Genomic DNA, 57671 nt, shown 5'->3' with positions numbered 1-57671 from the left:
CGCCAGCCCCGGGCCGCTGCCGAACAGCGGGGTCGCCGTGCCGAGCCCGGACAGGGTGTACGCGGTGAACGTTCCCGGGCCCTCGACCGAACGCACGGTGAGGGCCACCGTGTCGTCGGTGACGACGCCCGGGCGTATCCCGGTGGTGTCCAGTGCCGGGAACCCGCTGTCGCCGACGGACAGTGACCACACGGCGTGCCCCGGCGCGCCGAGAAAGGCGAAGCCCCTGCCCGCCAGCACCCGGCCGGCGAGCCCACCGTCCGGGCCGAGCACCACCTCGGCCGGGTCGTGTCCGACCGCGTCGCGGGACACCTGCTCGGCGTCTCGTATCCGCAGCGACATCGCATCACCGTCGAGCGCGACGGAGACCAGGTCCGCACCGGCCACGGTGACCACCGCCGGTGCCGCAGCCGCCGGCGCGCTCCCTGCTGCCGACACCAGTAGGGCCAGCGCAAGTGCGGTGGCACCGGCGCGCATGGTTCTCATCCTCATCGCCTGCTCCCCAGACTGCTGTAGTGGTTCATCGACGTCGTGTCGCGCGGTGCCGACGTGACCGGCGGCGCTGGCGCCACCCCCACGCGATCGGGAGGCCGACCCCCGGTCCGGCACCGCCTGGTCATCACTCGTCCCGCACCGGGCGGTCGATGTCCGGCTGCCGGTTGTTGTGCCCCGACCCGCGACGGTCGGCGTCCGGCACCCGGGGATCCGGCGGCTCGCGGTCACTGCCGGGCTGCCGACTGGCGACGACCGCGGCGGGGATGGCATCCTCCCGGCCGTCCGGCATCCGTTCGGTCTGCCCGCCGGCCTCGGAACGACCCTGCTCCCGGGCGGCGGCCACCGCCCGGGTGAGCTGTCGGGCCCGCCGTCGGCGGGCGGCGATCGACGCCCAGCCGACAAGGGCGAGCAGAACCAGCAGGACCAGTTGTGGCCAGGGCACCATCCAGACAGTGGCGCGCGCCGTGTCGTCCTGCGGCTGCGGGTCGAGGACCTGGTCGCCCACGGCGGCGGGCGTGACGGCGGCGCTCACGGTCAACCGGAACAGTGGCGGCACACCTGTCATGCGTACGGTGGTGGTCAGTTCGCCGCCGGGCAGGATCTCCGGCAGGGCCGCCCCGTCGGTCGAGCGTCGGCCGAGGTCGAACGGTCCGGCCGCGGTGAGCGTGGGCTGCCCGGTGAGCCGGACGTTGCCGGTGTTGCGGATGGTGAAGGTGGCGGTGAGCGTGCCGCCGGCAAGGGGGTTCAGCGAGCCGGTGTGCCGTACCCGAAGGTCCTCGACGGTCAGCGCCGGTTGCAGCTCGCCGCTCACCCGCAGGTAGATCCGCGCGCCGACCCGGTGGTCGACGGCGACCTGGTTACCCTGGGCGTCCGCAGTGGTGGCGGCGAGGGCGGCGACGATCCCGCCGGCGTGGTCCCCGGGCGTGGCGTTGTGCGGCACGGTGAGCGTGAACGGGACGTCCAGGCGGGACAGGGACGGGATGGTCACGGTGTCGCCGGTGAGGCGGACCCAGGTGCCGACGTCGGTGGGCTCCTGACCACCCGCCAGCAGGTCGAACCCGCCCTGCGCGGTGGTGAACGCGTCGCTGGCGTACAGGTTCAGGGTGAGCGGACGCGCCGAGTGGTTGGTGACTGCGACGTAGTCGGTCAGGGTGGCGCCGGGGTCGAGCTTGTAGGTGAAGGCCGGCCGGCCGTTCGGGCCCTTCGGAGTCGACGGCGCCACTCCCCAGGTCGCGGCAGACGGTGCCGACCGCGTGGGAGGCGTGGGCGGTGCCGGGGCTGCGGCGAGCACGACGATGCCGGTGGCGATGGCGGCGGACAGGCGCATGAGTTCCGTTCCTGGAGGCGAGGGGGTAGGCGTGGTGGGCGGGTCGCTCCGACGACCCGCCCACCACGCGGCCGTCCGGTGGCGCGGTTCAGCGCCGGGCCACCGGACGGGTCCGGCCGATCAGATCGCGGTGAGGGTGAGGGTCGCGGAGTACTTCCCCGCAGCCGTCTCGGTGGGCAGGCTCAGCCGCAGGCCCGCACCCAGTTGCGCGGTGCCCCGTCCGGCACCGCCCGGTGCCGCTCCCAGCACCGCGCTGTTACCGAGACCGCCGCCGGACCCGACGATGTACGGCGTCACCTCCGGACCAGCGACGACACCCTGACCGGAGCCCTGTGCGATGACCCGAGGACTCCAGCCGAGGTAGCCGGAGCTGAACGTCGCGCCGTCCGGCCCGGTGAAGTCCGCCGGGATCTGGCCGGACGCGCTCCATCCGGGTCGGCCGGCGCGGGTGTCAGTCACCGTGACCGGCCGGAGCTCACCGTTGCTCTCCCACCGGTCACCACCGGCGTTGAGCTGCGCGGGCGGCAGCACCACGGCCCGGTCGTCCGGGTTGACGCTGATCACCAGGGAACCCTGCGTCTCGTCGATCGACGCGGTGATCGTCTGCGACGTGCCCGGCTCCTCCGGCGGGAACGCCACCCAGAGGGTTGCCGGTTCGCTGGTCGCCACCACCTCGTGGGCGTCCCCGTACACCTTGACCACGTACTCGCAGGCGTTCAGCTTCCGGGTGGCCGTGAACGAGTAGCTCGCTGCCGCCTCAACCGCGATGATGCTCCAGTCGTCCATGCCGGGGCACCTGCTGAACCAGTGGTAGTGGTCCAGCTCGGTCTGTGGGGTCTGCACCGCGTTGAGCGTGACGGTGTCGTTGGGCTGGTACTCGTCGGCCATGCCACTGACCGACAGGCTCACCTGCGGCCCGACGCCGGACAGCGGGCCGACGACGAACGAGTAGTCGACCGGCCCGGTGCTGACCGTCGTGCCGTTGGTCAACGTGGCGTCGGCCTGGAACTTCAGCGTGTAGTTGCCCAGCGCGCTAAACGCCCAGTTCGAGTGCGCGTGGGTATGCACCGGCACGTCGATCGCGTCCGGCAGACCGTCGTCGGAGCGGAACTTGATGATCGGACCGCCGAAGGAGTCCTGCGTGAACAGCGTGACGTTGCCCGGCCCCTGTACATCGACCAGACTCAGCCGCACCTTGTTCCCCTCGAACACCCCCGAGCCGAGCGTCGTGGTGTTCCAACCCGGCCAGAGCAGATCCGCGTCCTGGGTCATCGGCAGCAACCAGACCTGGCTCCCCGCCGACCCGAGGAAGGCGAACCGGGGATCGTCCGGGACAGCCATCGCCGCCTCCGGCAGGACCTGGAACGTCACCTCTGCCGGGTCCCGCGTCACCGAGGGGCTGACCGTGTCATCGTGCACCTTCAACGACAGCGCGCCGTCCTCGTAGTGCACGTCGACCGCATCGGTGTGCCCCTTGGACAACACCACCTTCTCGGCCGCCGACGCGGCGGTCGGCGCCAGCACCGTGCCGGCGACCACCACCACCCCGGCGACCAGGGCCGCGAGACCGCGAGCCCTCGGAATCACATTCATACCTCCCCCTTCAGCACCGCGCGTACCGGGCGCGGTGGTACATGTGGTGACCTCACCAGGACGCCTTGCGCACCCCGGGCAGCTCGCCGCGCAGGGCCAGCTCGCGAAACCGGACCCGGGACAACCCGAACCGGGTCAGCACCCCGCGGGGACGCCCGTCGATCTGGTCGCGGGACCGCAGCCGCACCGGGCTGGAGTCCCGGGGCAGCCGGCTCAGCCGGCGCACCGCCTCGGCGCGGACCTCCGGGTCGGTGTCCGGGTGGGCGATCAGCCGCTTGAGCGCCAGGCGCCCCTCGGCGTGCCGGGCCACCAGTTCCTCACGGCGCGTCTGTCGGTCGACCAGGCTCTTCTTCGCCATCAGCGGGCCTCGCGGAACTCGACGTGCCGGCGTACGACCGGGTCGTACTTGCGCAGGACCAGCCGGTCGGGGTCGTTGCGACGGTTCTTGCGGGTGACGTACGTGTAGCCGGTCCCGGCGGTGCTGCGCAGCCGGACGACCGGTCGCACATCGGTCTGGCGGGCCATCAGAGCTTCACCCCCCGGGCGCGCAGCTCGGCGACGACCTTCTCGATGCCCTTACGGTCCACGGTCTTCAGCGCCTTCGTCGTCAGGGTGAGGCTGACCCATCGCCGTTGCGACGGCAGCCAGTAGCGGTGGTTCTGCAGGTTCGGGTTCCAGCGGCGGCGGGTGCGCCGGTGGGAGTGGGACACGGCGTTGCCGAAGCTCGGCTTCGCGCCGGTGACGTCACAACGTCGGGACACAGTGCACGCTCCCTCACTCAGGTTGACGATAACGACAACAGTTTTCATTTTTACATCACCCGTTCGGCCAGACCCACCCCGGGGCCAGCACGTACGACCTCGGCTGATGCTCGCCACATCGCCCCCGGGCCGCCACGCATCCCCCAGCCGTGATGTGCTTATAATGACAATCGTTTTCAGTTTATGTTGAGAGGAGTGCGATGTCGTCGTCACCACAGGCCCCGCCCCACGTCACGACGACGGACGCGGACACCCGCCCCTCGTTGACGGTGCTGTCCGGGTTCTGGCCAACGGCGACCTTCGCCATCGCGCGGGCGCTACTCGCCGTCGACGAGTCACTGCTGCTGGTGCGGCACGACCTCACCGGGATCGCCGACGGTGCCGTGCGCCGGATGGTGCGCTCCAGCTCAGGCGTCGTCGAGGACGAACAGGTCAAACTGCGGCACGGCTGCGTCTCCTGCACCCTGCGCGAGGACGTGCTACCCACCCTCGTCCGACTCGCCCGCAACCATCCCGGCCGGGACCTGGTGCTGATGCTGCCCGAAGTGGTGGAACCAGAGGCGGTCGCCGCCGCCTGCGCCCACTGCCTCGTCGACGGCGCACCCATCACCGACCTAATCCGCGTCGACTCCTACGTCACCGTCCTCGACGCCGAACACCTCCTCGACGGCCTCGCCAGCACCGACGACCTCGCCGCCCTCGGCATCCGGGCCGCAGCGGACGACGACCGCGCGCTCGCCGACGTCGTGGTCCGCCAGATCGAGTACGCCGACACCCTGGTGCTGTGGGGGCAGTCCCGGGAAGGCGCGTACGACACCAGCCGGTTGTCGGTCCTGCTACAGCGGATGGCACCCTGGGCGACCCACCTCCACGTCGACGGTGATCTCGTCGACGCCTCCACGCTGACCCGCCAGCTACGCCACACCCATCGACATCGGCCGGACACCCCCGGCGTGCTCGCCCGCGGCCTGCAGGGCTACACGCTGGGCACACACGAGCCGGAACCCGACTGCGGCGTGGTCTCCGCCGTCTTCCGCGCCCGCCGCCCGTTCCACCCGCAACGCCTGCACGACGTCCTCGAAGACGTCAACGCCGAGATGATCCGCTCCCGCGGCCACCTCTGGCTGGCCAGCCAGCCCGACACCGTGGTGGCCTGGGAGTTCGCCGGCGGTGGCCTGGCCATGGGATCCCTCGGACTCTGGCTGGTCAGCCTGCCCGAGGACCGCTGGGAGCACGTCGATGACCAACGCCGTCTCGCCGCCGCGCTGGACTGGGACCCCTACTACGGCGACCGCCACCAGCACCTGGTCTTCATCGGCCTCGACACCGACCCGGTCGAACTGCACCGCACCCTCGCCGCATGCCTGCTCACCGACGCCGAACTCGCCGACGGCGACGAGACCTGGCGCACCTACCCTGACCCGTTCGCCGGATGCTTCCCCCTTGTGGTGGAGGAACCGGCAGACTCCCCCACCGCCATCGAAGGAGCGCAACCCGCATGAAGCCAGGAATCCATCCCGACTACCGTCCCGTCGTCTACCGCGACAAGGGCGCCGACTTCGCCTTCCTCACCCGCTCCACCGCCACCAGCGACCAGACCATCGAATGGACCGACGGCAACACCTACCCCGTCATCGACGTCCAGATCTCCTCCGCCAGCCACCCCTTCTGGACCGGCAAGCAGCGCCTGCTCGACACCGCGGGCCGGGTCGAGAAGTTCCGACAGAAGTACGCCCGTCGGGGGCCCCGAGGCGCGTGACCATCGGGGTGCTGGTCGGGCGGGCCGACCGATGCCCCCCAGCGACGGGCTGACCGGGCCTGGCACCTGACGATCGACCGCGAGCCGTTCACGAACCGGCTCGCGGTCGCCCCTCGACGGATGCCCCGCGCCGTGACCGTCGAACGCTCAGCGCACGCACTCGGGACACGTGCCGAAGATCTCCAGGGTGTGACCGACGTCGACGAACCCATGCTGCGCGGCAACCTGGCCGGCCCACCGCTCCACGGCCGGTCCGGCCACCTCGACCGTGCGCCCGCAGTCCCGACAGACTAGGTGGTGATGGTGTTTGCTCTGGCTGCATCGGCGGAAGAGCTGTTCGCCGCCCGGTAGCCGGGTCGAGTCGATCTCCCCGGCGTCCACCAGCAACTGCAGCGTTCGATAGACGGTGGTCAGGCCGACCCCCGCCTTGCGCGCCAGCAGCATCTGGTGCAGCTGCTGCGCCGAGTGGAAGTCCTCCACCTCGCGCAACAGCGCCAGCACCTCTGCGCGCTGACGGGTGTTCCGGGTCACGTTCGGCATCGCCTGCTTCACCGTGTCCGCCCATCCTCCCGTGATGTCGGGCATCGCCAAGGCCCACCGCCGCCGACGTGTCGTCTCGCTGCCCGTCGGGCCATTATGCGTCGTTGCGCATGAACGCTACCCACCGATCCCCCGGCCCACCTACCTGCGTCGCGGGCAGCTCCGTGGTGGCAGCGCGGCCCGACGGGGTGCAGGAAATGAAAATCGAATCAATTGCCACCAAGGCCACCTGAGCGACAACGTGGCGTAGCCGACGAAACCTGACCTCAGCAGGCATCCTGCCGGTGGAGCTCGGTGGCGCTGGTCGGTGAAGTCTGCCCGGTCGGCGTCACCAACGTCGATCACCCCGGGCGTGATCCGCCCGCGCTGCCGGCACGACGCTCCCTGAACGAGGGCCTGAGTCCCGAACCGCCCGGGGGGGCGGGTCCCGGCCCGCTCCGGTCATGGAACCGCCCTGCCCAGGGGCAGGCGCAGGGCGGGACGGGAAGGTGCGGGCAGCGCGTCATACCTGCCGCCCTCACCCGCAAGAACGGCGGGCCGACTGCCGACGTCACGGGCAGATCACAACCTTTGATCTCCTATCGACATTGACTACCAGCGCCACGAAGGATTTGCTCACACGTGCCCTGTCCTCAGCGGCGCAGTCGTAGCGACGTATCTCCAGACCGAGCAGGAAGGGGCGGCGTGGCCGCATCTGAGCACACCACCCCGTCGGGCACGAATCCGACGGCCGACCGGTCGTCGGTCCTCGACGTGGCCGGCACCACCACGGGCACCGACGACGGCCCGCCCCACCGCGACACCCGGCCGCGATCGTGGCTCGGAGGGCGGATCGGTTCGGTCGAGATTCTCGCTGCCCTGCTCGTGCTGATCGTCGTCCTGCGCGGTCCACTGGCGGACCTGCTGGCCATGCCGGCCCTGGCGACCTGGACGACGGTGTTCGTCTCGGTCATGATGCAGGCCGTGCCGTTCCTGGTCTTCGGGGTGCTGCTGTCCGCCCTGATCGCGGTCTTCGTGCCCCGCTCGTTCTGGGCCCGCGCACTGCCGAAGCACCCCGTCCTGGCCGTCCCGGTGGCCAGCGCCGCCGGCGTGGTCCTGCCGGGCTGCGAATGCGGAGCGGTCCCGATCGCCGGCTCGCTGATCCGACGCGGCGTCACCCCCGCCGCAGCGCTGGCCTTCCTGCTCGCCGCGCCGGCGATCAACCCGATCGTGCTCACCGCCACCGCCGTGGCCTTTCCGAACAACCCCGAGATGGTCTTGGCCCGCGCGGTCGCCAGCCTGCTCGTCGCCATGCTCATGGGCTGGCTCTGGCTACGCCTGGGCCGCGCCGACTGGATCCGGCTCCCCCGCCGACCCGACCTGGACGGCCTGCCCCGGGGCGAGGCCTTCTGGTCCGCCGTCCGACACGACGTCGTCCATGCCGGCGGGTTCCTCGTCGTCGGCGCGATGGCGGCGGCGACCATCAACGTCGTCGTCCCTGCGCGATGGTTGCAGACCCTCGCCGACCAGCCGGTGCTCTCCATCCTCGCCCTGGCGGGGCTGGCGGTCCTGCTGTCCATCTGCTCCGAGGCCGACGCGTTCGTCGCCGCCTCGCTGTCCCAGTTCTCCCTGACCGCCAGACTGGCCTTCCTCGTGGTCGGCCCGATGGTCGACCTCAAACTCGTCGCCATGCAGGCCGGCATCTTCGGCCGGCGCTTCGCCGCCCGATTCGCGCCGGCCACCTTCACGGTCGCCGTCGCGGTCGCCGTCGTCACCGGGATGGTGCTGTTGTGAACCGGATGGCCCAGGCATGTGTCCTGATCTTCTTCGCCGGTGCGGTGCTGCGCGCCAGTATCACCGACCTCTACCTGCGCTACGTCAAGGAGGAACTGCGGCCGTTCCTCATCGCCGCCGGCCTGCTGCTGATCGCCGCCGCCGTGATGACCCTCTGGTACGAGCTACGGTCCTACCTTCCGGACCCCGGGAACCCGACCGAGTCCGACGATCCCGCCGTCGAGGAACACGGCCACGCCCACCACGAACCGCGGGTCGCCTGGCTGCTGATCCTCCCCGCCCTCGGCCTCCTGCTGGTGGCCCCACCCGCCCTCGGCTCGTACGCCGCCGGTCAGACGGGCACCGCACTCACCAGCGAGCAGAGTTACGACTATCCGCCGCTGCCCGCCGGTGACCCGGTGACGACGACGGTCTTCGACTACGCCGTCCGGGCGCTGTTCGACAAGGGCGAGTCGCTCGGCGACCGCCGGGTACAGCTCACCGGCTTCATCACCCCGGGCCCGGACGGGCAGCCGATCCTCGCCCGCATGATCATGTCCTGCTGCGCCGCCGACGGCCGACCCGTCAAGCTCGGGATGGCCGGCAACGCACCCACCGGCCTGGGCGACGACACCTGGGTCCAGGTGACCGGCCGCTACACCGACCGCATCACCCGTGACCCGGTCAACGACGAGGACATCCCCTACATCGAGGTCGAGTACTGGCGGCAGGTGACCGCACCGAGGGACCCGTACGAGTAGCTGCCCCGGCCCGTACGGCAACGGTCACCCGCCCGAGCCTTCCTGCGCGCCGTCCGGGCTGAGGGCACCGTCGCCGGGGTCGCCCTCCAGGTAGACGTGCTGGTGGCCGTGACCGGCGTCGATGTTGATCTGATCGAGCTGGGTGGCGGCGACGGACCAGGCGGTGGCGGCCTGGACCGCCTGACGCTTCGCCAGTGCCGTCAGCGCGGCCCGCTGGGCGGGTGGCCCGGTGACCGCGAGGAGGTACGACTCGACGGCCAGGGACGTCTGCTCAACGGCGCTGCGCAGGCCACCGCGCGCCACATTGGTCGCGGTCGTACCCGATGGCGGGTTGTCGAACGGCTCCGCCGTCCGCACCAGGGTCTGCTGCCACTGGCGGGCCTGCGCGGCGTCGGGTTGCCGGTCGGCGGGCGTGTCCGCCCGCAGGGTGCTGAGCACGGGGGTGATCTCGTCCCGGAGGCGTCGGGCGGTGGCCGTCAGCTCGGTGATCTGCTGGGTGTCCCGTTTCGCCTCGGCCTGGCGGATGTCGGCGATGGTCGACTCCGTGGCGTCCGGTCGGCCGGCCGTGTATCCGACACCGCCTCCCACGAGAGCAGCCGTGAGCCCGATCGTCGCGACGACGGCGGCGAGTCGGGTCTGCCGGCCCCGGCGTGGGTCGGGAGCGGACAGCAGATACGAAGGCCTACCCGTACGGCGCGACACGTCTTCTCCCTGCTCGATGAAGCCTGGCCGCAGCCTAGCCCGCGGTGGCCACGGCAGTCGATAGCCGGCCTGCCTGGCTGCCAGCACGAACGCGCCCCTGCAGACGGACGTCGTCCACGTGTAGTGGTCCGGTCGTGCGGGATCCGCCCCATGGCGACGATGTCGCGGACGGCGTACTCGTTGTCGAGTTCCTGGTCCTGGGCCACCACCGCCCGCAACTGGCCGGCCCGGCGGGCGGGGACCCGCCAGACGTCGTGCTCACCGATGTGCACGGTGCCCTGCTGCGGCCGGACGATGCGGTAGAAGCAGCGCAGCAGCGTGCTCTTGCCGGATCCGTTCGGCCCGATCAGTCCGGTCACCCGGCCGTCGGCGGCAGTGAACGAGACGTCATCGAGGATGGTCGTGCCGTCGATGGTCACCGAGACCCCGGTCGCCGTGACCCTCATCGCACCGCTCCCGACTGGCTGCGCAGCAGCCACAGGAAGAAGGGCGCGCCGAGCACCGCGGTGAAGATGCCGATCGGCATCTCGTTCGGCCGGTCCAGGGTGCGCGACAACAGGTCGACGAGGATCAGGAAGACCGCCCCCAGCAGTAGCGACACCGGAACCACCCGACGAGGGCGCCTCGCCACCGTAGGGGGCGGCGTGACCGGCGGAGGCGCCAGCATCGACTGACGTTCCTGTGTGATTTTAACGGATCTGGTTGTCGTTTGCGCCATTAGCAAGCAGCCGGCTTCACCGGACGCTGCAGCCACAAGAGGCCGGCCGACGTGCGACCCGTCAAAGGACGCCGCGCCGGCCGGGTCCGCATCACCAGAGGTACCCCCTACCTCGCGGACACCTTCACGATAATGAGTTTCGCTTCGGATGTCATCGGCCATTCGATCTGACACCGGAGGCCCCGGCAGGGCGCGCTGGAGATCCTGCCGAGGTAGCTGTCCGGCGCGGCAACGACCGCCGGCAGCCCACACTCTCCGATCCGGGCGGTAGGAGCGGGCCTTCCGCGCGGGCGCTGCGGCCGCGGCGAGCGCATCACAGTGGCACGGCGTTCAGCCGGTGCAGGTGGCGCAGACTCCGAAGATCTCCATGGTGTGCCCGACGTCGATGAAGCCGTGCTGGCCGGCGAGCTGGTCGGCCCACCGCTCCACGGCCGGTCCGTATACCTCGACCGTGCGACCGCACTCGCGGCACACCAGGTGGTGATGGTGGCGACCCTGACTGCACCGCCGGTACAACTGCTCTCCACCCGGCAGTTTGGTGGAGTCGAGTTCGCCGGCTTCGACCAGCACCTGCAGCGTCCGGTAGACGGTGGTCAGCCCCACCCGCGCCTGGCGATCCTGCAGCATCCGGTGCAACTGCTGGGCGCTGTGGAAGCCGTCGACCTCACGCAGCAGCGCCAGCACCTCGGCGCGCTGGCGGGTGTTGCGGGTCGTGCCGGTCGTCGCCTCGCTCACCGTCCGCCATCTCCGTTCTGCTCCCGGCCAACCTGCGATGGCTGGTCGGCGACGGGCGTCCTCGCGCCCATCGCGGGCCATCTGGCATCCGCATCCATTATGCATTGCGCATATATCTAATGTTCTCGTTGGGTCCAGCAGCGCGCAACCAGAGCGATCCGGGCATAAACATTGCCTGAGCTGGGTTTCAGCCCAGCCTTTGCACCTCCGCCAAGGCGCCTGCACGACGCCGAGAAGCAACTTGGTCACGGCCTGATCACAACGTCTCGCGCACTTAGTGACAATGGCTTTCAGTGAGCGGATGATCCCCTTCAGTCGCGCCCGTCACCGGGCGCTCGCTCTGGGAGGAATCCGCCCGTGAGACATCCATCCCCGTGGGGCAGGCGGGGCTTCGCCGCCCTACTCGCCTCCACCGTCGCCACCAGCGCGGTCGCCCTGGCCGGCACGAACCCGGCAGCGGCTGAGCCGGCGGCACCGCCGGCACCGGCGTCGGAGGTGCCGAAGGAAGCACCGGCCGAGGCGCTGGGCAGCCACGACGCCGGGCTGCTCGCCGACGCACAGGCGCAGCGCAAGCCGGTGGTCACGGTCATCGTCGCCACCGACAAGGGCAAGGCCGACCAGGTCACCGCCGAGATCCGCAAGCTCGGCGGCACGGTCACCCACCGGGTCGACCAGGTCGGTTACGTGTTGGCGCAGGTCCCCACGGATAAGGTCGTCAAGACCGCCAAGCTGCCCGGTGTGTCGGCGGTGGACCTGAACGAGTCGATCAAGCTGCCGAACCCGCGGGTGGAGTCCCTGCCGGGCAGGCGGGTCAGCGCGCAGGCGACGACGTCCGGCCCCGGCGCGTCCACCCCGGCGAGCAACCCCTACATGCCCACCGGGGAGACCGGCGCGGTGGCGTTCAAGCAGTCCCATCCGGCCTGGGACGGCCGGGGCGTGACGATCGGCATCATGGACTCCGGCGTCGACCTGGACAACCCGGCCCTGCAGACCACTTCCACCGGTGAGCGGAAGATCGTGGACTGGGTCACCGCCACCGACCCGCTGCTGGAGGGAGACCTGACCTGGCGCGCCATGCGCACCACGGTGAACGGTCCCACCTTCACCGCCGCCGGCCGGCAGTGGACCGCCCCGGCCGGCGCCTGGCGGTTCAACGTCTTCAACGAGGGCATCACCGAGGGCAGCGAGCCCGGTGGCGACGTCAACCGCGACGGCGACACCAGCGACAGCTTCGGCATCCTCTACGACCCGGCCACCCACGACATCCGCGTCGACGCCGACCAGGACGGCGACTTCACCGACAACCCGGTGATGCGCCCCTACCGGGAGCGGTTCGACTTCGGACACTTCGGCGTCGACAACCCGGCCACCCCGGTACGCGACCAGATGCCGTTCGTCGTCGAATACCGCGAAGACGTCGATCTGAGCCCGGCGGGTCTGCCCGGCCAGACCGCCGACTTCGTCAACATCGGCCTGGTCGAGGACGCGCACGGCTCGCACGTCGCCGGCATCACCGCCGCCAACGACATGCTCGGCAACGCCGAATTCGACGGCGCCGCGCCCGGCGCCAAACTGGTCTCATCCCGGGCCTGCACCTGGGGTGGCGGTTGCACCGCCGCAGCCCTGACCACCGGCATGGTCGACCTGGTGGTCAACCGCAAGGTGGACGTGGTGAACATGTCCATCGGTGGCCTACCCGCGCTCAACGACGGCAACAACGCCCGCTCCGAGCTCTACGACCGGCTGATCAACGACTACGGCGTGCAGATGTTCATCTCCGCCGGCAACTCCGGCCCCGGCGTCAACACCATCGGCGATCCGTCGGTCGCCGACAACGTGGTCAGTGTCGCCTCCAGCATCAGCCAGGAGAGCTGGCTGGCCAACTACGGCTCGGTCACCCGCCGGCCGTACCAGCTGCACCCGTTCTCCTCCCGCGGGCCGCGTGAGGACGGTGGGTTCAAGCCCACCATCACCGCCCCGGGATCCGCCATCTCGACGGTTCCGCTGTGGCAGGCGGGGTCCCCGGTCCCGGAGGCCGGCTACCCGCTGCCGCCCGGCTACGCCATGCTCCAGGGAACGTCGATGGCGTCCCCGCAGGCAGCCGGAGGCGCGGCACTGCTGCTGTCGGCGGCCAAGGCCACCGGGGCCGGCGTCACGCCGGCCGCACTGCGCCGCGCCATCGTCAGCTCCGCGGACTGGATCAAGGGTGAGCCCGCGTACGGGCAGGGCAACGGGCTGCTCGACGTGCCGGGCGCCTGGAAGCTGCTGGCCAAACCGGCCACGCCGCACAGCTACACCGCCGACGCGCCGGTGTGCACCCCGATCTCGGACTTCCTCGCGAACCCCGGCCGGGGTACGGGCATCTACAACCGCTGCGCCCCCGGGCAGGGCGGGCAGAAGGCCGGTCAGGCGCGTACCTACCGGGTGAAGGTCACCCGTACCAGCGGCCCGGCCGGCGTACTTCGGCACACGCTGCGGTGGCTCGGCAACGACGGGACGTTCCAGGCGCCGCAGTCGGTGGACCTGCCACTGAACAAGACGGTGGCCATTGCGGTGACGGCGACCCCGCAGCCCGGCGCGCACGGAGCGATCCTGCGCATCGACGACCCGAAGACCAAGGTGGTCGACTTCGAGGTGCTCAACACGGTCGTCGCCGCCACGCAGCCGACCAGGCCGGCGTACCGGTTCTCGGCGGCGGGCAGCGTGGACCGTAACTCGACCACCAGCTTCTTCGTCTCGGTCCCCGAGGGGGCGGCGGCACTGCAGGTGAACCTGTCCGGCATCGCCACCGGCTCCCAGACCCGGTTCATCGCCATCAACCCTTGGGGGGTGCCGGTGGAGAGCACGGCCAGCACCGCCTGCTACACCAACTACTCCGACGCGGCGGCGTGCAAGCCGCAGGAGCGGGACTACGCCAACCCGATGCCGGGGGTCTGGGAAATTGAGGTGGAGGCACGGCGCACCTCGCCGGCGCTGAACAACCCGTTCCAGCTCACCGCCCGGGTGCAGGGCGTCACGGTGGAGCCGGCCGTGGTGACGCTGCCCAGCGTCACCGCTGGTGAGTCCACGCCGGTGACCTGGACGGTCAGGAACACGTTCGGGCCGGTGGTGATCACTGGTCAGGGCGGTCCGTTGGGCAGCTCGGCCTCCTCCCGGGACAGCATCGCCGACGGTGAGCGCAAGACCTACACCGTCGAGGTGCCCGAGGGCGCCACCCGGCTGGACGTCGCCATCGGCAACACCAGCGACCTGGCCGCCGACCTGGACCTGACCGTCCTGCGCGACGGCGTCGAGGTCGGCCAGTCCGCCGACGGCGACTCCGAGGAGTCGGTCTCGATCCCCAACCCCGAGCCGGGCACGTACACGGTGCAGGTCGACGGGTACGCGGTGCCGGCCGGCACCACCCAGTTCGACTACCGGGACGTGTTCTACTCCCCCGCCTTGGGCCAGGTCACCGCACCCGGCACCACGGTGTCCCTGCCCAACGGCGCCAGCGCCACCATCACCGGCGCCGTGACCGTCGACGCGGCTCCGGCCGAGGGTCGGCAGCTGTTCGGTGCGCTGAACCTGGTCACCGACGAGGGCACGGTCGTCGGCCGCGGTGCGGTGTCCATCGGCACCGTTAACTGACCGATTCACCCGATGCCCGTCCTCGTCGTCGACGAGGACGGGCATCGCGCGTCATAGGCGCACAGTGATCACGTGATCACTATAGGATACCGCCGTTGGCATGGGAGGTGATCCGCCTGAGTACGACCGATCCCGCCGCACCCGCGCGGCCCGAACCGCAGGCACCGGTGGTCCCGGAAACCGGACCGACGGCGGCCGTCCGCGAACGGTGGGCCGGTTCCACCGAGGTGCTGTGCTTCCTGCTCATCCTCGTCGGTGTGCTGCACCGGCCGATCGAGACGCTGGTCACCGACCCGCGTCTGCAGACCTGGCTGACCGTCTTCGTGTCGGTGATGGTGCAGGCGGTGCCGTTCCTCGTCTTCGGCGTGGTGCTCTCCGCGGTCATCGCGGTGTTCGTGCCCCGCTCGTTCTGGGCGCGGGCCCTGCCCCGTCACCCCGCGCTCGCGGTGCCGGTGGCCGGCATGGCCGGAGTGGTGCTGCCCGGCTGCGAGTGCGGGTCCGTGCCGATCGCCGGGTCGCTGATCCGCCGCGGTGTCACCCCCGCCGCGGCGCTGGCGTTCCTGCTCGCCGCGCCGGCGATCAACCCGATCGTGCTCACCGCCACCGCCGTCGCATTCCCGCGCAACCCGGAGATGGTCGCCGCCCGCGGCGGCGCCAGCCTCCTGGTCGCCCTGCTGATGGGCTGGTTGTGGCTGCGGCTGGGCCGCACCGACTGGATCCGCCTGCCGCACCGCCCGCACCTCGACGGGCTACCCCGGATGGCGGCGTTCTGGACAGCCTGCCGACACGACGTCATCCACGCGGGCGGGTTCCTCGCCATCGGGGCCATGGCCGCGGCGACGATCAACGTGGTCGTACCGCAGCAGTTCCTGCACGACCTCGCGGCCCGGCCGGTGCTGTCGATCCTCGCCCTCGCCGCCCTGGCGGTGCTGCTGTCCATCTGCTCCGAGGCCGACGCCTTCGTCGCCGCCTCGCTGTCCCAGTTCTCCCTGACCGCCCGACTGGCCTTCCTCGTGGTCGGCCCGATGGTCGACCTCAAACTGGTGTCCATGCAGGCCGGCATGTTCGGTCGGCGCTTCGCCGTCCGGTTCGCCCCGGCCACCTTCGCCCTCGCCGTGCTCGTCGCGGCCGGATGCGGGACGGTGATCTGGTGAGTCGCGGTACCCAGGCGGTGGTGCTGGTCTTCCTCGGCAGCGCGATCCTACGCGCCAGCCTCACCGACCTCTACCTGCGCTACGTCAAACAGGGACTGCGCCCGTTCCTCGTCGCCGCCGGCCTGCTGCTCGTCATCACCGCGCTGGTGGCGCTCGCGCAGGAACTACGCCACCTCAACCGGCCCGAGGACCAACCGGACGACGACGGGCACGGCCACGGCGGTTCCGGTCCCGCGGTCGGCTGGTTACTGCTGCTGCCGGCGCTCGCCCTACTCTTCGTCGTACCGCCGGCGCTCGGCGCCGACACCGCGGCCCGCGCCGGCTCCGCCCTCACCGACGACCGGGACGCCGCCTTCCCACCCCTGCCACCCGGCGACCCGGCCGAGCTGCCCCTCCTCGAGTACGGCTACCGCGCCGTCTACGACCACGGCCGCACGTTGCAGGACCGACGTATCCAGCTGACCGGCTTCCTCGTCCCCGGCCCGGACGGCGAACCGCTGCTCGCCCGCATCATGCTGTCCTGCTGCGCCGCCGACGGCATCCCCGTCAAGGTCGGCCTGCGCGGCGACGTGCCCGAAGGCCCGGCGAACACCTGGGTACGCTCCACCGGCAGGTGGATCCCGCACACCGCCAAGGACCCCGTCAACGACGCCGACCTCCCCTACTTCCAGGTGGAGGCATGGGAGAAGATCCCCGCACCCGCCGAGCCGTACGAGTAGGACGCCGGGTCGGCCCGCCGGACTCCGGCGGGGTTCCCCTGAGGACTCACCGTCGCCCGCGACCGGTGGGTCTCCCGATCCGTCAAGGAGTGTCCGTGTCCCACGCCCACGCCCACGCCGACCGAGCGGCATCCCCGGTACGGCACCGGCTGACCGTGCTGTTCCTGATCCCCTCGGTACTGCTGACCGCCCTGGGCATGCTGCTGCTCTGGCCGCACCAGCCGGTGCCGGTGGAGGCCACCGACGAGTCACCCCGGGTCCTCGGACAGGTCCGGGCGTTCGCCCACCGGCCCTGCACGCAGGCAACGGGTGAAAGCGATGAAGCCGCAGGGCCGACCACGGGGTGCGGATCGGTCAGCGTCACCCTCACCAGCGGTCGGGAGGCCGGGACCACCGTCAGCACCGACATTCCGACCGGTCCCGGCGCACCCCGACTGCACCTCGGAGACAAGGTCACCCTTCTCCTGCTCGACGATCCCACCGGCGACGGCAAGAGCTACGTCGTCGTCGACTTCCAGCGCTCCCGACAGCTGTGGCTGCTCGGCGCCGCCTTCGCCCTCGCCGTCATCGCGTTCGCCCGTTGGCGCGGTGTCACCGCGTTGGCCGGCCTCGCCGTGACCTTCGCCGTCCTGCTGCTGTTCATCATCCCCGCCATCCTCGACGGCCGGTCACCGGTGCTGGTCGCCGTCGTCGGCTCCGCCGCCATCATGCTCACCGTGCTCTACCTGACCCACGGCTTCGCCACGACCACCTCCGTGGCCGTCGCCGGAACCCTGGTCAGCCTTACCATCACCGCCGTGTTGTCCGCGGTGGCCACCACCGGTACCCACCTGTCCGGCATCGCCGACGAGACGGCCGGTTACCTGTCCATCGCCCACCAGGACGTCGACATGCGGGGTCTACTGCTAGCCGGCATCGTCATCGGCTCTCTCGGTGTCCTCGACGACATCACCGTCACCCAGTCGGCCACCGTCACCGAACTGGCCACAGCCAACCCGTCCTACCGCTTCCGGGAGTTGTACCGGGCGGGCACCCGCATCGGCCGAGCCCACATCGCCTCGGTCATCAACACCATCGTGCTGGCCTACGCCGGCACCTCACTGCCGCTGATGCTGCTCTTCGCCGCCGGCAACACCCCCGTCGGCGAGCTGCTCACCGGGGAACTGGTCGCCCAGGAGCTCGTGCGCAGCGCCGTGGGCACCATCGGCCTGATCACCGCGGTGCCCATCACCACCGCCCTGGCGGCCTTTCTCGCCAGCCGGGCCAGCACCGTTGCGGCCGACGCCTCACCGCAGCCGTCGGAACCACTGCCGCAACCGTCCCGCGAGGACGCCTGGGCCGCCTTCGCCGAGCGTGACCACAGCTGGTGAGCGGCCAGTCAGACCGACCGGAGCGTTCCGCCGTGTCAATTCGCCCCACTGATCCGGCATTCGCGGTTGAACAGATGCTGATATCGGCATCTGACAGCTAGACGCCGCTATTGCACATGACTACCGTTGCGCTCACTTCGAGGAGTTCAAGGAGCGGTCGTGCACCTGTCCCATCGCACGCTCGGCACCGGCCCGGCGACCGGGATGTCGTGACACCTGGCACCGGCCCCGGCAGCATCGAGGAGGTCAGTGACCTCCTGCGCACGATCGCCCACCCGACACGCCTTCGGATCCTGCGGCACCTCATCGAAGGCGACGCCTGCGTCACGGAGCTGAGCACCACGCTGGACGTTCCCATGCCCTACGTGTCGCACCAGTTGAGGCTGCTCCGCAACGCCCACCTCGTGCGCCGCTACCGTGGCAGCGGCCGGATGTACTACGGACTCACCGGCATACCGGCCGTCGCTCTCGTGCTGGAGGTCCTGAGGTTCTGCCCCTGACGACGGCGAGGCGGGCAGCTTCACCCGGGCCGTTGCTGCGGATCGCCGACTGCACCGAGCTGGCCAACTCCGGCTCGGCGCTGAAGACGCTGCCGACGTATCGGCGGCGGCACCCTGGCCTTGGCGTACCAGGCCTCCGGGCAGGTGACGCAAGCGGGCATCCTCGACCTGATCAGAGTCGTACCGTCCCGGCGTGGTCGTGTTCGTGCAGGTCGCCAAGGTCCCACTCGGGGAAGGGATCGGGCAGGAGCCGCCACCCGGACTCCCCGAGGGCGATCTCCATGTCGGTGAGCAGGCAGCCGCTCAGGGCCACCCGCAGCCCGTCGCCGTCGAGCCCGACGCCGATGAGGACCAGTTCCTGCTGGCGGTCCCCGAAGACCGGGTGCCAGCGGAACTCCACCTCCGCCCGCTCGGCGGGATCCTCCGGCCACTCCCCCGACACCGCCACCGGCACGCCGGCCGGGTCGCACCGCCCCGACGGGCCCGCCTGCGACCACAGGGCCACCACGTCCGGGCGGCTCGCCAGCCAGAGGAACCCCTTCGACCTCACCACGCCGAAGACGTCCAGCCCACCTGCCAGCAGATCCCACAGGCGCTGCGGATGCAACGGCCGGTGGTCGCGGAACACGATGCTGGAGATGCCGTACTCCTCGGTCTCCGGCACGTGCTCCCCGTTGAGTTCGGCGACCCAACCGGGCGTGGTCTCCGCGCGTTCCAGGTCGAACCGCCCGGTGTGCAGGATCTCCGCCGCGTCGACCCGCCCGTGGACCGCCCGGACCTGCCGGGCCGCCGGGTTGAGCCGGGTCAGCAGCGCCTCGACCACCGTCAGGTGCTCGGCCGCCACCAGATCGGTCTTGTTGACCACCAGCACGTCGGCGAACTCGATCTGGTCGACGAGCAGGTCGGCGATGCTCCGGTCGTCCCCCTCGAACGCGGCCAGGCCGCGCGCCTCGAGCGTCTCGCCCGCCTCGATCCGGGCGAGCAGCCCGGCCGCGTCGACCACGGTGACCGTGGTGTCCAGCCGGGCCAGGTCGTCCAGGACCTGCCCGTCCTCCACCCCGAAGGCGAACGTGGCGGCAACCGGCATCGGCTCGGAGATCCCGCTGGACTCGATCAGCAGATAGTCGAACCGGCCCAGGCGCGCCAGCCGGGCAACCTCGTCGAGCAGGTCGTCGCGCAGGGTGCAGCAGATGCAGCCGTTGGTCAGCTCGACCAGCCGCTCCTCGGTCCGCGACATCGTGCCACCGTCGCGGACCAGCGCGGCGTCGATGTTGACCTCGCTCATGTCGTTGACGATCACCGCCACCCGCAGCCCGTCCCGGTTGGCCAGGACATGGTTGAGCAGGGTGGTCTTGCCCGCGCCGAGGAAACCCGACAGCACCGTCACCGGCAGCCGGTCGGTCACTGCTGCTCCACCGCCTGACGACCCTTGTACAGGCCGCAGTGCGCGCACGCCCGGTGCGGCACCACCATCTCCCTGCGCGGGCAGGGACACGGGGTCAGTGCGGGCACGGTCGCCTTCCACTGCGCCCGCCGGTGCCGGGTGTTCGACCGCGACATCTTCCGCTTCGGAACGGCCATGAGATCTCCTTCTTCTACCGGTCGCATCGCATTCTAACGGTATCGGTTTTCGTTTTCGAGAGCGCGGCCGGGTTCGACGCGGAGCGGATCTGGACGGTCGTCGACGGGCGGGGACCGTGGCCTACGGAGGTTGGCCGCGCCGCCGTCAATGCCGCACCGGAGCGTCGCCGACGGCGTGGTCCACCACACCCGCGAGTCGCACCGTGCGGTCGGCGAGGGCCGCGTCGGCGGCGTCGTGGCTGGCACGATGACCGACATCAGTTACCCGGGCGCGAAGCCGGGCCACGTGGTGCGGCACGGCGACCGGACCATCCTGTTCACCGACGGCACCGGCGAGGTGCACAGCTTCGACCCGAAGAGGCTCGCCGACGGCAAGCCGGAGGGCCGCCGGTACAGGACCGCACAGCCGCACCACGGCGTGGCCGTGGAACTCGCCGACGGCACCATGGTGGTGACCCTCGGCACCGAGGAGTCCCGCCCCAGAGCCATCGCACTGGACAAGGACGGCAAGGAGATCGCCCGCAGCGAGGAATGCCCCGGCGTCCACGGTGAGGCAGTCGCGCAGGGTGAGATCGTGGGGCTCGGCTGCACGGACGGCGTGCTGCTGTTCACGAACGGCACCTTCGTCAAGGTCAAGAGCGCCGGCGTGTACGGCGCCGTCGCCACCCAGGTCGGCAGCGAGAAGTCCCCGGTCCTGCTCGGCGACTACAAGGTCGAGCCGGACGCGGAGCGCGAGTTCCCCGAGCAGTTCGCGCTCGTCGACACGGCGGCCCGGAGGCTCCAGGTCGTGCCGACGCCCAAGGGCGTCAGCTACAGCTTCCGTTCGCTGGCGCGCGGCCCACAGGGCGAGGGCCTGATCCTCGGCACCGACGGCAAGCTGCACGTGGTAGACCCCACCTCCGGCAAGCTGACCAACTCGTGGCCGGTGGTCGGCGCGTGGAAGGAGCCGATGCAGTGGCAGGAGCCACGCCCGGCCCTGTTCGTCCGCGGCGACGACGCCTACGTCACCGAACCCGCCACCAGGAAGGTGCACCGGCTCGACCTCACCACCGGCAAGATCGTCGGGTCGGTGACGCTCGACGCGGTCCCCGAACGAGATCAGCGGCACGCTCCCGGCGCACTGAACGCCCCGGTCAGCGGCGGTGGGGGCGAACCTCGTCTCCACCGCTGGCGTCGTGGCCGGCTCCGGCTCCGGTGCGAACCGTCGCTGGCAGAACACGAGCGGGTCGGCCCGCCGCAGCGCCCCCGCCCTGCGGGTGCCGGCCCCGCTTCGCCGCAATTCCCGTCACTCCTCGCGATGGCCGGGTCGCCCTGTTTCCTGCTTCAGTCGGACGGCGCGCAGCACGACGTCGCTGACGTGGTGCGTACTGATCGCTCCCGGGGGTCGCGGGCGGGTCTCGTTCACGTCGACGCGCCAATCACCCGAAGCGGTAATGGCGGCGGCGATCTCGTCGATGCCGACGTAGGCCTGCGGGTCGTACATGCGGGTCTGCTCGCCGGGGTCCGACGGCTGCCGCAGCGGGGTCAGGTCGTGGCCGACGACGAGCAGCGTCCCACCGACGGCCACGGAGTCGAGCAGGTTACGCAGTCCGCGCTGCTCGGGGGTGCGTTGGAACGAGCCGTACTGCAGGGAGACGAGGTCGTAGGTCCCGTCGGCGAAGGCGTCGGGGTCGTTGGCGTCGCGGTGCAGCGCACGTACGTCGAGCCCGCGACGGGCCGCTTCGGCCCGGACGCGGCCAAGTGCCCTGCCGGAGACGTCGGAGGCGGTCACCTGCCAGCCCCGTTCGGCCAGCCAGAGCGCGTCGGCTCCCTCGCCTGCGCCGACGTCGAGCGCCCGACCGGGAGGCAGGTCCGCCGCCTCCGCGATGAGGGTGCCGTTCGGGTTGGCGCTCCACACGCGTTCCTGGTCCCCGTAGCGATTGTCCCACTCGATCGCGACACCGGAGGGGCGGACACCCGCCGCGGTGTCCTCGGCGGCGAGGCTGAAAGCGATCTGGGCGCCGATCCAACCACCGTTCGCCGCCGACTGCAGGACCTGGGCGCTCGGGTCGGTCAGGTTCCCGGCGGCGAAGACGCCCTCCACGCTGGTGCGCCCGGTGGGGTCGACCGCGACGAGGTGACCGAGTCCGCTGGGGTGGGCGGTGGTGTCGATGCCGAGCCCGGCGAGCATCTCGACCCGGGGACGAAAGCGTCCCCCGGTGAGGATCGCGTCGGCCGGCAGGCGACGGCCGTCGGCGAGTTCGACGGCGAGTGATCCGTCCGGGTCGGCGTCGGCCACCCGGCGCACCGCGCTCTCGACCACCGGGACCCCGGAGGCGACGAGGGTCTGCACCGCAGCCGGGTCGATCCCCGTCGCGTCGTGCAGCACCACGGTCAACTGGTCGGTCAGGTGCCGCATCAGTGGGGTCGGATGCAGTCCCATCGGCGTCGTGACGATCTGCACGACCCGCAGGTCGCGGACCTCCCAGCCATGGCAGAACGGACAGCTGAACACCTGAGCGCCCCACCGCTCGGTGAGGCCCTCGATGTCGGGCAGCTCGTCGACGATGCCGGTCGCGGCCAGTAGCCGGCGTGCGACGAGGACGTGGCCGCCCGAGAGCGCGAGGTGGAACCCGTCGTCCTCTTTCCGCACCGTCAGCACACGGCCGGTGAGGACGTTGCCACCGAAGCTGCGGACCTCCTCCCGCCCGATGGCCCGCATCGCCTCGGGCGGGGTGCCCTCACGTCCGAGGTAGCCGTGCATGTGCGCCGCCGGCGCGTTCCGCGGCGTGCCGTCGTCGACGACGATGACCGAGCGTCGCTGACGGGCGAGCTGTAGCGCGGCCGCCAACCCGGCCGCCGATCCGCCGATGACGGCGACGTCGCAGGTCCGGACGATGCTCTGGCGCGGTGTGTGTTCGGAGGTCCGGTGGGCATGCTCTGTCATGAGTCCAGCGTAGGAACACCTGGCAGGATGTGACAGACGCCTTGCGGAATCCGCAAGGCGCCCCGATGCTGGGGAGATGAACGACCGCAGTGAGGTGGAGCGGCTGGCGCGCACGCGGTTGCGGAGCATCCGCACCACGCTCGGTTACTCCCTGGACGAAGTCGCCCAGCGCAGCAACCTCAGCCCGTCGACGATCAGCCGGGTCGAAACCGGCAAAAGGACGCTCAGCCTCGATGTGCTGGTGCCCCTGGCCGGCGCGCTACAGGTCAGCCTCGACGTCCTCTTCGAGGCGACCAGCGACGAGGACGTGGTGATCCGTCCCGTTCAACACCGTTCGGGTTCACGCACGACGTGGCCGCTGAGCCGCGCCGATGGGCGCACCATGGCGATGAAGGTCCGGTTGGAGCCCGAGGCGGCGATGCCGGCCCAGCGGGTCCATCCGGGGTACGACTGGTTCCTGGTACTCGAGGGCAGGGTGCTGCTGTGGCTCGGTGAGCGGCAGATCGAGGTCGAGAAGGGCGAGGCAGCCGAGTTCTCGACGATGACACCACACTCGATGACAGCCCTCGACGAACCCGCCGAGCTGATCATGATCTTTGACCGCGAGGGGCAACGCGCGCATCTGCACCAGTGAGCGTGGACCGGACAACCTGCCACCTCCTCACCTCCCGGGCCAGGCGTTGAGCACGTTCCAACTCGGTACGCCAACCGTGGCGTGACGGGCGGGGCTTGCCCGGGCGAACAGTGCCCAAATCGGGCGCAGTCGAGCCACCCGGCCACGGGGCCGGCAACTCCCGATCGACGCGATCGCCAAGAGTTTGCCCACCGTTCGTCAGGGGTCGCGTGGTGTGCGAGCTGGTGCACGACCACCGGGCTGACGACGCGCGGCCCGCCGGTTCATCCGGAGCTGCTCGGTGATCGGTCGCTCCGCTCCACACTGCAGCAGCCTCCACATGGACGGTCGGACGACGCACCGGCGCTGCGACTGCTGGCTGCGGCGTGGCACGTCGCGGAGCCGCAGATAGCGGCCATCATCTCGGCGATGCCCTGAGCCGCACCCTGTTCGAGCAGTCCTGCGCGGGAGTGTGTCGAATTCACGCAGTCCCCCCGGGGCGGGGACCGGCCACACGGTGATCGGCACCGGGCACCACGTCCCCGACGGGGATCGGCGCGCGGCGTGAATCTCTGTCGGCCATAGGCGCAATGACCCCCGGACCGGCGGACGTACTGACGACACTCAGTGCGCCACTGACAGACCGATCGAACCCACCCCCGGCCTGACATAACCTGTCTACCCGGCCAGCCCAGGGTGCCGAGCGCAGCCAGAAGGGCGAGAAGGAGCAGGTAGTCCTAGGACGGATCCACGTCAGCTCCCACCATTCCGCGGCATGGCCGGAATGCCCACTGGGAAGATACGGTGGCCCGCACGATCTCATGCCGATGAGCGTGCACGCGATCTTGGGTGTCTGGACCCGTCTTTGAGGGCTCGGTGCCACCTGCGACATGGCGGCGACGCTGACCGACGGCCCGAGTCAGTCCCTTGCAGAATCGTGGTGCGGCGGCGGGGTGAACGGACCACCAGACATCCGCCCGGCTCGCTCAGCGACCTGCCGAGCGTCGGCATCGACGTGGCACTGCCGGTGGATTATGCCCAGAGCGACGCGGACAGGCCCGAGCGGTGAGGGCGGTCAGACCGAATGGTCTTTGAGGAGAGCGCCGCGTAGGACCGCGGACGGGTCTGCGCTGAGATCGAGTCGGTCCGGCGCGACGTTCGCGCGGACGAGTAGGTCGCCGACGGCGGCGATCATGGCGCCGTTGTCGGTGCAGAGTCGTGGTGAGGGTACGCGCAGCCGCACTCCGGCGTTGGCGGCACGTTGTTCGGCGAGATGCCGCACCCGGCTGTTGGCGGCGACGCCACCGACAAGCAGCAGCGTGTCCGCGTGGTGGTCACGGCAGGCGGCCATGGCTTTCTGCGTGAGGGTGTCCGCGACGGCCTCCTGGAAGGAGGCGGCGACGTCGGCCACGGGTACGGGCTGGTCCCCGTGCTTCTCGATCCAGCGGGCGACGGCGGTCTTGAGGCCGGAGAAGGAGAATTGGTAGGGCGGGTCGTGAGGGCTGGTCATGGGGCGCGGGAAGGTGATGGCGTCAGGGTTGCCGTCCTGGGCGATGCGGTCGATGGCGGGTCCGCCGGGGTAGGGCAGGCCGAGGAGGCGGGCGACTTTGTCGAAGGCTTCGCCGGCGGCGTCGTCGGCGGTGTCACCAAGGTGGATGACGGGGTCGCGGGCGAGGTCGCCGAGCAGGAGGAGTGAGGTGTGTCCGCCGGAGACGATGAGTGCGACGCAGCGATCGGGTAGGGGGCCGTGTTCGAGGGTGTCGACGGCGGCGTGGCCGGCGAGGTGGTGGACGCCGTAGAGGGGGACGCCGAGGGCGAGTGCGTATGCCTTGCCGGCGGCGAGGCCTACCTGCACGGCGGTGGCGAGGCCGGGTCCGGCGGTGGCGGCGACGGCGTCGATGTCGCCGAAGCCGATTCCGGCGCGGTCGAGGGCGTGGCGGACCATAGGGGTGACGGCGTGCAGGTGGGCGCGGGCGGCGATCTCGGGGACGACGCCACCGAAGCGGGCGTGTTCGTCCATGCTGGTGGCGAGGGCGTCGCCGAGCAGGACGCCGTCGGCGACGATGCCGACGCCGGTCTCGTCGCAGGAGGTTTCGATGCCAAGGACGACCGGCATCGGTCAGGCGTCCTGCGCCGTGCCGGCGCCGACGCCGGGGTGTTCGGCGCTGGCGGCGAGGATCTGTTTGCGGAGTTTGGTGGGGAGACGATCGACGTAGGCGAGGCCGTCGAGGTGGTCGACCTCGTGTTGGAAGCAGCGGGCGAGGGTGCCGGTGCCGTCCAGCCGGATCTCCTTGCCGTAAATGTCGAAGCCGGTGACGGTGGCGGTGGCGCAGCGGGCCAGGTCGGCGTGCTGGCCGGGCACGGACAGGCAGCCCTCGGAGTCGGTCACCAACTCGCGGTGCTCGGGTAGGTGCAGAACCGGGTTGATGACGGTGGCGACGGTGTGGGTACCGGTGGCGTCGGGACAGTCGACGACGAAGATCCGCGCGTCGACGCCGATCTGGTTGGCGGCCAGGCCGACGCCGTGGGCGGCGTACATGCTGGCGAACATGTCGGCGACGAGCTGGACGAGCGCGTCATCGAAGTCGGTCACCTCGGCGCAGCGGCGGTGCAGCACGGGGGTGCCGTAACGGGTGATCGGGCGCGGAGCGCCGGTCGAGGTCTGCACAATCACTAATCATAGGCAGTTGCCATAACTTTGCAGTAAGGGTCTCCTGCTGCTTGATACTGCGGACTGCGTACGGGCGCGTCAGTCTGGTCGGGCGGCGGTCAGGGGTGGGTGGCGCGGCGTCTGGCGCGGTGGGCTCGGACGTGGTTGCGGGTGGCGCACCGATCGGAGCAGAACCGGCGGCATCGGTTGCTGCTGTCATCGAGGAACGCGTTGTGGCATCGGGGTTCCGCGCAGACGCCGAGTCGATCGATACCCCGTTGACACAGCCATACGGCGAGTCCCCATACGGCAGCAGCAAGGTACTCAACTGAAGGAGTGCCGGGTGCGGCGACGTGGATATGCCAGTCGCCCGCGTAGGTGCCGGAAATCATCGGCCTAACCCGATACCGGGTCAGCAGTCCGTTGAGACGGTCGACTGCCTCCCGCCCGTGTCCCGCCGTCACGGTCTGGAACACCTCGCGCAGGCGATGTCCGGCCACCTGCAATGTGCGCAGGTCGGCTTCCGTGGCAAAGTCGCGCAGCCACGGCTGGTCCGCCAGCAGCACCCACACGTCCGTAGGGTCTTCGAGCCGCGCGTTGGCCAGTGCCGTCGCGCGGAGGGCCAGCGAGTAGCTGCCGGTCAGCCCGCTGCGGTTGCCCACCCCGGTGCCGTGAGCGCGCGGCGGACGCCCGGGTGTGACCGAAGCCGGGGCAAAATGTGCACCGGCGGGTGCGGTCCTTAGCGGGCTGTCGTCCGGCACCGCACACACCGCCCGTAGACGACCACACCGTTGGGATGGCCCGACTGATCCGTGTCGATCCCGACCGCGCGGGCGGCGGCGATGCTCGCTGCGACCGCCTCGGCCGGTAGCTGCCGCATGTCGCCGCAGGTGCCGCAGACGGCGTGGTGATGGGCGTCGTCGGCGAGCCCGAAGGTCGTCGTCCTGCCGACCGGCACGGTGTGGGCGATGCCCAGCTCGACCAGTTGCCGCAGCACCCGGTGCACCGTCGACAGTTCCACGACCACACCACGGGCGAGCAGCGCGTGATGCAGCTCGCTCACGCTGAGGTGCCCGCGGCCGCCCACGGCGTGGGCGAGTTGGTCGAGTACTCCACGGCGGGCTGCGGTGTTGCGCAGGCCAGCGCGGCGTAGTCGCTGCACCGCGGCGTTCACCCGCTCGGTCTCCGACGTGGTCAACCGCCGCTCCTCCCCGCACGATCCCCGGTTCTATTGCAAAATAGTGGCAAGAGCATCAACTTGGCAGCAACCCCGAGGAGTTCTGATGGCGGTTTACACCCTGCCCGATCTGCCCTACGACTACGGCGCCCTGGAGCCGGCCATGTCGGGGCAGATCTTGGAGCTGCATCACGACAAGCACCACGCCACCTATGTCAAGGGCGCCAACGACGGCCTGGAGCAGCTCGCCGAGGCCCGGGCGAAGGGGGACTTCTCCACGCTTGTCGGTTTGGAGAAGACGTTCGCGTTCAACCTGTCCGGGCACGTGCTGCATACGATCTTCTGGGGCAACCTCTCCCCGGACGGCGGTGACCGTCCCGACGGCGAGCTGGCCGCCGCGATCGAGGAGCACTTCGGCACGTTCGACGCGTTCGCCGGGCAGCTGTCCGCCGCCACCAAGGGTGTGCAGGGCTCCGGATGGGGCGTGCTGGCCTGGGAACCGCTCGGACAGCGGCTGATCGTTGAGCAGGTCTACGACCACCACGGCAACGTCGGCCAGGGCTCCATTCCGCTGCTGGTCTTCGACGCCTGGGAGCACGCGTACTACCTGCAGTACAAGAACGTCCGGCCGGACTACGTCGACCGGCTGTGGAACCTGGTCAACTGGTCGGACGTGATCGCCCGCTTCGACGCCGCCCGCGCCGCCACGCCAAAGATCTGATCGGCGTGACCAGCCCCACCCCGGCAGCGGCCGAGCTGGTCCAACGCGCCGCTGGGGTCATCGCGGCCAAGCATCGCGGTGACCTCGGCGGCGCCGAGGAGCTACTCGCCGCGTTCGGTTCCGAGCAGGCCAAGAGCCTCGGCTTCTACCTTCTGGCGGACCTGAGCCTCGGGCTGCTCCGCGCGCAGAGCGGCCAGTCCATGGATGATCTCGTGCGGGAACTGTCTCTGCTCGTCGCCGTCACCGCCACCCCGCCCGACAGCTGACGGCGGTGGTCATCCGGTCGGTGCCGCCAGCGCCACCAGACGTGCCGGCGGCACCGACCGGAAGCCCGAGCTCGCGCGGCCGCCTACCCGCCTCACCACCAGCGGCTCGCTGGCCGCGCCGCACCACGGGCAATCGAGCGGGACGGTCGACCGTGGGGGCGTCCCGAACCACCTCACCCTCCTGCCAATACAATGCAGTTGCAAAGTTGATGCAATAAGGGGGCGTTGTGCAGACGGCGGAGATCAAGCGGCGCTTCCTGGCCCACTTCGAGGCCAACGGACACACGGTGGTGCCCTCGGCACCGTTGCCCGCGATCTCGGATCCGAACCTGCTGTTCATCAACGCCGGAATGGTGCAGTTCGTCCCCTACTTTCTCGGCCAGCGGGCCGCGCCCTACCGGACGGCCACATCGGTGCAGAAGTGCATCCGCACCCCGGACATCGACGAGGTCGGCAAAACCAGCCGGCACGGCACGTTCTTCCAGATGAACGGCAACTTCTCCTTCGGCGACTACTTCAAGGCCGGGGCGATCCCCCTCGCCTGGGAGCTGTCGACCACCCCGGTGGAACAGGGTGGTTTCGGGTTGGACCCGGAACGGATCTGGGCGACGGTCTACCTCGACGACGACGAGGCGTACGACCTGTGGCGCAAGACCGGCGTGCCGGTCGAGCGCATCGTGCGGCGGGGCAAGGCGGACAACTTCTGGTCGATGGGCATCCCTGGCCCGGCGGGACCCTGTTCCGAGCTGTACTACGACCGCGGCCCCGCCTACGGCGCCGAGGGCGGCCCGGAAGCCGACGAGGACCGCTACCTGGAGTTCTGGAACCTCGTGTTCATGCAGTACGAGATCGCCGACGTGGCGTCGAAGACCGACTTCCGGATCGTCGGCGACCTGCCGAACAAGAACATCGACACCGGAATGGGCCTGGAACGGATCGCCTCGATCCTGCAAGGGGTGGACAACCTCTACGAGATCGACGAGGTACGTCCCATCCTGGCCAGGGCCGCCGACCTGACCGGCAAGCAGTACGGCGTGCACTCCGGGCAGGCGGCCAGCCAGTCCCACCCCGACGACGTCCGCCTACGGGTCATCGCCGACCACGTCCGTACCTCGCTCATGCTCATCGGCGACGGGGTCACCCCGTCCAACGAAGGCCGGGGCTACGTGCTGCGGCGGATCATGCGTCGTGCGATCCGCGCCATGCGGCTGCTCGGCTGGCAGGGCAAGGCCCTGCCCGAGCTGCTTCCCGTCGCCCGCGACTGCATGTCCCCGTCGTACCCGGAACTCGCCGCCGACTTCGACCGCATCTCCTCGGCCGCCTACGCCGAGGAGGACACCTTCCTCGGCACGCTGCGCGCCGGCACCACCATCCTCGACACCGCCATCGCCGAAACCAAGAAAGTCGGACGTTCGTCGCTGCCCGGCGACAAGGCGTTCCAACTGCACGACACGTACGGCTTCCCGATCGACCTCACCCTGGAGATCGCCAACGAGCAGGGCCTGACCGTGGACGCCGACGGGTTCCGGGCCCTGATGACCGAGCAGCGCGCCCGCGCGAAGGCCGACGCCAAGGCCCGCAAGACCGGTCACGCCGACCTGTCGGCCTACCGGACGGTGCTGGACGCGCACGGACCCACGCACTGGTTGGCCTACGAAACGCTCGACACCGAATCCAGGGTCGTCGCGATCTGGTCCGGCGGCGCGACGGTCGACACCGCCGAGGCCGGCGACATCGTCACCGTCGCCCTGGACCGCACCCCGTTCTACGCCGAGAGCGGCGGACAGGACTCCGACGCCGGCCTGCTCACCGGCCCGAACCTGCGCGCCGAGATCATCGACGTGCAGCGACCGGTCAAAGGCCTGATCGCGCACACCGTCCGGATCCTCGACGGCAGCCTCGCCGTCGGTGACGCGGTGCACGCCGCGGTCGACCCCGAATGGCGCATCGGGGCCCGGCAGGCCCACTCGGGTACGCACGTCGTGCATGCCGCGCTGCGCCAGGTCCTCGGGCCGAACGCGCTGCAGTCGGGCTCGTACAACCGGCCCGGCTACCTGCGCCTGGACTTCGCCTGGCGCGGCGGCCTGACCGACACCACCCGCAGTGAGATCGAGGAGGTCGCCAATCTGGCGATCCGCCGTGACCTGCCCGTCGAGGTCCGCCACCTGCCGCTGGCACAGGCCCGCGCCGAGGGCGCCCTGGCCCTGTTCGGCGAAACCTACGACGACACCGTCCGGGTCGTCGAGATCGGTGGCGAGTGGTCCCGCGAGCTGTGCGGCGGCACCCACGTCGCGCACTCCGCGCAGATCGGCTCCCTCGCGCTCACCGGCGAATCATCGGTCGGTGCCGGCCAGCGTCGCATCGAAGCGGTCACCGGAATCGAGGCGTTCCGGTACCTGGCCCGCGAACGCGACCTCGTCACCCAACTCGCCGCCCAACTCAAGGCCCGCCCCGAGGAACTCCCCACCAGGATCACCACCCTGCTGGCGCGACTCAAGCAGACCGAACGCGAGGCCGACGACCTGCGCGGCCGGCTCATCGACCTGGACGCCGACACGTACGCCGCCAACGCCGTCGACCTCGACGGCGTCGCCTACGCCGGTATCACCGCCACCGGCGACGCCCGCCGTCTCGCCGAGAAGGTCCGCGATCGCCTCGGCCGTCGCCCCGGCGTCGTCGGCGTCGTCGCCGGGGCGAGCATCGTCGTCGCCGTCACCCCCGCCGGCGTGCAACGCGGCCTGGCCGCCAACGACCTGATCAAGAGTCTCCTGGCCGGAAAGGGCGGGGGCAACGCCGCGTCCGCCCAAGGCAAAGCCGACGCAGATCCGGCGGAGCTGCTCGACCGGCTGCGGGACCTCACCCGCGCCGCATGACACCCGACGCCGCTGATCTGTTGGCCGGGATGCAACGTGCCGTGGGGATCATCGCTGCCCGCCACCGCGGCGACCTCGCCGGCGTCCAGGCGCTCACCGAAGCGTTCACCGACGACGCCGAACGCGCCCACGCCTTCCTCCTGCTCACCGAACTCGCCCTCGCCATCACCAGCGACCACACCGGCAGGGAACTGCCCGTCATCGTCCGGGAGATCTCCCTGCGCATCGCCGCCCTCGCCGCCGCCGACTGACCGCCCCCACCTGAAGGTCCCGCCGCCACCGGCCGAGCACCCGCCTACCGAAAGGAACTCATGAGCGCCGGCACTGTCGTTCGTTCCCCCGATGGCAGCAACATCGTGCTCGGCGAGGTCGGGCAGCGGGTCCTGCTCGCCAACTCCCGGGTACGGGTCTGGGAGGTGGCCCTCGCCCCCGGCGACCACCAGCCCTGGCACCTGCACCACAACCCGTACCTCGTGCTCTGCCTCGACACCTCAGCCTGCCGCATGGACTGGCTCGACGGCAGCCCACCCCGGCACCTCAACGAAGAGGTGGGCGCAGCCATCTACCGGCCCGTCTCCCCGGTACACATGCTCACCAACCAGGGCCACAGCCTGTACCGCAACCGCCTCGTCGAACTACTCGACCTCGGCGAGGAAAGCTCGGGAGAAGCACTCGAAGCCCCGATCGACACGAGCGACGGTTGGCCCGAGAACGCACCCGCGCGGGCAGCCCTGACCGCGGTCCTGGACACCGACGACGTACGCATCCAGCGCCTCAGGACCCAACCCGAGGACGAACACATCGTGCGCGCGGGACCGGTACCCCTGCTCATCGTCGACCTGGCTGGCGGCACGGATGAACGGCCCGCAGTGCGCTACCTCCATCCAGGCGACACGCACCTGATCCGCAACCCGACCCGCACGCCGATCGACACACAGGTCGTGGATCTGCGGTACCTGCTCGCCACGCTGACCGGCCGGTAGCGATAGTCGCGTCACGACCTGCCGTCAACCTGGGTCATCCGTCGTACCGAGCGCCGCACCAGGCTTTTCCCTGGTTGGTCTTCCGCGTACGAGGTGTCGCCGACCGGTTTGTGCGCCCAGCTCAGTGGGGGCACGGGCGGTCCGCACGGACCAGCACCGGCACCCACTCAGGGCAATGGTCGGGGAAAGCTACGGCAGCGACGCGCACGCAAGGTGCGACGCCCGCGCCGGTGGTGAAAAGGCTGGCGGCTCGGCGACCATCGCGCTGGTGTCCGGTCCGGGTCCGCGCAGCGGAGGACCCGCAGGTCGCACAGACGGCCGAGACCGCTGGCCAACCCGTGGCCGAGTAGCGCGAATCGTGTCCCGAACCTCGGACGCCGGCCGCGGCAGGTGGCAGTGGGGCGTAGGATCGCGGGCGGTGCTGGTTCGCCTCCCCCGTGCGCGGGTGGGGCGTCGTAAGAGGGAACCCGGTGGAAGACCGGGACTGCCCCGCAGCGGTGAGTGGGAACGACCGCCGTCAACGAAGCACTGGACCGCAGGGTCTGGGAAGCGACGGCCAGTAGGTCTGAGTACGACGCCCACGAGTCCGAAGACCTGCCAGCGCTGCGCGTGCCGCCGGTGCGCGCCGTCGGCGGCCTCTCGGGAGGGCCAGGGCGGAATGCCGGTTACGCCATGGCGTATCCGCGCTTCCTCTCGGGTGGTCGTCGGACACCGCGAGGGAAGGACCACCTGTGACCACCTCATTCGGGCAGAGCACCGTGCTCGGCTATCCCCGTATCGGCGCCCACCGCGAGTGGAAGAAGGCCGTCGAGGCGTACTGGGCCGGCACGCTGGACGCCACCGGCCTGGAGGACCTCGCGGCCGGGCTGCGCGCCGAGGTGTGGCGGACGCTGCGCGACGCCCGCCTCGACGCGATCCCGTCCAACACGTTCTCCTACTACGACCACATGCTCGACACCGCCGTCGCGGTCGGTGCGGTCCCCCGCCGCTTCGCCCGGCTCGGCCTCGGTCAACTCGACACCTACTTCGCCATGGCCCGTGGCGTCGATGCCGCACCAGCGCTGGAACTCACCAAGTGGTTCGACACCAACTACCACTACCTGGTGCCGGAGATCGACCCCGACACCGTGTTCGCGGCCGACCCGGCGAAGGCGCTGAGCGAGTACGCGCAGGCACGTGACCTGGGCATCACCACCCGGCCGGTGCTGGTCGGGCCGGCCACCTTCCTGCTGCTGGCCAAGGGCGAGGATCCGTTCGCCCGGCTCGACGACCTGGTCGACACGTACGCCCGGATCCTCACCACCCTGGCCGACGCGGGCGTGGCCTGGGTCCAACTGGACGAACCCGCCTACGTCGCGGACCGCACCACGGCCGAGATCGACGGCCTGCGGCACGCCTACCGACGTCTCGGGGAACTGCCCCACCGTCCCCGGATCTTCGTCGCCACCTACTTCGGTGACCTCGGCGACGCGCTGCCGGCGCTGCTGGACACCCCGGTCGAGGCGATCGGCCTGGACCTGGTCGCCGGTGCGGGCAACCTGCGCCGGCTCGCCGCCGCCGGTCCCCTACGCGGCAAGACCGTCGTCGCCGGACTGGTCGACGGACGCAACATCTGGCGCACGGATCTACGCGCCGCCGTCGCCGCCGGTGCCACAGTCGCCGGACTGGCCGACCACGTGGCGGTGTCCACGTCCTGTTCGCTGCTGCACGTGCCGGTCGACCTGTCGGCCGAGACCCACCTCGACCCGGAGTTGTCCACGCGGCTCGCGTTCGCCCGGCAGAAGGTCGACGAGGTGGTCCTGCTCGGGCGTGCGCTGCGCGACGGCACCACCAGCCTGCCGGCCCCGTTGCCGCCCGCCCCGCCGGCGTGGCGGCACGACGACGTGCGCGGCCGGTTGGCGGCGCTGCGCCCCACCGACCGGCACCGTGGCGACTACGCCGAGCGGGCCGCCCGCCAGCAGGAACGGCTGGGGCTGCCGGACCTGCCGACCACCACGATCGGTTCGTTCCCGCAGACCGCCGAGCTGCGCCGGGCCCGTGCCGCGCACCGCGCCGGCACCCTCGACGACGCCGGCTACACGCAGCGGATGCGCGCCGAGGTGGAGCAGGTCATCCGGTTGCAGGAACGGCTGGGTCTGGATGTGCTGGTGCACGGTGAGCCGGAACGCAACGACATGGTGCAGTACTTCGGCGAGCAACTCGACGGGTTCGCGGCCACCACGCACGGCTGGGTGCAGTCCTACGGCTCCCGCTGTGTGCGCCCGCCGATCATCCACGGCGACGTGGCCCGGCCTGTTCCGATGACTGTCGCCTGGTCCACCTATGCCCAGTCGCTGACCGACCGTCCGGTCAAGGGCATGCTCACCGGCCCGGTCACCATCCTGGCCTGGTCGTTCGTCCGTACCGACCAGCCGTTGGCCGACACCGCCGACCAGGTGGCGCTCGCGCTGCGCGACGAGTGCCGCGACCTGGAGGCCGCCGGCATCCGGATCATCCAGGTCGACGAACCCGCCCTGCGGGAGACCCTGCCGCTGCGTCGGGCCGACCAGAAGGCGTACCTGGAGTGGGCCGTCGGCGCGTTCCGCCTCGCCACCAGCGGCGTCGCCGACGACACCCAGATCCACACCCACCTGTGCTACAGCGAGTTCGGCGAGGTGATCACCGCCATCGACGCGCTCGACGCCGACGTCACCAGCATCGAGGCGTCCCGGTCCAAGATGGAGATCCTCGACGACCTCGCCGCGATCGGCTACCGCCGGGGCGTCGGCCCGGGGGTGTGGGACATCCACTCGCCCCGCGTCCCGCCACACCACGAGGTGGTCGACGCGCTCCGCCGGGCCGTCGCGGCCGTGCCCGCCCGACGGTTGTGGGTCAACCCGGACTGCGGTCTGAAGACCCGCACCTATCCGGAGGTCGAGGCGTCCCTCCGGCACCTCGTCGCGGCTGCCGCCGAGGTCCGCGCGAGCTGACCGGGCCGGTCCGGGCGGACTCCTGGGGGGAGTCCGCCCGGACCCGACCGGACGAGTCGTCCGCGCGACCCATCTACCGGCAGGATCGGGCGGCTCAGGAGAGTGCCGTCGCATGTGGCGCGGCGTCCGGGTGGGTGTCGTGGTGGCTCATGGCGTCGGTGTGGGCATGCTCTGCGGTCGCGGGATCCGCTGGTCGTCTACCAGATCCCGGATCCGTCTGTCGGTGTCGCGGTGGGCCGCACAGCAGTCCGGCGTCGAGTCGACGATCCGCCGGATGTCGGTGAGCAGTGTGCGCAGGGTGTTCACCTGGTCGGTCAGGCTGCGGTTTCGCGCTTCGCGTGCGCCGAGCTGCCGTCGCGCGGAGGCGAGACGTTCGTAGTCCGCTGCCGGGAGGACGACGACTTCTTCGTCATCGATCGTGATGTGACGTGGTGCGGCGGGCCTACTCACTGGCCGTTCCGTTCGGCTGGCGTGCCGACGGTGCCGGTAGTCACGGCACCGTACGTTGACCGACGGGGTCGTTGTGCTGGTGGCGCTTGCATCGGGGTCTCCTCATGCCGAGTCGTCGAACTCGGCTGGGAGCGGTGCGGTCGCACGCAGCACCGGATGTCGTGCTGTCGACGATGGTCGACCCGCCCTCGAAGGTCGCCGAGCTCGCCGCGTGCGGATGCACGTGGGCAGCGGCAGGTCTTCGGACTCGTGGGCGTCGTGCTCAGGCCTACCGGCCGTCGCTTCCCAGGCCCTGTGGGCCCAGTGCTGATGACGGCGGTCGTTCCCACTCACCGCTGCGGGGCAGTCCCGGTTTCGCACCGGGTTCCCTCTTGCGCCGCCACGTGGTGGCGTGGCGGACCGACTGCGGTGTCACGATATCGCGTCGGGTCCCGACGCGGCGGTGCTTCCTGCCGCAGCGTCGCCGACCCGGGGGCGACGCGGTGAGTCGATGTGCCGTTGCTGACCGCGTTCGTGTCGGGTGGCGAGGGTACGGCCGGCTTCGTCCGGAGAGGACGGCGATCATGCCGGTTCTCACCAACCGTGTTCGAACGATGGCGCATTGACATCCCCTGTCGCGGAGATCAGACTGTCGCGACAACTCCATCACCGCGTGTGCGCGGGGGAAGTCCGGTCGAAATCCGGCGCTGGCCCGCAACGGTAGGTCGCCAGGGTGCAGACACTCTGACGGCGAGCCCGAATACCCGCCGCACGCGGGATTTCCGTTCCCCACCCGTCGTGGCCCACGGGTCGGAGGCCGGTCGATCCTGCCTGCCGGTGGTGATCGCCCGGGTTCTGACGACCGCCGGGCCGGAAAGGCGCTTCCGATGGTCGTCCGCCTGAGCCGGCACCGCCTGCTCGCCCTGTTCTGCGGCGTACTCGCCGCCCTCACCCTCGCCGCACCTGCGACCGCCGCGCCCGCGCACCCCGGCGTCGACCGGTCCGGGGCCGCCGCCGGCTGGCTCGCGCGGCAACTCGTCGACGGCGAACGATTCGAGGTGGTCTTCGACGGCGTCGCCTACCCCGATCAGGGGTTGACCCTCGACGCGGTGTTCGCCTTCGCCGCCGCCGGTGTCGCCGACAACTTCGGGGCGCAGGCACTGGACTGGGTCACCCGGCCGGACGTCCGCGACGGTTACGTCGGTGACGGCGGCACCGAGGCGTACGTGGGCGCGACCGCGAAGCTCGCCCTCGCCGTGCAGGTACGCGGGGGCGACCCGACCGACGTCGGCGGCGTCGACCTGATCGCCCGGCTGCGGGGGCTCGAATCGCCCAGCGGCCGGTTCACCGACCGGTCGGCGTACGGGAACTACAGCAATGCGTTCAGCCAGTCCTTCGCGATCCTCGCCCTGGACCGCACGGCGCAGGGTGTGCCCGCGACTGCCGCCACCTGGCTGGCCGGGACCCGCTGCCCGGACGGCGGATACCCGCTGCTACCTGCTCAGCCGGTGTGTACCTCCGATGTGGACGCGACCGCACTGGCGGTGCAGGCCCTCCAGGCTGCGGGGCGTCCGGTCGCCGCTGCCGCCGGGCTGCGCTGGCTGGTGTCGGTGCAGGGCGCCAACGGTAGCTTCGCCGATTCGTCGGGCGTCCCGAACGCCAACAGCACCGGGCTCGCCGCGCAGGCGCTCCGCACCGGCCACCGGCCGTTGGCCTGGGCGCGGGCACGGGCATACCTGGTCGGCCTGCAGGTGGGTTGCAGCGCGGCGCCGGCCGACCGGGGCGCGGTCGACTTCGACGGCGGCACCTTCGACCCGGCCACCGCCACCCGCGCCACCGGCCAGGCCGTCCTGGGCCTGACCGGCGACGGCTACGCCGCGCTCTCCGCTGCGGCCGCCGGTTCCGGCGCGCCGGTCCTGACCTGTCCATGACCTGTCACGCCGACCTGAACCCGGGAGGACCTGTGTTCCGTCTCCGATCCATCGTCCGCGTACGGCTCGCCGGCCTGGTGGCCGCCGCCGTGGCCGCGGTCGCCCTGACCGCCGTGGAGCCTGCGCCGCAGGCGGCGCACGCCGCCGCCTGTACCGGCACCTCAGGGGTCACCGTCGTCGTCGACTTCGGCGCGCTCGGCGGGGGCGTGCAGGTCGCGTGTGCGCTGGGTGACCCGGCCACCGGGGTGGCCGCCCTGCAGGGGGCCGGTTTCACGGTGACCGGCACCTCGCGCTGGGGTCTGGCGTTCGTCTGCCGGATCAACGGCAAGCCCACCTCCGCGACCGAGCCGTGTGTCAACACGCCGCCGGCGACCGCCTACTGGTCGTACTGGCATGCGCCGGCGGGCGGGTCGTGGTCCTACAGTTCCTCGGGCGCGAGCAGCTACAACCCGGCTCCGGGCAGCGTCGAGGGCTGGGCGTTCGGGGCGGGCGCAGCACCGAGCATCGCCGCACCCTGACCCTGACCGCAGCCCTGGTGTGACCGGCACGTCGGCTGCCGGCGGCCGCCCTGGCGTCCTACGACGCCAGGGCGGTACCGTGTCGGCATCCGGCGCGCCGGGTGAACAACTGCATACGTCCCGTGTGGGGGGAAGCCGGTAGAAGCCGGCGCTGACCCGCAACCGTGAGCGAGGGGTCCTCTCGCGAGCCGGAATGCCCCACCTGGGACGAGCGGCTTCCACTGTCGAGGTCTACAGGGTGAGGTCCGGGCTGCCGTCGACGGTCCGTTCACCCCGCTCACCGCAGTACGCGGAGCGGGGTGACGTGTCCAGGGGGCGTGTTCCGGGGTTCTCACCGACCGCTCTGCGAAAGGCAATCCCATGCTTCTGTCCCGGCGTCTCGCCACCGGCCTCGGCGCGATCGTGGCGACGACTGTCGTCGCGGCCGCCGCCGTGCCCCTGGCCGGGATGGCCGCGCCCGCCCCGGCTGATGCCGCCGCCGCGCGTGATGCCACCTCGTGGTTGGCCGGTGAGTTCACCGACGGCACGATGCCCGGGCCGTTCGGTGGGCAGGACTGGGGCCTGACCATCGACGGCATCATCGCGATGTCCGCCACCGGCGGGTCCGCACCGACGCGTCAGGCGGCGACCGGGCAGGTCGCGGCGCACGTCCGCTCCTACAACAGCTACGACGACTGGGGCATCGAGGGTTTCACCGACGGCGGGGCGACCGCGAAGCTGCTCTACGTCGCGTCCGCCGCCGGCGCCGACCCCACCGACTTCGGCGGGTACGACCTGCGGGCGGTGACGCTGTCCCTGCTGGCCGGGGCGGACGCCGGTCACCAGAGGGGACGGATCACCAGTCGCACCACGGCCGACAGCGGGCCGGACGCCAGCAACACCTTCGACCAGTCCTTCGCCGTGCTGGGGCTGGCCCGCAGCGGTGACCTGCCGCAGGACACCGTCGACTTCCTCGTCCGGCAGCAGTGCGCTGCCGGCGGCTTCCGGCTCTACCCGGACACCGCGGACGGCCCGTCGCCGTCCTGCGACGAGCAGCCGGGCGCGACCCTCGACGTCGACTCCACGGCGATGGCCGTGCAGGCGTTACTGGCCGCCGCTGACTCCGGTGCCACCGGCGCCTCCGACGCCGCCCGCCGGGGCGCGGACTGGTTGGTGGGTCAGCAGCATGCCGACGGTACGTTCGGTGGTTCCGGCCCGACCACCGGCGCGAACTCCAACAGCACCGGGCTGGCTGGGCAGGCGCTCGCCGCTGCCGGCCGGGACAGTCAGGCCGCACGGGCCGCTAATGCTCTGACGCAATTGCAGCTCACGGCGGCGAGCGGTGGTGCCGCCGCCGGTGACGCGGGCGCGATCGCCTACAACGCCGAGTCGTTCACCGGCGCTGTCTCGACAGGAATCGCGGACACCGACCGGGACCAGTGGCGCAGGGCCACCGCGCAGGCTCTGCTCGGGCTCGCCCAGGTGCCGCTGGGCCGCATCGGTCTCGACCTGCCGCCGACGTCGCCGACGCCCACGCCGACCGGCACCGCGACTCCCACACCGACCGTGTCCCCCACACCGACGGTCGCGCCGACACCGACGGTGACCGGCACGGCCGGTCCGAGCCCGAGCACCACCGGCAGCCCGGCGACGCCCTCCCCCACCGTGTCACCGACCGGCACCGCCGCGCCGAGCACCACCCCGGCCGCTCCCGCACTGCCCGGCCTCCCCACCACCGGCACGGCGATCATCGGGTACGTGCTGGTCGCGCTGCTGCTGATCGGCGGCGGTGTGGTGCTGTTGGTGCTCGGACATCGACGGCGGGCGCAATGAGCAGCCGGGCCGCTCACGCCGCGACGGTCGTCGTGTTCACTGCGGTGAGCACCGTGTCCTGGCCGGGCAGCCCGGCGGCGGCTGCCGGGTCGGCCGGATACTGCCCGGATGCCTCCGGGGTCACCGTCGTGGTCGACTTTAACGAGTTGGGCGGGGGCACGGTGGTGCGCTGCGCCTCCGGCACCCAGGCCACCGGTCTGGCGGCGCTCAAGAACGCCGGCTTCGAGATCACCGGCACGCTGCGCTGGGGTGAGGGTTTCATCTGCCGGATCGACGGCAAGCCGTCCGCGGCCTCGGAGAAGTGCGTGGACACCCCGCCGGCCAGCGCCTACTGGTCGTACTGGTATGCCGCGAACGGGGGTGGTTGGGCGTACAGCGACAAGGGTGTCCTCAACCGCAAGCCGCCGGCCGGCAGCTTCGAGGGCTGGTCGTTCTCGCTCAACCGCAACGCCAGCGACGCCCCCAGGCCGGGAGTCACACCGAAACGGCCAGCCCCCACACCTCCACCTCCACCTCCACCTCCTCCACCGCCGCCGTCCGGTGGCGGACCGGCCACGCCACCGCCGGCCGCAGGTGGCGGTCCGGTCGTGCCACCGGCCGGCGGTGCCGGTCGGACCACGATCCCCCCTCCTGCCGGCACCCCGGGCGCCACCCTGTCGGCCACGGCGTCAGCCAACGTGGCGGCGACATCCCCGTCGGTGCCGACGACGACGCCCGGTGGCGGCACCGGCTCATCGGGCGGCACGGCCAGCGAGCCGGCGGTGACCGAGGTCGCCGCCTCCGACAGCGACGACGGCGGGCTGCCGCTGGGCACGATCGCCGGCGCGCTGCTGCTGGCCGCGCTCGCCGCCGGCGGCGTGGTCACCGCCCGCCGACGCCGCGCCGCCGATCCCGATGACTGAGCATCGGGACGGGGTTGACGCGGCTGCGGCCGACCCGGGGAGCGGACCGCGCCACTGGTCGGCCGCCCGGCTGCCGCGGGGGTTGCATCCGGGCGCGTGGTGGTTGTGGGCACTCGGCCTGGCCACAGCAGCCAGCCACACCACCAATCCGTTGCTGTTGGCGCTGCTCGTCGCCGTCGCCGCGTTGACGGTGCTGCGGCGGCGCACCGACGCTCCGTGGGCGCTGGCGTTCCGGATGTACCTCGTCCTCGGCGCGGTGATCATCACAATGCGGGTGGTGTTCCGGATCGTCTTCGGCGGCGGGCAGGGCGAGCACCTGCTGGTGTCGCTGCCGGAGATCCCGCTGCCCGAGTGGGCGGCGGGCATCCGGTTGTTCGGGCCGGTGGCCCTCGAACAGGTCCTCGGCGGCTTCTATGACGGGCTGCGGCTGGCCACGATGCTGGTCTGCCTCGGCGCCGCCAACGCGCTGGCCAATCCGAAACGGCTCCTCAAGGCCGTGCCCGGGGCACTGTATGCGGTGGGCACGGCCGTGGTGGTGGCGCTGTCGGTCGCGCCGCAACTGGTGGAGAGCGTGCTGCGGGTACGTCGGGCGCGTCGGCTGCGCGGCGCGACCGGTCGGGGCATGCGTGCACTGCGGGGGATCGCCCTGCCGGTGCTGGCCGATGCCCTGGACCGGTCGTTGGCACTGGCGGCGGCGATGGACTCGCGCGGCTACGGCCGCACCGCGGCGGTGCCGGCCGGTCAGCGCGCCGCGACGGGGGCGCTGGTGCTCGGCGGGCTGGTCGGTGTCTGCGCCGGGACCTACGGGCTGCTCGACTCCACCGGATCCGGATACCTGGGCCTGCCGATGCTCCTCGCCGGCCTGGCCGTCGCCGTGACCGGAATGCTGCTGGCCGGCCGCCGGGTGCACCGCAGCCGCTACCGACCGGACCGGTGGCACCCCGCCGAACTGCTGGTGGCCGGGTGCGGCATCGCCGCCGCCGCGGTGACGCTGCTCGCCGGCTCGGTCGCCCCGGAGTTGCTGTATCCGCCGGTCAGTCCGCTGACCTGGCCCGAGGTGACGCCGCTGATGCTGCTCGCCGTCGCGGCGGCGGCGGGGCCGGCGTGGCTGGCCCCGCCACCACCCGGGTCACCGTCGACCCGACCGCCGACGGTCGGCACATCGGGCAGCACTGTCGCGGCACCTACCCGTACCGGCGACCCGGCCACGTCCGTACCCGGAGGTCACCCGTGATCACATTCGACCGGGTGACCGTCCGCTACAGCGACGACGGGCCACCGCCGCTGCGGGAGGTGAGCCTGCGGGTCGAGGAGGGCGAACTGTGCCTGGTCGCCGGTCGCACCGGGGCCGGCAAGTCGACGCTGCTACGGGCGATCAACGGCCTGGTGCCGCACTTCACCGGCGGCACCCTGTACGGCAGCGTCACCGTCGACGGTCGGGACACCCGCCGGCACCCGCCCCGCGATCTCGCCGACGTCGTCGGTGTGGTCGGTCAGGACCCGCTGTCCGGGTTCGTCACCGACACCGTCGAAGAAGAGTTGGCGTACGGAATGGAGCAGTTGGCCCTGCCGGCGGCGGTGATGCGTAAGCGGGTGGAGGAGACCCTCGATCTGCTCGGCATCGCCGAACTGCGGCACCGGCCGCTGCGGACGCTGTCGGGTGGGCAGCAGCAGCGGGTCGCGATCGGCGCGGTCCTCACCTCCCACCCCCGGGTGCTGGTGCTCGACGAACCCACCTCCGCCCTGGACCCCACCGCCGCCGAGGATGTCCTCGCCGCCGTCACCCGGCTGGTCCACGACCTGGGCGTGACCGTGGTGCTCGCCGAACACCGCCTGGAACGGGTCGTGCAGTACGCCGACCGGCTGCTCTACCTGCCCGGCGACGGCCAGGTGGTCGACGGAGAACCGGCGGCGGTGCTGACCGGTGTCGACCTCGCGCCGCCGCTGGTCGAGCTGGGCCGGCTGGCCGGGTGGACGCCGCTGCCGCTGTCGGTCCGCGACGCCCGCCGACAGGCCGGTGCCCTGCGTCAGCGGCTCGCCGACACGACGCCTCCCGAACCGCCGCCGGCTCCAGAAGCGGCCCCGGTGCTGGCGGCCCGGAAGATCGTCGTGCGCTACCCGGGCACCGTGGCCGTGGCCGGCGTCGACCTCGACCTGCATCGGGGCAGGGTCCTCGCGTTGATGGGCCGCAACGGCTCCGGCAAGTCGAGCCTGCTCTGGGCGGTGCAGGGCAGCGGTCCCCGCCACCGGGGCACCGTCACCGTCGATACCGGCGGTGGGCGGGATCCCGTCGACCCGAAGCAGCTGCCGGCCGGTCAGGCCCGCCGGCACGTCGGACTCGTCCCGCAGACCCCGGGAGACCTGCTCTATCTGGAGACGGTGGACGCCGAGTGCCACCAGGCCGACCGGGAGACAGGCGCGGCGGCCGGCACCTGCCGCACCCTGCTCGACCGGCTCGCTCCCGGTCTGCCCGGCGACCGGCACCCCCGTGACCTGTCCGAGGGGCAACGGCTGGCGCTCGTGCTCGCCGTGCAGCTCACCGCCGCCCCACCGGTGGTCCTGCTCGACGAGCCGACCCGAGGTCTGGACTATCTCGCCAAGCGGCAGTTCGTCGCCCTGGTCCGCGGGCTGGCCGCCGCCGGCCGGGCAGTGGTGGTCGCGACGCACGACGTCGAGCTTGTCGCGATCCTCGCCGACCGGGTGGTCGTGATGGCCGACGGGGACATCGTGGCCGACGGCACCACCGCCGAGGTCATGCTCGCCTCGCCGGCGTTCGCTCCGCAGGTGGCCAAGGTCCTCGCCCCGGCGCCGTGGCTGACGGTCGAGCAGGTCACCGCCGCGCTGGGCCCGGCCTGGGAACCCGCATGAGCGTGCTGCGGGTCGCGCCGCGCACCGCCGTGGTGCTGGCCCTCGCCTCCGCCGCCGCGTTGGCCACCTTCACCTGGCCGTTCTTCATTCCCGCGCATCCCGAGAGCACCGCCCGCACCGGTGAGGCCCCACTGGTCTTCCTCGTCATGCTGCCGGTGCTGGTGGCGCTCGTCCTGGCCGAACTCAGCTCCGGTGGCATCGACAGCAAAGCCCTGGCGATGCTCGGCGTGCTCGCTGCCGTCAACGCCGCGCTGCGTCCCCTGGGCGCCGGCACCGCGGGCATCGAAACCGTGTTCTTCCTGCTCGTCCTCGCCGGTCGGGTCTTCGGGCCGGGTTTCGGTTTCCTCCTCGGCTCGACGTCGCTGTTCGCCTCCGCGCTGCTCACCGCCGGAGTGGGCCCGTGGTTGCCGTTCCAGATGTTGTGCGCCTCCTGGGTGGGTCTCGGTGCCGGCCTGCTCCCCACGCGGCTACGCGGCCGGGCCGAGGTGGCCGTCCTGGCCGGGTACGGAGCATTCGCCGCCTACGGCTACGGCCTGCTGATGAACCTGTGGTTCTGGCCGTTCAGCCTCGGCGCGGACACTCAACTCTCCTACGTCGCCGGTGCACCGGTACTGGACAATCTGCACCGCTTCGCCGTGTTCACGGCCGTCACCTCGACGTTCGGCTGGGACACCGGGCGGGCGATCACCACCGCGGTGGCGGTCGTCCTGGCCGGCCCGGCGGTGCTGGCCGCGCTGCGGCGCGCCGCCCGGCGGGCCGCGTTCGACGCCCCGGTCACCTTCGCCGCGCCCGCGCCGCAGCCCGCGCCGTCAGCAGCCACGCCGGTACCCGGGGCGCCGGTGGCGGCATCGGGAGACGTGACGGGTCCCGCCGTAGGCGTGGCCCCGCCTGCCCGCCGATGGCTGGATGAGCAATCCGCCACCGCCGAGGAGGGCGGGCAGGGAGGTGGGTCACATCAGGCCCCGCAGCGGCCGGCGGACTGACCGGTCGCGGATAAGCTGCTTCGTAGCGTTGGTTCGCCCGGACGCTGTCACGTCCGGGCGTCGCAAGAGGGAACCCGGTGGGAATCCGGGACTGCCCCGCAGCGGTGAGTGGGAACGACCGCCGTCATCAGCACTGGGCCGCACGGCCTGGGAAGCGACGGCCAGTAGGAGATCCGGCGTAGCCGGATCACGCCCGCGAGTCCGAAGACCTGCCCGCGCTGCGCATCCACGAGGTGGGTGCGCTGCCGTCGACCTCGCGGGCGGGTCGGGCGGGTGATGCGCTGCGGCGTGTCCTCGACGTGCGTGCCGGCTGGTCGGTCGGTGTGCTTCCCGAGGACGGATGAACCATGCACGAGAACGCCACACTCACCGGCCGGCCCCCGTCGGCGTCGCGGCTGACCCTGTCGCAGATCATGGACCAGCACCACACCAACCTGATGGGCACCGTCCACGGCGGTCGGATCCTCAACCTCATCGACTCCGTCGCCGGGGTGGTCGCCGCCCGACACTCCGACGGGCCGGCGGTCACCGCCGCCATCGACGAGACCGCCTTCCTGCGGGCCGTACGGGTCGGCGACGTCGTGCACGTCGATGCCCGGATCACCTGGGCCGGCCGCAGCTCGATGGAGGTCGCCGTCAAGGTCAGCGCGGACCGTTGGGACCGGGCGGTGCCGCCGGTCGACGTGGCCACCGCCCACCTGGTGATGGTCGCCATCGACGACGACGGCCAACCCCGCGCCGTACCGCCGCTGTTGCCGGAGACCGACGGTGACCGGCGTCGCTACCGGGAGGCGCAGATCCGGCGGGAGCACCGGCTTGCTCTCCGGCGGGCGTTGCTCGACGGCGCCGAGGAGGGCTGAGTGGTGCTCGGACTGTCCGCGGCCACCCTGGCCGCCTACTTTGCCACCATCGCCGTCCTCATGGTCACTCCCGGGCCGGACATGATGTTCGTCCTGGCCAACGCGACCCGCTACGGCACCCGGGCCGGCGCGGTCGCCGCGCTCGGGGTCGCGGCCGGGGAGGCGGTGCATGTGGCGGCGGTGGTCTGTGGCCTCGCCGCCGTGGTCTCCGCGTCGCCGGTGTTGTTCTCCGCGATTCGCTGGGCCGGGGCGGCCTATCTGATCGTCCTCGGGATTCGAGCCCTACGCGACGGCAGGGCGACGGCCTCCACCACCGTGGAGCAGCACGGCCGCAGCGGCGGGGCGTTCCTCCGGGGGTTGGTGACCAATCTCCTCAACCCGAAGATGATCCTGTTCAGCGTGGCGTTCCTGCCGCAGTTCGTCAGCCCGACGACCGGTGACGTCACGGCACAGCTGGTGCTCCTCGGTGCGATCTTCGTCGCGGTGCAGCTCACCGTCGATGTCGCTCTGGGTGCCGGGGCGGGCAGGTTCGCCGGCCGGGTGACCGATGGTCGCTGGTCTCGGCGGATCAGCCGGATCTGCGCGGTGGCCTTCATCGCCCTCGGCATCCGCCTGGCCACCAGCGGATGACGGCGTTGTCCGCAGTTGGCCCCGGATCGGCGGCCTGCCGTGGTCCGGTCGTCGGTGCTGTGCGGGGTCCCCGCGCCCGACGAGCGGCACGGGGACCCTGCTGTCAGGCCACAGCCGGTGGTGGTTGACCAGCGGTGTTCGCGACGAGTAGGGACAGTTCCCGCACCAGTTCGTCCATGGACTGCCCGCTGCCCTCCCGGACCAAGCCGAGCGCAAGGTCGGCGAGCAGGTGAAGCCGAGGGTTCTGGCCTGCTCACCGGGGAACGCGGCGAGGAGTTCCTCGGGCACCGGCGTGGTCGCCACGGTGGGTCGCGGCGATGACCCCGGCGGCACGTTGGACCATCCCCGCCGCGGCGGGGATGGGTGCGCTCACCGGGCTCAGAGCGTGGGACCCGTGGCACGGGCGGCGTCGAGGCGGCCGGCGCTGCGTGCCCTCGCCGCTGCCCTCACCGGGCGCGAACCCAGCCTGAAGATCTTCCTCGACTACTACGGCAGGCCGACCAGTGAACGACACCCACTCAGGTTGTTGGTGTTCACGCAGGAGGCTAGCGATCGCGCAGATGGTGGTGTCGAGCGGTCGTGGTAGCGGCCACCACCACAGACCGAGTCCTGCTCGTCGGCCGGGGATGCCTGGGCACTGCTCCCGGGGATGCCTGGGGTGAGGCCGCGTGCGAGTTCGGCGGTGCGGATCAGCTCGTGTTCGACCACCGGACGGCGCAGCAGGCCAGCCTCATCCGTGCCATCCCGGTGTCCCACGTCGAGGTCGTTCACGAGCTGCTCCGTCCCTGGTCGGCGTCGACCCTGCCGCAGTAGGCCGTCAGCCGCGGCACCCCGACCTGACGGGACGTGACAAATCTGACCCGACGCCGGGAACTGGTTCCCGGCGTCGGCCGACTCACTCTCGACGGTCATGGCGTGATCGGAACGGGGTGCACTTATGACGGCTGGTCGCTGGTGGGGCCCGACGGGCGTAGCGACGGCGGGGATGGCCACGTCGATGACGGTGCTGTACGCCACGTCGGCGTTGGCGCCGTTCCTGGTAGCCGACCTGGGCCTGTCACGGACGGCGGTCGGTGGGTTGGTGACGGTGTCCTTCGCCGTGGCGGCGGTGGTGTCGCTCCTGGCGGGTCACCTCATTGACCTGTGGGGCGCCAGCCGAGGGCTGGTGGCGTTGTGCGTGGCCGTGATGGTGGCGCTGCTCGGCGCATCCGTGGCATCGCATTATGGATGGCTGCTGGTAGCGGTGGCGGTGGCGGGTGTGGGTCAGGCCCTGGCTAATCCGGCGACGAACGTGCTGGTAGCGCAGGCGGTCCCGGCGGAGCGCCGAGGTACGGCGATCGGGGTGAAGCAGGCCGGTGTGCAGGCGGCGGCGTTCGCCTGCGGTCTCGTCCTGCCGACGGTGGCGGCGCTGGCCGGGTGGCGGGTGGCACTGCGGGTGTCGACGGTGTTGCCGCTGGCGGTGGTGGTCGCGGTGTGGTGGTGGGTTCCGGCGTCCGGGCGGCAGGTGGCCACTGGGCGGTGGTGGCGGCTGTCAGCGCCGTCGGGTTGGTTGGTCTGGTTGGTGGCGTTCTCGTTGCTGCTGGGCACCGGGCTGGCGGCAGTGAACACCTACCTCCCCCTGTACGCGACACAGCGGCTGGGCCTGGGCACGGGCACGGCCGGGTTGCTCCTCGCCACGTTCGGGGTGACGGGCCTGCTCGCACGGGTCTGGTGGGGCCGGTGGGCGGACCGTACTTCGGATGTGACGGTGGCGCTGGCGTGGCTGGCGACGGCCGCCATCGTGGGGGTGGTGCTGGTGCTCGGCGCCGGTCACCTGTGGTCGGGCCTGGTATGGGCCGGTGCGGTGGTGGCCGGTGGATCAGCGACCGCGGCGAACGCGGTGTCGATGTTGATGGTGCTGCGCCGGGGTAAGGCGCTGGGGCAGGCGTCGGGGCTGGTGTCGTTGGGCTTCTTCAGCGGTTTCGTGGTCGGCCCAGCGGCGGTCGGCTGGTGCGCGGACGTCGGCGGGTGGGGTGCGGCATGGCTTGTCGTCGGCGCGCTGTTCGCCGGCACGGCGGTACTGGCGATGCGGGTTCGCTCGGCCAGCGTCCACCAGACGGTCCCCGCGTGAACGACCACGGCTACGACAACGCGTTGGAGGCGATGCTGCGGCGGCTCCCGATCGTCGCCGGGCAGGTGGGTGACCGGTTCCCGCTGTACGCGGATCCGGTCTCGGGTGAGTGGATGTCGACGCGTCGAGGGTCCTGGACGGGCGGCTTCTGGGCCGGGTGGTGGTGGCTACGGGCTGCGGTGACTGGGCTGCCCTCCGACCGTGCCACGGCTCGGGAGTGGACGCATCGACTGGCTCCTCGCGCTGCGGACGACACGGTGACCAGGGGGATGACGTTCTGGTACGGAGCTGTCCAGGGGTATCGCATCGGTGCGGACACTCCGGCCCACCGTGTCGCACTCGATGGTGCCGACGCCCTGGCGGGGGCGTTCGACGGGCGGCTCGGCTTGATCCCGGTGGGTTCCGCCTTCGGTGGCGGGCCGGCACTGAAGGCAGGTGTGGATGCCCTGGCGGGGACCGTGTCGCTGCTCGGGTGGGCCGCCGACGCCGGTCGGTTCGACCTGGCCGGGCTGGCCCGGTCCCATGCCGACCGGCACGTGCAGCTGTTGGTGAGCGGTGACGGCCGGATCCGGCCGGAGGTGCTCCTGCGGCCCGACGGCACACCGGTTGACGAGTCGCCTGCCTCGGCTGTCTGGGCACGCGGGCAGGCGTGGGGGGTGCTCGGGTTGGCCGCCTGCGCACGGCAGTGGGGCGGCGACTTCACCGAGGCCGGATGCAGCGTTGCCCGATGGTGGCTGGAACAGGTGGGACACACGGTGCCCGTCGCGTTACTCGGTCGGCCCGCAACGCCGGTGGACACCTCCGCGGCGGTGATCACCGCAGCCGGTCTTCTCACCCTGTCCGAGGTCACCGCCGATGATGGCTGGGCGGCAGCGGCGCGAGCCATCGTCGACAGCGTGATCGGCCACCATCTCGACGACACCGGAGTACTGCGGGACGGCTGCTACGAGCTTGCCAGCGGGGTCGGCACGCGGCACGAGCTGGTGTGGGGCAGTTTCTTTCTCACTGCCGTCCTTGCCGTGCTGACCGGACGGGTGCGGGAACACCCGTGGTAATGGTCAGCTGAGCAGGCGACGGGCCACCGTGGTGATGTGCAGTTCGTCGGGGCCGTCGAGGATCCGGGCCGCGCGGGCGGTGCGTGCCAGCATAGGCAGCGGTGTGTCGTCGGTGAGCCCCTCAGCGCCGTGCACCTGGATGGCACGGTCGACGACCGCGTGCAGGGCGCGGGCGGTGACCACCTTCGCGGTGCCGACCGCGATGCGGGTGTCGCCGCCGTTGGCGAGGGCGTCGACGGCGGCGTGGGTGAGCGCGCGGGCTGCGGCGATGTCGGCGTGGCTGTCGAAGACCAGGTTGTGTAGGAGTTGCTGTTCGGCAAGAGGTCCACCGTGGGCGTGGCGAGTGGTCAGCCGGGCCAGCATGAGGTCATAGGCTCGTTGGGCCTGACCGAGCCAGCGCAGGCAGCGCAGGGTCCGTCCGAGCGCCAGTCGTTCGCCGATGATGCGTAGCCCCTGGCCGGGCTCACCGAGGACATGGTCGGCGGGGACGCGTACGTCGTCCAGGCTGATTTCGTACTGGCCGCCGGCACCGAGGACGGGCAACTCCCGCACTACCCGGTAGCCGGGACTGTCGGTGGGAACGACCAGCAGGGAGAACCCGTTCCGGTTGTCGGTCCCTGCGTGAGTGCGGCAGACGACGGTGGTGAAGGCGGCGGTGGCAGCACGGGAGGTGAACCACTTTTGGCCGGTGATCCGCCAGGTGTCGCCGTCGAGGGTGGCGGTGGTACCCAGCCGGGTGGGGTCAGAGCCGGCGACGCCGGGTTCGGTCATGGCGAAGCTCGGCCCACCGGCGCCACTGGTCATCGGCGCGAGATAGCGGGTGCGGACCGTGGTCGTTCCGTGCCTGTCGAGCATGAGGGCGTCGAGTACCAGATCCGAGCCGAGCGCCGTCGGCCCGAAGTCGGAGCATCCCTCGATTTCGGCCAGCGGTGCGTAGGTCCTCAGGTCGAGCCCGTGTCCACCGAGGCGGACCGGCAGCGGCAGCGCCCAGAGTCCGCCCTGTCGCGCCTGGTCCTGCAGTGTTCGCATGATCTGCGCGCCTGCCTGCCCACCTGCGAGGAGGAGCGTCTCCGCAGGGATGATCCGATCGGTGACGAAGGCGTGGACATGGGCCGCCAGGTCGGTGCGGGGCAGCGTTTCGGTCATCGGCGAACTCCCGAGGATCGCGGGGAACTACCTCAGTGCGTGGCACGACTAGTGAGGTATGCGAGTGATCAACGTAGCGCATGCCGGCGGTGCCGGTGTGTAGCGATCTGGTGGTGGACGGGCGGCTGGACGTGGTGCCCCTCGCGGGGACAACCGTCTGCGGAGACACGGCGACGGCGGCGGATGCGATCGCTGTGGAGCACCTGTCCCTACTCGGCGCGCATCACCGTCCCGGCGGCCCGCTGCGGGTGGATGACGTTGACGTCCACACCGATTGGACGGATCCGACCGGGCGGCTACTGGACGAGGTGACGGCCCAGGCCGCCCTGGGGTTGATGGCCACGCACGGCCGTGCTTCCGGCGGGCCGGTCCGCCTCGGCGTGAGCTATGTGTCCACAGTAGCCGGTGTCGTTGCGGCGCAGGGTGCACTGGCTGCCGTTCTGGCGGGGCTGCGGGGGCAACGACCCGGGTCGGTGCGGGTAAGCGTGGCCGGTGCGGCGCTGCTGACGGTGTCGCAGTACCTCGCTGCCGGGAGCGCCCGTGACACCGACGACACCGGTGAGGTGAGTGGCCCGGGGATGCCACCGCCGTTCACCTCCCTCGACGGGGTCGTGTTCGAGGTGGAAACTCTGGATCCGGAGCCCTGGCGACGGTGGTGGACCGCGCTCGGTGCGGCACCCGGCGACATGGCCCAGGGCTGGCGGGCCTTCGTGCTCCGCTACGCCACCGCCGCCGCCCCGATTCCCCCCGCACTGCACGAGATCACCCGCCGTAGGCCGTTCGCGCAGTTGTGCGCCAGCGCGCAGGCGGCGGGGGTGGCCGTCCAGGAGGTTCGAGGGCTCAGCGCGCGCCGCGCGGACGCCGGCCCCGACGGCCGGTTTCGCGCACCCTGGCAGATCAGTTCCGGTGCCCCCGCAGGCGCACTGTCGGACCTGCCGGCGGACCGACCTCCGCTGTACGGGGTGCGGGTGATCGAGGCCGGCCGGCGCATCCAGGGGCCACTCGCGGGACATGTGCTGCGCCTGCTCGGCGCGGAGGTGACCCGGGTGGAGCCCGCCGGTGGCGACCCACTGCGCGGGATGCCGCCCATGGTCGGTGGCTGCTCGGCGCGATTCCTGGCGCTCAACCGGGGCAAACGGATCGTCGAGGTCGATCTGCGCTCAGCCTCCGGCCGCTCGACCGTACGGAACCTGGTCGACGAGTCCGACGTGTTCCTGCACAACTGGGCGCCCGGCAAAGCCGCCGAGTTCGGCCTCGACTCCGCCGACTTCACCACAAGCAACCCCGCCCTGGTGTACGCGTACGCCTCGGGCTGGGGTGAAGCGCGCGGGACGGACGCCCCGCCGGGCACCGATTTCGTCGCCCAGGCGTACACGGGACTCGGCGAACAGCTACGGCCTGAGGGGGTGCCACCGGCCGGGTCGTTGATGACCCTGCTGGACGTCCTCGGTGGCCTGGTCTGCGCGGAAGGTGTCCTGGCGGCCCTGGTGGCTCGCCAGCGGGATCGGCGCGGGCAGCGGGTCGACACCTCGCTGCTATCGGCGGCAGGAGTACTTCAGGGACCGCTACCTGCGGCCCGGCCCGTGTGGGGACGGTGGGACGTCCCGACGCCCGTCGCCGACGGACACATCATGCTCCCCGTCGGCAGTGATGTGGCGGCAGCCCAGAGCACGCTCGGCGACGCGGCCACCCTCACCGTACGGGAGGCGTTGTCCCGCCTGGCGGCGGTCGGGGTGCGTGCCGTACGGGTGTGCCCCGAGCCGGGTGAGTTGGCCGGTGACCCCGTTGCCCGCGACCTGATCGACATCGACGGCTGCGCCTTCGTCCGCCCACCGTGGAGGTTCACGTCATGACCGCCCTGCCCGTCCGTGAACTGGTCCCTGCCGCGCTGCGCGACTGGTGGGCCCGCGCCGGCCACTACCCCGGTCGCACCCTGTACGAACTGTTCTCCGAGCAGGCCGCGGCCAACCCGGACCGGGTCGCGGTGGTTGACGACGACGGCGAGACGACATACGCGCAGCTTCAGGCAGCGACGCTGCGGCTGGCCGGCGCGCTGCAACGCGACGGGGTCGAACCCGGTGAGGTCGTCGCGGTGCAGCTACCCAACGGGTGGCGGCCGGTAGCGGTGGATCTGGCCGCCGCCGCGATCGGTGCGGTCGTCCTGTCCTACCCCGTCGGGCGGGGTCGGCGCGACACCCTCACCCTGTTGCGCCGTTCCCGGGCGGCGGTCGCTGTCGTCGCGCACAAGGTCGGTGAACACCACTACGCAGACGCCCTGGCGACGTTGCGACCAGAGTTGCCTGACCTGCGCACCGTCCTGGTGGCCGGGCTCGACGGGCCCGGCAGTCTGGAGGGCTGGCTGGCCGACGGGCCACCGCTGGCCGCACCGGTCGGCACGGCAGCGTCGGCGCCCGCGCGGATCCTGGTCTCCTCCGGGTCCGAGGCCGCCCCGAAGATGATCGTCTATTCGCATGACGCGCTGGCCGGTGGGCGGGGCGCGTTCATCGCCGCCCTGCACCACGGTGACGAGCCGATGCGCAACCTGTTCCTGGTGCCCCTCGCCTCGTCCTTCGGCTCCTCGGGTAGTGCGGTGACGATCGCCCGCCACGGCGGCACCCTGCTCGTGCAGTCCCGCTTCGACGCCGGTCGCGCCCTCGATCTGATCGACACGCACCAACCGTCGCTGGTGTTCGGGGTGCCGACGATGTTCACGATGATGCTCGACCACCCGCGCCTGGCCACGACGAACACGTCGTCGCTGCGGGCGGTGGTGGCCGGCGGGTCGCGGGTCGACCCGGCCACCGTGCAAGCCTGCCGGGACCGCTTTGATACGGCGTTCGTCAACTGCTACGGCTCCGCCGACGGGGTCAACTGCACCACCGACCCCCTCGACCCGCCGACGGCGGTGCACGACGCCGTCGGCCGACCCAACCCGGCGGTCGCTGCCGTCCGGATCGTCGGCGACGACGACACCGACGTGCCGACCGGCGAGGTCGGTGAGATCTGGGGCCTCGGGCCGATGAGCCCGCTCTGTTACGTCGATCCCGAGTTCGACGACCGTTACCGGGTCGAGGGCGGGTGGGTCCGCACCGGCGACCTCGGCCGCATCGACGCCGACGGCTTCCTGCACGTGGTCGGCCGACGCAACGAGATCATCATCCGGGGCGGGCGGAACCTCTCCCCCGTCGAGGTGGAGTTGCTCATCGCCCAGCACCCCGCCGTACGGCAGGTCGCCTGCGTCGGCGTCACGGACCGGCTGATGGGCGAACGGATGGCGGCCTGCGTCGCCGTCCGCGAGGGGGCCGCTGCGCCGACACTCACCGAACTGGCCGACTATCTCACCGACGTGCACGGGTTGGAGCACGCCAAGCTTCCCGAGCGGCTCGTCGTGCTCGACACGCTGCCCCTGTCGGCCGCCGGCAAGGTCGACAAGCGGTGGCTACGCGAACGACTCACCGGGCAGAACGAGTGAGCGCCGCCGTCACCTTCACGACCGTCACCTGCCGCTACGGACGGCGTACCGCAGTCGACGCGGTCGACCTCGACGTGGCCGCCGGCGAACACGTGGCCCTCACCGGAGCGAACGGTTCCGGCAAGACGACCCTGCTGAGGGCCGCGCTCGGCCTACACCCCACCGCTGCCGGCACGGTCACCGTGGGCGGCGAATCGGCCCGCAGCGGCGTCGAATGGGCGCGCCGACGTCGGGACGTGGCCTGGGTGCCGCAGCGCCTCGCGCCGGGCCGCTTCCCGCTACTGGTCGACGAACTGCTCGACAGCGGTGGGCATCCTGACGCCGCCCGTGCGGCAGCCGGGCAGCTCGACGTCGGCGGGCTCGGCCGCCGCCCCCTGCACACCCTCTCCGGTGGGCAGTTGCAGCGGGTGTTCCTGGCGCGCGCGCTCGGCGCGGTGACCGCCGGGGCGCGGGCGTTGTTCGCCGACGAGCCCACCGCCGCACTGGACTTCGACGGCCAGGAACAGGTCGCCACCCTGTTGGCGAAGCTCCCGGTGACGGTGGTCGTGGTCTCCCACGACCGGGCGATGACCCGGGCCTGCGACCGGGTGGCCGAGATGGCGGCCGGGAAGCTGCGGGTGATCTGACCCCGTGGACGGCTTCCTCGACCTGCTCTCCCTGCCGGCCGTGCAGCGCTCCGCGATCGGCCTGCTGATCGCCGCCGTCGGCCTCCCGATCGTCGGGGTGTTCATCATCGGCCTGGACATCATCGCCGTGCGGTTCGCGATGATGCACGTGGCGCTGCTCGGCATCGCTGTCGGCCTGCTCGCCGGCCTCGACCCCATGCTCTGTGGCCTCGCCGCGTGCGCCCTCGCCGGCGCGGGCGTCGCCCCGCTGGCCCGGCGGCCGACCGGCCTGCCCGGGGCGATGGGCCTGCTGATGACCTTCGCCATCGCCGCCGCCCTGCTCGTGCTGTCGGTGTCCGGGGTCAACGCCACCGGGGCGTTCGAGCTGCTCTGGGGATCGATCCTCGCCACCCGCGAGATCGACCTGATCGTCCTGGGCGCGCTGACCGTCGTGGTGCACGTCCTGTTCTGGCGGTGGCGGCGACAGCTCGCGCTGTTGCTGTTCGACCGGGAGTTGGCGCTGTGCTCCGGTGTCGCCGCCGGGCCGCTGCTGCTGGCGCTGCTCGTCGTCGTCGCCGTGGCGATCGGCGCGTCGATCCGGCTGACGGGCGCGCTGCTGGTCGACGCGCTGACGATCCTTCCGGCGCTGGGTGCCCGCAACCTCGGCCGGTCGCTGCGGTCGATGGTGCTCTGGGCCGTCGTGCTCGGGGTGGTCGGCAACACCGCCGGGTTCGCCGTGGCCCTGCTGATCGACCAGCCACCTGGTCCTGTCCTCGTTCTGGTGGCGGGGACGTTGACCCTGCTCACCTATCTGATTCCTGAAGGAGCACGTGATGCGATTGATCCGGGCAGCCGCACTGACCGCGGTGGCGACCCTGTCGCTGCTGGCCAGCGGGTGTGGCAGCACTGACGACCCGGCACCGGCCAGCAGCGCGACGCCGGTGGCGAAGGGGCCGAAGGTGGTCGCCTCCACCAGTTGGGTCGGCGCACTGGCCAAGGCTGCCGGGGCGACCGACATCACCGTGGTCGCCCCGGCCAACGTGCAGCACCCGCCGGACTACGACCCCAAGCCCAGCGACCTCGCCGCCGTCGCCGGCGCCGACTACATCCTGTACGCCGAGTTCGACGGCTTCGCCGCCCGGCTCAAGGACGCGGCCGGCAGCGCAGGCAAGCTCGTCACCGTGCAGCTGGAGAACACCCCCGGCAAGATCACCTCGGAGGTTTCCCGGCTCGCCGGCCTGTTCGGCACCGGCGACGCGGCGACCACCTGGAACTCCGCCTTCACCACCGAGTACGCGAAGCTGTCCGCACAGGCGAAGGCTGCCCTCCCCAACCCGGCGCCCACTGCGGTGTCGCACCTGTTCATGGCGTACTGGGGTGACTTCGCCGGCATCAGTGTGGTCGGCACGTATGGGCCGCAGCCGGTCACCCCGAGCCAGCTCGCCGAGCTGACTGCGAAGAAGCCGACCCTTGTGCTGGCCAACGCGCACCTGCCCGGCGCCAATCCCGACATCCCCGGCGCCACCCGCGTCGATGTCGTCAACTACCCCGGCACCGATCTGGACCTGCTCGGGGTGTTCAAGACCAACACTGAACGACTGACCGCGGCGCTCAAACCCTGAGCGACGCCGGTCGGTCCGGCCGGTGGGGGTGCGGCGGTCGCACCTCCACCGGCCCCTATCGTCAGGAGGACAGATGGTTCCCGTGGTGATCGTCGGCGGTGGTCCGACCGGCTTGGGGCTGGCGATCCGGCTCGCCCAGCTGGGCGTTGCGGCTACGCTGGTCGAGCGTCACTCGGGCACCGCCGCGTTCCCCAAGGGGCGGGCGTTGAGCATCCGCAGCATGGAGATCTACCGCTCATGGGGGCTTGAGGAGGACGTCACCGCTGTCGGCCTGCCCCGCGAGCATCTGGCCTTCTACTTCGGCCGCACCCTCACCGACCCGTCCGGCAGCCGCATCGTCACCGGCCCGGCCGCTCGGCCGGCGGTGCCCAGCCCCACCTACACGCTGCTCTGCTCGCAGGACCGCCTCGAACCGCTGCTCCGCGCGCATGCGCAACGGCTCCAGCCTGGGCGGATCCGGTTCGGCACGGAACTCGTCGACCTCACCGTAGGCCCCGACGGGGTCACCGTGGAGATGTCGGCCGGTGGGCATCATGAGCGGCTGCGTGCGCGGTACCTCGTGGCTGCGGACGGTGCTCGTAGCGGGATTCGCGGGCGGGTCGGCATCGCGATGGCCGGCCCGTCCGGCGTTTCCCGCAACCTGAACATCCTTTTCGACGCCGACCTGGGCCAGCACATCGCCGATCGGCCGTGCGCCGTCTACACGATCGACCAACCGGGCCTGCACGGCGCGTTCCTCGCCGTCGACAACCAGCGCCGATGGCTGTTCAACCTCGTCGCCGACGGTGACGAGGTTGACCTCGATCGTCTCGACGACGGCGACTGCGTCGCGTTGATCCGTGCCGCCGCCGGTCTGCCCGACCTCGCCGTCGGCCTGGTCGGCCGGCAGGTGTGGCACGCCTCGGCACAGGTCGCCGACCGGTTCAGACACGGCCCGGTGTTCCTCGCCGGTGACGCCGCCCATGTCACCACCCCGTACGGCGGCTTCGGGATGAACTGCGGCATCGCCGACGCCGACAACCTGGCCTGGAAACTCGCCGCCGTCCATCACGGCTGGGCCGCTCCGGCCCTGCTCGACACCTACGATCCCGAACGCCGACCGGTCGCGCTCGCCAGCGCCGTCGAGAGCCACCTGCGGTTGACCGACACCATCGACGCGCGCCACACCGGAGCGCCACCGCGGGGCCGGCCCAGCGAGGGACTCGTCCTCGGCTACCACTACACCTCCGCCGCCGTCATCGCCGACGGCACCGACCCGCCTGCCGGGGATCCGGTGGCCGACTACGTCCCCACCGGCCGGCCGGGCCACCGTCTCCCCCACGTCTGGCTCGACCCGGAACAGACCCGGTCCACCCTCGACCTGGTCGCAGGCGACGGTTTCACCCTGCTCGCCGGCCCCGCCGCAGGCTGGGCCTCGACCGCGCAGCGGGAGGTCGGGTTTCCGCTGACCGTC

54 protein-coding genes, 1 pseudogene and 4 riboswitches (2 of these 59 running past the window's edge) are annotated in these 57671 nt (G+C 71.4%); of the genes and pseudogenes, 33 read left to right on the top strand and 22 right to left on the bottom strand.

Annotation, left to right across the window (positions count from 1 at the left end; translation table 11 throughout):
- From JQN83_RS11075 to rpmB, 6 genes are all read right to left on the bottom strand, one after another.
- A protein-coding gene (locus JQN83_RS11075) for a TIGR03773 family transporter-associated surface protein (protein WP_244252198.1) crosses the window boundary here: on the bottom strand, positions 1-492 show its start. Its footprint begins 1107 nt before the window's first position; 492 of the gene's 1599 nt are visible here — the first part of the coding sequence; its start codon is at positions 490-492; the stop codon falls past the left edge of the window.
- 127 nt (positions 493-619) lie between these two features.
- Positions 620-1822 (bottom strand): WxL protein peptidoglycan domain-containing protein, encoded by a 1203-nt coding sequence (locus JQN83_RS11070; protein ID WP_208567009.1) that lies wholly within the window; start codon positions 1820-1822, stop codon positions 620-622.
- A gap of 120 nt (positions 1823-1942) precedes the next feature.
- Positions 1943-3415, bottom strand: coding sequence for a choice-of-anchor M domain-containing protein (locus JQN83_RS11065; protein ID WP_208567008.1), 1473 nt, complete (start codon positions 3413-3415; stop codon positions 1943-1945).
- Between the two features lie 52 nt (positions 3416-3467).
- The gene (rpsN, locus tag JQN83_RS11060; protein ID WP_208567007.1) at positions 3468-3773 is read right to left on the bottom strand and encodes a 30S ribosomal protein S14; all 306 of its coding nucleotides are present in this window, start codon (positions 3771-3773) and stop codon (positions 3468-3470) included.
- Positions 3773-3940, bottom strand: a complete 168-nt coding sequence (rpmG, locus tag JQN83_RS11055; protein ID WP_208567006.1) for a 50S ribosomal protein L33 — start codon at positions 3938-3940, stop codon at positions 3773-3775. The genes rpsN and rpmG overlap by 1 nt, the downstream gene beginning before the upstream one ends.
- On the bottom strand, positions 3940-4176 hold the full coding sequence (gene rpmB, locus JQN83_RS11050; protein WP_203118037.1) for a 50S ribosomal protein L28: 237 nt from the start codon (positions 4174-4176) through the stop codon (positions 3940-3942). Before rpmB ends, rpmG begins: the two co-directional genes overlap by 1 nt.
- Positions 4177-4376: 200 nt before the next feature.
- Here rpmB and JQN83_RS11045 point away from each other — a divergent pair, with 200 nt between their 5' ends.
- Together JQN83_RS11045 and JQN83_RS11040 are read left to right on the top strand one after the other, a co-directional pair.
- The gene (locus tag JQN83_RS11045) at positions 4377-5678 is read left to right on the top strand and encodes a CobW family GTP-binding protein (protein ID WP_208567005.1); all 1302 of its coding nucleotides are present in this window, start codon (positions 4377-4379) and stop codon (positions 5676-5678) included.
- A complete protein-coding gene (locus JQN83_RS11040) occupies positions 5675-5935 on the top strand; it encodes a type B 50S ribosomal protein L31 (RefSeq protein WP_208567004.1) in 261 nt (86 codons plus the stop codon). Before JQN83_RS11045 ends, JQN83_RS11040 begins: the two co-directional genes overlap by 4 nt.
- A 147-nt stretch (positions 5936-6082) precedes the next feature.
- On the opposite strand, the gene JQN83_RS11035 is transcribed toward JQN83_RS11040, so the two are convergent.
- Positions 6083-6520 (bottom strand): Fur family transcriptional regulator, encoded by a 438-nt coding sequence (locus tag JQN83_RS11035; protein WP_208567003.1) that lies wholly within the window; start codon positions 6518-6520, stop codon positions 6083-6085.
- 786 nt (positions 6521-7306) lie between these two features.
- Here JQN83_RS11035 and JQN83_RS11030 point away from each other — a divergent pair.
- Both JQN83_RS11030 and JQN83_RS11025 read left to right on the top strand, forming a co-directional pair.
- Complete coding sequence (locus JQN83_RS11030) at positions 7307-8248, top strand: permease (protein WP_307799189.1); 942 nt, start codon at positions 7307-7309, stop codon at positions 8246-8248.
- Entirely contained in the window at positions 8245-8988 is a 744-nt protein-coding gene (locus JQN83_RS11025) for a TIGR03943 family putative permease subunit (RefSeq protein ID WP_208567002.1), read from the top strand. Before JQN83_RS11030 ends, JQN83_RS11025 begins: the two co-directional genes overlap by 4 nt.
- A gap of 24 nt (positions 8989-9012) precedes the next feature.
- Here the strand turns inward: JQN83_RS11025 and JQN83_RS11020 are convergent, their stop codons facing one another.
- The 4 genes and pseudogenes from JQN83_RS11020 to JQN83_RS11010 all read right to left on the bottom strand — a co-directional run bounded on the left by JQN83_RS11020 (position 9013) and on the right by JQN83_RS11010 (position 11143).
- Positions 9013-9690: a hypothetical protein gene (locus JQN83_RS11020; RefSeq protein WP_208567001.1), complete on the bottom strand. Its 678-nt coding sequence runs from the start codon at positions 9688-9690 to the stop codon at positions 9013-9015.
- Positions 9691-9860: 170 nt separating this feature from the next.
- Positions 9861-10136, bottom strand: a pseudogene (locus JQN83_RS32965) (ATP-binding cassette domain-containing protein); the annotation flags it as partial.
- Complete coding sequence (locus JQN83_RS32960; RefSeq protein ID WP_279632715.1) at positions 10133-10357, bottom strand: iron chelate uptake ABC transporter family permease subunit; 225 nt, start codon at positions 10355-10357, stop codon at positions 10133-10135. The pseudogene JQN83_RS32965 and the gene JQN83_RS32960, both read right to left, overlap by 4 nt.
- Positions 10358-10738: 381 nt before the next feature.
- A complete protein-coding gene (locus tag JQN83_RS11010; protein ID WP_307799171.1) occupies positions 10739-11143 on the bottom strand; it encodes a Fur family transcriptional regulator in 405 nt (134 codons plus the stop codon).
- 357 nt (positions 11144-11500) lie between these two features.
- On the opposite strand from JQN83_RS11010, the gene JQN83_RS11005 reads away from it, so the two are divergent.
- The 5 genes from JQN83_RS11005 to JQN83_RS10985 all read left to right on the top strand — a co-directional run bounded on the left by JQN83_RS11005 (position 11501) and on the right by JQN83_RS10985 (position 18516).
- The gene (locus JQN83_RS11005) at positions 11501-14773 is read left to right on the top strand and encodes a S8 family serine peptidase (protein WP_208566998.1); all 3273 of its coding nucleotides are present in this window, start codon (positions 11501-11503) and stop codon (positions 14771-14773) included.
- A 167-nt stretch (positions 14774-14940) separates the two neighbouring features.
- Positions 14941-15927, top strand: a complete 987-nt coding sequence (locus JQN83_RS11000; RefSeq protein WP_208567151.1) for a permease — start codon at positions 14941-14943, stop codon at positions 15925-15927.
- Positions 15924-16646 (top strand): TIGR03943 family putative permease subunit, encoded by a 723-nt coding sequence (locus JQN83_RS10995; protein ID WP_208566997.1) that lies wholly within the window; start codon positions 15924-15926, stop codon positions 16644-16646. The genes JQN83_RS11000 and JQN83_RS10995 overlap by 4 nt, the downstream gene beginning before the upstream one ends.
- Before the next feature lie 95 nt (positions 16647-16741).
- Entirely contained in the window at positions 16742-18016 is a 1275-nt protein-coding gene (locus JQN83_RS10990) for a YibE/F family protein (RefSeq protein ID WP_307799170.1), read from the top strand.
- A 209-nt stretch (positions 18017-18225) separates the two neighbouring features.
- On the top strand, positions 18226-18516 hold the full coding sequence (locus tag JQN83_RS10985; RefSeq protein WP_208566995.1) for an ArsR/SmtB family transcription factor: 291 nt from the start codon (positions 18226-18228) through the stop codon (positions 18514-18516).
- 172 nt (positions 18517-18688) lie between these two features.
- On the opposite strand, the gene JQN83_RS10980 is transcribed toward JQN83_RS10985, so the two are convergent.
- From JQN83_RS10980 to JQN83_RS10965, 4 genes are all read right to left on the bottom strand, one after another.
- Positions 18689-19921: a GTP-binding protein gene (locus JQN83_RS10980; protein ID WP_208566994.1), complete on the bottom strand. Its 1233-nt coding sequence runs from the start codon at positions 19919-19921 to the stop codon at positions 18689-18691.
- The gene (rpmF, locus tag JQN83_RS10975) at positions 19918-20097 is read right to left on the bottom strand and encodes a 50S ribosomal protein L32 (RefSeq protein WP_208566993.1); all 180 of its coding nucleotides are present in this window, start codon (positions 20095-20097) and stop codon (positions 19918-19920) included. Before rpmF ends, JQN83_RS10980 begins: the two co-directional genes overlap by 4 nt.
- Before the next feature lie 145 nt (positions 20098-20242).
- The gene (locus tag JQN83_RS10970) at positions 20243-21262 is read right to left on the bottom strand and encodes a hypothetical protein (protein ID WP_208566992.1); all 1020 of its coding nucleotides are present in this window, start codon (positions 21260-21262) and stop codon (positions 20243-20245) included.
- A 120-nt stretch (positions 21263-21382) separates the two neighbouring features.
- Positions 21383-23023, bottom strand: coding sequence for an FAD-dependent oxidoreductase (locus tag JQN83_RS10965; RefSeq protein WP_208566991.1), 1641 nt, complete (start codon positions 23021-23023; stop codon positions 21383-21385).
- Between the two features lie 76 nt (positions 23024-23099).
- Here JQN83_RS10965 and JQN83_RS10960 point away from each other — a divergent pair, with 76 nt between their 5' ends.
- On the top strand, positions 23100-23657 hold the full coding sequence (locus tag JQN83_RS10960; RefSeq protein WP_208566990.1) for a helix-turn-helix domain-containing protein: 558 nt from the start codon (positions 23100-23102) through the stop codon (positions 23655-23657).
- A gap of 1054 nt (positions 23658-24711) precedes the next feature.
- Here JQN83_RS10960 and tsaD read toward each other — a convergent pair.
- The 4 genes from tsaD to JQN83_RS10940 all read right to left on the bottom strand — a co-directional run bounded on the left by tsaD (position 24712) and on the right by JQN83_RS10940 (position 27484).
- Complete coding sequence (gene tsaD, locus JQN83_RS10955; RefSeq protein WP_208566989.1) at positions 24712-25752, bottom strand: tRNA (adenosine(37)-N6)-threonylcarbamoyltransferase complex transferase subunit TsaD; 1041 nt, start codon at positions 25750-25752, stop codon at positions 24712-24714.
- A 3-nt stretch (positions 25753-25755) separates the two neighbouring features.
- Positions 25756-26304, bottom strand: a complete 549-nt coding sequence (def, locus tag JQN83_RS10950; RefSeq protein WP_208566988.1) for a peptide deformylase — start codon at positions 26302-26304, stop codon at positions 25756-25758.
- Between the two features lie 101 nt (positions 26305-26405).
- Positions 26406-26948, bottom strand: coding sequence for a CGNR zinc finger domain-containing protein (locus JQN83_RS10945; RefSeq protein ID WP_307799169.1), 543 nt, complete (start codon positions 26946-26948; stop codon positions 26406-26408).
- A 77-nt stretch (positions 26949-27025) separates the two neighbouring features.
- The gene (locus JQN83_RS10940; RefSeq protein ID WP_208566987.1) at positions 27026-27484 is read right to left on the bottom strand and encodes a Fur family transcriptional regulator; all 459 of its coding nucleotides are present in this window, start codon (positions 27482-27484) and stop codon (positions 27026-27028) included.
- 85 nt (positions 27485-27569) lie between these two features.
- Here JQN83_RS10940 and JQN83_RS10935 point away from each other — a divergent pair, with 85 nt between their 5' ends.
- The 6 genes from JQN83_RS10935 to metE all read left to right on the top strand — a co-directional run bounded on the left by JQN83_RS10935 (position 27570) and on the right by metE (position 35275).
- Positions 27570-28184, top strand: a complete 615-nt coding sequence (locus tag JQN83_RS10935) for a superoxide dismutase (RefSeq protein WP_208566986.1) — start codon at positions 27570-27572, stop codon at positions 28182-28184.
- A 5-nt stretch (positions 28185-28189) separates the two neighbouring features.
- Positions 28190-28450 (top strand): hypothetical protein, encoded by a 261-nt coding sequence (locus tag JQN83_RS10930; RefSeq protein WP_091285980.1) that lies wholly within the window; start codon positions 28190-28192, stop codon positions 28448-28450.
- A 227-nt stretch (positions 28451-28677) separates the two neighbouring features.
- Positions 28678-31323, top strand: coding sequence for an alanine--tRNA ligase (gene alaS / locus JQN83_RS10925; protein WP_208566985.1), 2646 nt, complete (start codon positions 28678-28680; stop codon positions 31321-31323).
- Entirely contained in the window at positions 31320-31574 is a 255-nt protein-coding gene (locus JQN83_RS10920) for a superoxide dismutase (protein ID WP_208566984.1), read from the top strand. The genes alaS and JQN83_RS10920 overlap by 4 nt, the downstream gene beginning before the upstream one ends.
- A 60-nt stretch (positions 31575-31634) precedes the next feature.
- Positions 31635-32306, top strand: coding sequence for a cupin domain-containing protein (locus JQN83_RS10915; protein ID WP_208566983.1), 672 nt, complete (start codon positions 31635-31637; stop codon positions 32304-32306).
- 405 nt (positions 32307-32711) lie between these two features.
- Positions 32712-32922, top strand: a riboswitch (cobalamin riboswitch).
- A 115-nt stretch (positions 32923-33037) separates the two neighbouring features.
- Complete coding sequence (gene metE / locus JQN83_RS10910; protein WP_208566982.1) at positions 33038-35275, top strand: 5-methyltetrahydropteroyltriglutamate--homocysteine S-methyltransferase; 2238 nt, start codon at positions 33038-33040, stop codon at positions 35273-35275.
- A gap of 147 nt (positions 35276-35422) precedes the next feature.
- On the opposite strand, the gene JQN83_RS10905 is transcribed toward metE, so the two are convergent.
- Positions 35423-35725, bottom strand: a complete 303-nt coding sequence (locus tag JQN83_RS10905; RefSeq protein ID WP_208566981.1) for a hypothetical protein — start codon at positions 35723-35725, stop codon at positions 35423-35425.
- 215 nt (positions 35726-35940) lie between these two features.
- A riboswitch (cobalamin riboswitch) is annotated at positions 35941-36145 on the bottom strand.
- Between the two features lie 218 nt (positions 36146-36363).
- A riboswitch (cobalamin riboswitch) is annotated at positions 36364-36490 on the top strand.
- Between the two features lie 101 nt (positions 36491-36591).
- Between JQN83_RS10905 and JQN83_RS10900 the strand changes: the two genes are divergently transcribed.
- The 9 genes from JQN83_RS10900 (at position 36592) to JQN83_RS10860 (ending at position 46208) form a co-directional block, all read left to right on the top strand.
- Positions 36592-37635 (top strand): peptidase, encoded by a 1044-nt coding sequence (locus tag JQN83_RS10900; protein WP_208566980.1) that lies wholly within the window; start codon positions 36592-36594, stop codon positions 37633-37635.
- A 32-nt stretch (positions 37636-37667) separates the two neighbouring features.
- Positions 37668-38153 carry an SCO2322-related protein gene (locus JQN83_RS10895; protein WP_307799167.1) on the top strand — a complete coding sequence of 162 codons (486 nt, stop codon included), beginning with the start codon at positions 37668-37670 and terminating at the stop codon, positions 38151-38153.
- A gap of 360 nt (positions 38154-38513) precedes the next feature.
- Entirely contained in the window at positions 38514-39965 is a 1452-nt protein-coding gene (locus JQN83_RS10890; RefSeq protein WP_208566978.1) for a prenyltransferase/squalene oxidase repeat-containing protein, read from the top strand.
- Complete coding sequence (locus JQN83_RS10885) at positions 39962-40867, top strand: SCO2322-related protein (protein WP_208566977.1); 906 nt, start codon at positions 39962-39964, stop codon at positions 40865-40867. The genes JQN83_RS10890 and JQN83_RS10885 overlap by 4 nt, the downstream gene beginning before the upstream one ends.
- A complete protein-coding gene (locus tag JQN83_RS10880) occupies positions 40860-42101 on the top strand; it encodes a CbiQ family ECF transporter T component (RefSeq protein ID WP_208566976.1) in 1242 nt (413 codons plus the stop codon). The genes JQN83_RS10885 and JQN83_RS10880 overlap by 8 nt, the downstream gene beginning before the upstream one ends.
- Positions 42098-43735 (top strand): ABC transporter ATP-binding protein, encoded by a 1638-nt coding sequence (locus JQN83_RS10875; protein WP_208566975.1) that lies wholly within the window; start codon positions 42098-42100, stop codon positions 43733-43735. The genes JQN83_RS10880 and JQN83_RS10875 overlap by 4 nt, the downstream gene beginning before the upstream one ends.
- Positions 43732-44718, top strand: coding sequence for an ECF transporter S component (locus tag JQN83_RS10870; protein WP_244252194.1), 987 nt, complete (start codon positions 43732-43734; stop codon positions 44716-44718). The genes JQN83_RS10875 and JQN83_RS10870 overlap by 4 nt, the downstream gene beginning before the upstream one ends.
- A gap of 12 nt (positions 44719-44730) precedes the next feature.
- A riboswitch (cobalamin riboswitch) is annotated at positions 44731-44949 on the top strand.
- A gap of 116 nt (positions 44950-45065) precedes the next feature.
- Positions 45066-45578, top strand: coding sequence for an acyl-CoA thioesterase (locus JQN83_RS10865; RefSeq protein ID WP_208566974.1), 513 nt, complete (start codon positions 45066-45068; stop codon positions 45576-45578).
- A gap of 3 nt (positions 45579-45581) precedes the next feature.
- Complete coding sequence (locus JQN83_RS10860) at positions 45582-46208, top strand: LysE family translocator (protein WP_208566973.1); 627 nt, start codon at positions 45582-45584, stop codon at positions 46206-46208.
- Positions 46209-46694: 486 nt separating this feature from the next.
- Here JQN83_RS10860 and JQN83_RS10855 read toward each other — a convergent pair whose 3' ends face one another.
- Positions 46695-46979, bottom strand: coding sequence for a hypothetical protein (locus JQN83_RS10855; protein WP_208566972.1), 285 nt, complete (start codon positions 46977-46979; stop codon positions 46695-46697).
- A 214-nt stretch (positions 46980-47193) separates the two neighbouring features.
- Between JQN83_RS10855 and JQN83_RS10850 the strand changes: the two genes are divergently transcribed.
- Together JQN83_RS10850 and JQN83_RS10845 are read left to right on the top strand one after the other, a co-directional pair.
- Positions 47194-48318, top strand: a complete 1125-nt coding sequence (locus tag JQN83_RS10850; RefSeq protein ID WP_208566971.1) for an MFS transporter — start codon at positions 47194-47196, stop codon at positions 48316-48318.
- Positions 48315-49373, top strand: coding sequence for a hypothetical protein (locus tag JQN83_RS10845; protein WP_208566970.1), 1059 nt, complete (start codon positions 48315-48317; stop codon positions 49371-49373). Before JQN83_RS10850 ends, JQN83_RS10845 begins: the two co-directional genes overlap by 4 nt.
- 3 nt (positions 49374-49376) lie before the next feature.
- On the opposite strand, the gene JQN83_RS10840 is transcribed toward JQN83_RS10845, so the two are convergent.
- Positions 49377-50519 (bottom strand): acyl-CoA dehydrogenase family protein, encoded by a 1143-nt coding sequence (locus JQN83_RS10840; protein WP_208566969.1) that lies wholly within the window; start codon positions 50517-50519, stop codon positions 49377-49379.
- A gap of 80 nt (positions 50520-50599) precedes the next feature.
- On the opposite strand from JQN83_RS10840, the gene JQN83_RS10835 reads away from it, so the two are divergent.
- The 6 genes from JQN83_RS10835 to JQN83_RS10810 form a co-directional block, all read left to right on the top strand.
- The gene (locus JQN83_RS10835; protein ID WP_279632714.1) at positions 50600-52372 is read left to right on the top strand and encodes a CoA transferase; all 1773 of its coding nucleotides are present in this window, start codon (positions 50600-50602) and stop codon (positions 52370-52372) included.
- Positions 52369-53991 carry a class I adenylate-forming enzyme family protein gene (locus JQN83_RS10830; protein ID WP_208566967.1) on the top strand — a complete coding sequence of 541 codons (1623 nt, stop codon included), beginning with the start codon at positions 52369-52371 and terminating at the stop codon, positions 53989-53991. The genes JQN83_RS10835 and JQN83_RS10830 overlap by 4 nt, the downstream gene beginning before the upstream one ends.
- Positions 53988-54617 carry a metal ABC transporter ATP-binding protein gene (locus JQN83_RS10825; protein ID WP_208566966.1) on the top strand — a complete coding sequence of 210 codons (630 nt, stop codon included), beginning with the start codon at positions 53988-53990 and terminating at the stop codon, positions 54615-54617. The genes JQN83_RS10830 and JQN83_RS10825 overlap by 4 nt, the downstream gene beginning before the upstream one ends.
- Positions 54618-54621: 4 nt before the next feature.
- Positions 54622-55506, top strand: coding sequence for a metal ABC transporter permease (locus tag JQN83_RS10820; RefSeq protein ID WP_208566965.1), 885 nt, complete (start codon positions 54622-54624; stop codon positions 55504-55506).
- Positions 55430-56218: a metal ABC transporter solute-binding protein, Zn/Mn family gene (locus tag JQN83_RS10815; protein ID WP_208566964.1), complete on the top strand. Its 789-nt coding sequence runs from the start codon at positions 55430-55432 to the stop codon at positions 56216-56218. Before JQN83_RS10820 ends, JQN83_RS10815 begins: the two co-directional genes overlap by 77 nt.
- A gap of 73 nt (positions 56219-56291) precedes the next feature.
- Positions 56292-57671, top strand: partial view of an FAD-dependent monooxygenase gene (locus JQN83_RS10810; protein ID WP_208566963.1) — the 5' portion only. The gene runs 168 nt beyond the window's last position; the window shows 1380 of its 1548 coding nt (coding positions 1-1380); the start codon lies at positions 56292-56294; the stop codon falls past the right edge of the window.

This window comes from Micromonospora antibiotica (assembly GCF_017599305.1).
Taxonomy (GTDB): Bacteria; Actinomycetota; Actinomycetes; order Mycobacteriales; family Micromonosporaceae; genus Micromonospora; species Micromonospora antibiotica.
Note: the sequence above shows the minus strand (reverse complement) of the source record. Positions and strands in the feature narration are given on the sequence as shown.

Bases quoted from the DNA above. Each gene is read 5' to 3' on its own strand.
- JQN83_RS11070 (WP_208567009.1), bottom strand. From the start codon at position 1,822: ATGCGCCTGTCCGCCGCCATCGCCACCGGCATCGTCGTGCTCGCCGCA.
- JQN83_RS11065 (WP_208567008.1), bottom strand. From the start codon at position 3,415: ATGAATGTGATTCCGAGGGCTCGCGGTCTCGCGGCCCTGGTCGCCGGG.
- rpsN (WP_208567007.1), bottom strand. From the start codon at position 3,773: ATGGCGAAGAAGAGCCTGGTCGACCGACAGACGCGCCGTGAGGAACTG.
- rpmG (WP_208567006.1), bottom strand. From the start codon at position 3,940: ATGGCCCGCCAGACCGATGTGCGACCGGTCGTCCGGCTGCGCAGCACC.
- JQN83_RS11045 (WP_208567005.1), top strand. From the start codon at position 4,377: ATGTCGTCGTCACCACAGGCCCCGCCCCACGTCACGACGACGGACGCG.
- JQN83_RS11040 (WP_208567004.1), top strand. From the start codon at position 5,675: ATGAAGCCAGGAATCCATCCCGACTACCGTCCCGTCGTCTACCGCGAC.
- JQN83_RS11035 (WP_208567003.1), bottom strand. From the start codon at position 6,520: ATGCCCGACATCACGGGAGGATGGGCGGACACGGTGAAGCAGGCGATG.
- JQN83_RS32960 (WP_279632715.1), bottom strand. From the start codon at position 10,357: ATGCTGGCGCCTCCGCCGGTCACGCCGCCCCCTACGGTGGCGAGGCGC.
- rpmF (WP_208566993.1), bottom strand. From the start codon at position 20,097: ATGGCCGTTCCGAAGCGGAAGATGTCGCGGTCGAACACCCGGCACCGG.
- JQN83_RS10965 (WP_208566991.1), bottom strand. From the start codon at position 23,023: ATGACAGAGCATGCCCACCGGACCTCCGAACACACACCGCGCCAGAGC.
- JQN83_RS10960 (WP_208566990.1), top strand. From the start codon at position 23,100: ATGAACGACCGCAGTGAGGTGGAGCGGCTGGCGCGCACGCGGTTGCGG.
- tsaD (WP_208566989.1), bottom strand. From the start codon at position 25,752: ATGCCGGTCGTCCTTGGCATCGAAACCTCCTGCGACGAGACCGGCGTC.
- JQN83_RS10935 (WP_208566986.1), top strand. From the start codon at position 27,570: ATGGCGGTTTACACCCTGCCCGATCTGCCCTACGACTACGGCGCCCTG.
- JQN83_RS10920 (WP_208566984.1), top strand. From the start codon at position 31,320: ATGACACCCGACGCCGCTGATCTGTTGGCCGGGATGCAACGTGCCGTG.
- JQN83_RS10915 (WP_208566983.1), top strand. From the start codon at position 31,635: ATGAGCGCCGGCACTGTCGTTCGTTCCCCCGATGGCAGCAACATCGTG.
- JQN83_RS10900 (WP_208566980.1), top strand. From the start codon at position 36,592: ATGGTCGTCCGCCTGAGCCGGCACCGCCTGCTCGCCCTGTTCTGCGGC.
- JQN83_RS10890 (WP_208566978.1), top strand. From the start codon at position 38,514: ATGCTTCTGTCCCGGCGTCTCGCCACCGGCCTCGGCGCGATCGTGGCG.
- JQN83_RS10885 (WP_208566977.1), top strand. From the start codon at position 39,962: ATGAGCAGCCGGGCCGCTCACGCCGCGACGGTCGTCGTGTTCACTGCG.
- JQN83_RS10880 (WP_208566976.1), top strand. From the start codon at position 40,860: ATGACTGAGCATCGGGACGGGGTTGACGCGGCTGCGGCCGACCCGGGG.
- JQN83_RS10870 (WP_244252194.1), top strand. From the start codon at position 43,732: ATGAGCGTGCTGCGGGTCGCGCCGCGCACCGCCGTGGTGCTGGCCCTC.
- JQN83_RS10865 (WP_208566974.1), top strand. From the start codon at position 45,066: ATGCACGAGAACGCCACACTCACCGGCCGGCCCCCGTCGGCGTCGCGG.
- JQN83_RS10850 (WP_208566971.1), top strand. From the start codon at position 47,194: ATGGCCACGTCGATGACGGTGCTGTACGCCACGTCGGCGTTGGCGCCG.
- JQN83_RS10840 (WP_208566969.1), bottom strand. From the start codon at position 50,519: ATGACCGAAACGCTGCCCCGCACCGACCTGGCGGCCCATGTCCACGCC.
- JQN83_RS10835 (WP_279632714.1), top strand. From the start codon at position 50,600: ATGCCGGCGGTGCCGGTGTGTAGCGATCTGGTGGTGGACGGGCGGCTG.
- JQN83_RS10830 (WP_208566967.1), top strand. From the start codon at position 52,369: ATGACCGCCCTGCCCGTCCGTGAACTGGTCCCTGCCGCGCTGCGCGAC.
- JQN83_RS10815 (WP_208566964.1), top strand. From the start codon at position 55,430: ATGCGATTGATCCGGGCAGCCGCACTGACCGCGGTGGCGACCCTGTCG.